Source organism: Prescottella equi, from assembly GCF_020171745.1.
Taxonomy (GTDB): Bacteria; Actinomycetota; Actinomycetes; order Mycobacteriales; family Mycobacteriaceae; genus Prescottella; species Prescottella equi_A.
Map to the genome: position 1 here is coordinate 1 of NZ_JAIVAH010000017.1, position 57,671 is coordinate 57,671.

49 protein-coding genes (1 of these 49 running past the window's edge) are annotated in these 57,671 nt (G+C 68.2%); 38 read left to right on the plus strand and 11 right to left on the minus strand.

From position 1 onward, the window contains the following. The first annotated feature begins 445 nt into the window (after positions 1 to 445). The 22 genes from mraZ to LCL87_RS13770 all read left to right on the plus strand — a co-directional run bounded on the left by mraZ (position 446) and on the right by LCL87_RS13770 (position 26,348). Positions 446 to 877: a division/cell wall cluster transcriptional repressor MraZ gene (gene mraZ / locus LCL87_RS13665; protein ID WP_225020437.1), complete on the plus strand. Its 432-nt coding sequence runs from the start codon at positions 446 to 448 to the stop codon at positions 875 to 877. A gap of 188 nt (positions 878 to 1,065) precedes the next feature. Then, complete coding sequence (rsmH, locus tag LCL87_RS13670; protein ID WP_225020439.1) at positions 1,066 to 2,076, plus strand: 16S rRNA (cytosine(1402)-N(4))-methyltransferase RsmH; 1,011 nt, start codon at positions 1,066 to 1,068, stop codon at positions 2,074 to 2,076. 3 nt (positions 2,077 to 2,079) lie between these two features. Beyond that, positions 2,080 to 2,760 (plus strand): cell division protein FtsL, encoded by a 681-nt coding sequence (ftsL, locus tag LCL87_RS13675; protein ID WP_225020441.1) that lies wholly within the window; start codon positions 2,080 to 2,082, stop codon positions 2,758 to 2,760. After that, the gene (locus tag LCL87_RS13680) at positions 2,757 to 4,649 is read left to right on the plus strand and encodes a peptidoglycan D,D-transpeptidase FtsI family protein (RefSeq protein ID WP_225020443.1); all 1,893 of its coding nucleotides are present in this window, start codon (positions 2,757 to 2,759) and stop codon (positions 4,647 to 4,649) included. The genes ftsL and LCL87_RS13680 overlap by 4 nt, the downstream gene beginning before the upstream one ends. Positions 4,650 to 4,869: 220 nt before the next feature. Beyond that, positions 4,870 to 6,471 (plus strand): UDP-N-acetylmuramoyl-L-alanyl-D-glutamate--2,6-diaminopimelate ligase, encoded by a 1,602-nt coding sequence (locus LCL87_RS13685; RefSeq protein ID WP_225020445.1) that lies wholly within the window; start codon positions 4,870 to 4,872, stop codon positions 6,469 to 6,471. Next, on the plus strand, positions 6,468 to 7,988 hold the full coding sequence (locus tag LCL87_RS13690) for a UDP-N-acetylmuramoyl-tripeptide--D-alanyl-D-alanine ligase (RefSeq protein WP_225020447.1): 1,521 nt from the start codon (positions 6,468 to 6,470) through the stop codon (positions 7,986 to 7,988). Before LCL87_RS13685 ends, LCL87_RS13690 begins: the two co-directional genes overlap by 4 nt. Then, the gene (gene mraY / locus LCL87_RS13695; RefSeq protein WP_225020449.1) at positions 7,985 to 9,079 is read left to right on the plus strand and encodes a phospho-N-acetylmuramoyl-pentapeptide-transferase; all 1,095 of its coding nucleotides are present in this window, start codon (positions 7,985 to 7,987) and stop codon (positions 9,077 to 9,079) included. The genes LCL87_RS13690 and mraY overlap by 4 nt, the downstream gene beginning before the upstream one ends. A 3-nt stretch (positions 9,080 to 9,082) precedes the next feature. Then, positions 9,083 to 10,603: a UDP-N-acetylmuramoyl-L-alanine--D-glutamate ligase gene (gene murD / locus LCL87_RS13700; RefSeq protein ID WP_225020451.1), complete on the plus strand. Its 1,521-nt coding sequence runs from the start codon at positions 9,083 to 9,085 to the stop codon at positions 10,601 to 10,603. Then, positions 10,600 to 12,096, plus strand: coding sequence for a putative lipid II flippase FtsW (gene ftsW, locus LCL87_RS13705; protein ID WP_225020453.1), 1,497 nt, complete (start codon positions 10,600 to 10,602; stop codon positions 12,094 to 12,096). The genes murD and ftsW overlap by 4 nt, the downstream gene beginning before the upstream one ends. Continuing rightward, positions 12,093 to 13,238 (plus strand): undecaprenyldiphospho-muramoylpentapeptide beta-N-acetylglucosaminyltransferase, encoded by a 1,146-nt coding sequence (gene murG, locus LCL87_RS13710; RefSeq protein ID WP_225020455.1) that lies wholly within the window; start codon positions 12,093 to 12,095, stop codon positions 13,236 to 13,238. Before ftsW ends, murG begins: the two co-directional genes overlap by 4 nt. After that, positions 13,235 to 14,731, plus strand: a complete 1,497-nt coding sequence (gene murC / locus LCL87_RS13715; protein WP_225020457.1) for a UDP-N-acetylmuramate--L-alanine ligase — start codon at positions 13,235 to 13,237, stop codon at positions 14,729 to 14,731. The genes murG and murC overlap by 4 nt, the downstream gene beginning before the upstream one ends. Positions 14,732 to 14,832: 101 nt before the next feature. Further along, positions 14,833 to 15,564 (plus strand): cell division protein FtsQ/DivIB, encoded by a 732-nt coding sequence (locus LCL87_RS13720; RefSeq protein ID WP_510850773.1) that lies wholly within the window; start codon positions 14,833 to 14,835, stop codon positions 15,562 to 15,564. A gap of 237 nt (positions 15,565 to 15,801) precedes the next feature. After that, positions 15,802 to 17,034: a cell division protein FtsZ gene (gene ftsZ, locus LCL87_RS13725; protein WP_225020459.1), complete on the plus strand. Its 1,233-nt coding sequence runs from the start codon at positions 15,802 to 15,804 to the stop codon at positions 17,032 to 17,034. Then, positions 17,031 to 17,771 (plus strand): peptidoglycan editing factor PgeF, encoded by a 741-nt coding sequence (gene pgeF, locus LCL87_RS13730; protein WP_225020461.1) that lies wholly within the window; start codon positions 17,031 to 17,033, stop codon positions 17,769 to 17,771. The genes ftsZ and pgeF overlap by 4 nt, the downstream gene beginning before the upstream one ends. A 22-nt stretch (positions 17,772 to 17,793) precedes the next feature. Then, on the plus strand, positions 17,794 to 18,522 hold the full coding sequence (locus LCL87_RS13735) for a YggS family pyridoxal phosphate-dependent enzyme (protein ID WP_225020462.1): 729 nt from the start codon (positions 17,794 to 17,796) through the stop codon (positions 18,520 to 18,522). Between the two features lie 97 nt (positions 18,523 to 18,619). Continuing rightward, on the plus strand, positions 18,620 to 19,207 hold the full coding sequence (locus tag LCL87_RS13740; protein WP_225020464.1) for a cell division protein SepF: 588 nt from the start codon (positions 18,620 to 18,622) through the stop codon (positions 19,205 to 19,207). A gap of 117 nt (positions 19,208 to 19,324) precedes the next feature. After that, the gene (locus LCL87_RS13745; protein WP_225020466.1) at positions 19,325 to 19,627 is read left to right on the plus strand and encodes a YggT family protein; all 303 of its coding nucleotides are present in this window, start codon (positions 19,325 to 19,327) and stop codon (positions 19,625 to 19,627) included. Positions 19,628 to 19,741: 114 nt separating this feature from the next. After that, positions 19,742 to 20,611, plus strand: coding sequence for a DivIVA-like cell division protein Wag31 (gene wag31, locus LCL87_RS13750; protein ID WP_225020468.1), 870 nt, complete (start codon positions 19,742 to 19,744; stop codon positions 20,609 to 20,611). Between the two features lie 43 nt (positions 20,612 to 20,654). Then, positions 20,655 to 20,909: a hypothetical protein gene (locus tag LCL87_RS13755; protein ID WP_225020470.1), complete on the plus strand. Its 255-nt coding sequence runs from the start codon at positions 20,655 to 20,657 to the stop codon at positions 20,907 to 20,909. A gap of 247 nt (positions 20,910 to 21,156) precedes the next feature. After that, positions 21,157 to 24,312: an isoleucine--tRNA ligase gene (ileS, locus tag LCL87_RS13760; protein ID WP_225020472.1), complete on the plus strand. Its 3,156-nt coding sequence runs from the start codon at positions 21,157 to 21,159 to the stop codon at positions 24,310 to 24,312. Between the two features lie 65 nt (positions 24,313 to 24,377). Further along, positions 24,378 to 25,721 carry a DNA polymerase IV gene (locus LCL87_RS13765; RefSeq protein ID WP_225020474.1) on the plus strand — a complete coding sequence of 448 codons (1,344 nt, stop codon included), beginning with the start codon at positions 24,378 to 24,380 and terminating at the stop codon, positions 25,719 to 25,721. A gap of 138 nt (positions 25,722 to 25,859) precedes the next feature. Next, complete coding sequence (locus tag LCL87_RS13770; protein WP_510850763.1) at positions 25,860 to 26,348, plus strand: WKL family lipoprotein; 489 nt, start codon at positions 25,860 to 25,862, stop codon at positions 26,346 to 26,348. Positions 26,349 to 26,416: 68 nt separating this feature from the next. Here LCL87_RS13770 and LCL87_RS13775 read toward each other — a convergent pair whose 3' ends face one another. Further along, positions 26,417 to 27,196 carry a hypothetical protein gene (locus tag LCL87_RS13775; RefSeq protein ID WP_225020479.1) on the minus strand — a complete coding sequence of 260 codons (780 nt, stop codon included), beginning with the start codon at positions 27,194 to 27,196 and terminating at the stop codon, positions 26,417 to 26,419. Next, entirely contained in the window at positions 27,184 to 28,134 is a 951-nt protein-coding gene (locus LCL87_RS13780; protein ID WP_225020481.1) for a hypothetical protein, read from the minus strand. The genes LCL87_RS13775 and LCL87_RS13780 overlap by 13 nt, the downstream gene beginning before the upstream one ends. A gap of 65 nt (positions 28,135 to 28,199) precedes the next feature. On the opposite strand from LCL87_RS13780, the gene lspA reads away from it, so the two are divergent. Genes lspA through LCL87_RS13800 form a run of 4 tightly spaced genes read left to right on the plus strand, consistent with a single transcriptional unit; the run spans position 28,200 to position 31,098 of the window. After that, positions 28,200 to 28,829 (plus strand): signal peptidase II, encoded by a 630-nt coding sequence (gene lspA, locus LCL87_RS13785; RefSeq protein WP_510850764.1) that lies wholly within the window; start codon positions 28,200 to 28,202, stop codon positions 28,827 to 28,829. After that, positions 28,826 to 29,752: an RluA family pseudouridine synthase gene (locus LCL87_RS13790; protein WP_225020483.1), complete on the plus strand. Its 927-nt coding sequence runs from the start codon at positions 28,826 to 28,828 to the stop codon at positions 29,750 to 29,752. Before lspA ends, LCL87_RS13790 begins: the two co-directional genes overlap by 4 nt. Position 29,753: 1 nt before the next feature. Beyond that, positions 29,754 to 30,428 (plus strand): hypothetical protein, encoded by a 675-nt coding sequence (locus LCL87_RS13795; RefSeq protein ID WP_225020485.1) that lies wholly within the window; start codon positions 29,754 to 29,756, stop codon positions 30,426 to 30,428. A 49-nt stretch (positions 30,429 to 30,477) separates the two neighbouring features. Continuing rightward, positions 30,478 to 31,098, plus strand: a complete 621-nt coding sequence (locus tag LCL87_RS13800; protein ID WP_225020864.1) for a chorismate mutase — start codon at positions 30,478 to 30,480, stop codon at positions 31,096 to 31,098. A gap of 7 nt (positions 31,099 to 31,105) precedes the next feature. On the opposite strand, the gene LCL87_RS13805 is transcribed toward LCL87_RS13800, so the two are convergent. Next, a complete protein-coding gene (locus LCL87_RS13805; protein WP_225020866.1) occupies positions 31,106 to 32,098 on the minus strand; it encodes an alpha/beta hydrolase in 993 nt (330 codons plus the stop codon). Between the two features lie 110 nt (positions 32,099 to 32,208). Between LCL87_RS13805 and rarD the strand changes: the two genes are divergently transcribed. Then, positions 32,209 to 33,141 carry an EamA family transporter RarD gene (rarD, locus tag LCL87_RS13810; RefSeq protein ID WP_225020487.1) on the plus strand — a complete coding sequence of 311 codons (933 nt, stop codon included), beginning with the start codon at positions 32,209 to 32,211 and terminating at the stop codon, positions 33,139 to 33,141. Between the two features lie 43 nt (positions 33,142 to 33,184). Then, the gene (dnaE, locus tag LCL87_RS13815) at positions 33,185 to 36,721 is read left to right on the plus strand and encodes a DNA polymerase III subunit alpha (RefSeq protein WP_225020489.1); all 3,537 of its coding nucleotides are present in this window, start codon (positions 33,185 to 33,187) and stop codon (positions 36,719 to 36,721) included. Between the two features lie 66 nt (positions 36,722 to 36,787). Here the strand turns inward: dnaE and LCL87_RS13820 are convergent, their stop codons facing one another. The 3 genes from LCL87_RS13820 to LCL87_RS13830 all read right to left on the minus strand — a co-directional run bounded on the left by LCL87_RS13820 (position 36,788) and on the right by LCL87_RS13830 (position 38,905). Next, positions 36,788 to 37,054 (minus strand): hypothetical protein, encoded by a 267-nt coding sequence (locus LCL87_RS13820; protein WP_225020491.1) that lies wholly within the window; start codon positions 37,052 to 37,054, stop codon positions 36,788 to 36,790. 232 nt (positions 37,055 to 37,286) lie between these two features. Then, a complete protein-coding gene (locus LCL87_RS13825) occupies positions 37,287 to 38,174 on the minus strand; it encodes a DUF5995 family protein (protein WP_225020493.1) in 888 nt (295 codons plus the stop codon). Between the two features lie 119 nt (positions 38,175 to 38,293). After that, the gene (locus LCL87_RS13830; protein ID WP_225020495.1) at positions 38,294 to 38,905 is read right to left on the minus strand and encodes a TetR family transcriptional regulator; all 612 of its coding nucleotides are present in this window, start codon (positions 38,903 to 38,905) and stop codon (positions 38,294 to 38,296) included. 73 nt (positions 38,906 to 38,978) lie between these two features. Between LCL87_RS13830 and LCL87_RS13835 the strand changes: the two genes are divergently transcribed. After that, complete coding sequence (locus LCL87_RS13835; protein WP_225020497.1) at positions 38,979 to 40,007, plus strand: hypothetical protein; 1,029 nt, start codon at positions 38,979 to 38,981, stop codon at positions 40,005 to 40,007. A 91-nt stretch (positions 40,008 to 40,098) separates the two neighbouring features. On the opposite strand, the gene LCL87_RS13840 is transcribed toward LCL87_RS13835, so the two are convergent. Further along, positions 40,099 to 40,455, minus strand: a complete 357-nt coding sequence (locus LCL87_RS13840; RefSeq protein ID WP_225020499.1) for a hypothetical protein — start codon at positions 40,453 to 40,455, stop codon at positions 40,099 to 40,101. Between the two features lie 592 nt (positions 40,456 to 41,047). On the opposite strand from LCL87_RS13840, the gene LCL87_RS13845 reads away from it, so the two are divergent. The 3 genes from LCL87_RS13845 (at position 41,048) to ubiG (ending at position 43,069) form a co-directional block, all read left to right on the plus strand. Then, positions 41,048 to 41,338, plus strand: coding sequence for a hypothetical protein (locus tag LCL87_RS13845; RefSeq protein WP_225020501.1), 291 nt, complete (start codon positions 41,048 to 41,050; stop codon positions 41,336 to 41,338). 320 nt (positions 41,339 to 41,658) lie between these two features. Beyond that, positions 41,659 to 42,000, plus strand: a complete 342-nt coding sequence (locus LCL87_RS13850) for a DUF1330 domain-containing protein (protein WP_225020503.1) — start codon at positions 41,659 to 41,661, stop codon at positions 41,998 to 42,000. A gap of 292 nt (positions 42,001 to 42,292) precedes the next feature. After that, positions 42,293 to 43,069 (plus strand): bifunctional 2-polyprenyl-6-hydroxyphenol methylase/3-demethylubiquinol 3-O-methyltransferase UbiG, encoded by a 777-nt coding sequence (ubiG, locus tag LCL87_RS13855; protein ID WP_225020505.1) that lies wholly within the window; start codon positions 42,293 to 42,295, stop codon positions 43,067 to 43,069. A 360-nt stretch (positions 43,070 to 43,429) separates the two neighbouring features. Here ubiG and LCL87_RS13860 read toward each other — a convergent pair whose 3' ends face one another. The 3 genes from LCL87_RS13860 to LCL87_RS13870 are packed head-to-tail and all read right to left on the minus strand — an operon-like array spanning position 43,430 to position 45,702. Next, the gene (locus LCL87_RS13860) at positions 43,430 to 44,467 is read right to left on the minus strand and encodes an ABC transporter permease (RefSeq protein WP_225020507.1); all 1,038 of its coding nucleotides are present in this window, start codon (positions 44,465 to 44,467) and stop codon (positions 43,430 to 43,432) included. Then, positions 44,464 to 45,402, minus strand: a complete 939-nt coding sequence (locus tag LCL87_RS13865) for an ABC transporter ATP-binding protein (protein WP_225020509.1) — start codon at positions 45,400 to 45,402, stop codon at positions 44,464 to 44,466. The genes LCL87_RS13860 and LCL87_RS13865 overlap by 4 nt, the downstream gene beginning before the upstream one ends. Positions 45,403 to 45,456: 54 nt before the next feature. Then, the gene (locus LCL87_RS13870; protein ID WP_225020511.1) at positions 45,457 to 45,702 is read right to left on the minus strand and encodes a hypothetical protein; all 246 of its coding nucleotides are present in this window, start codon (positions 45,700 to 45,702) and stop codon (positions 45,457 to 45,459) included. A 164-nt stretch (positions 45,703 to 45,866) separates the two neighbouring features. Here LCL87_RS13870 and LCL87_RS13875 point away from each other — a divergent pair, with 164 nt between their 5' ends. From LCL87_RS13875 to ilvA, 3 genes are all read left to right on the plus strand, one after another. After that, positions 45,867 to 46,304: a nitroreductase family deazaflavin-dependent oxidoreductase gene (locus LCL87_RS13875; RefSeq protein WP_225020513.1), complete on the plus strand. Its 438-nt coding sequence runs from the start codon at positions 45,867 to 45,869 to the stop codon at positions 46,302 to 46,304. Positions 46,305 to 46,397: 93 nt separating this feature from the next. Beyond that, positions 46,398 to 48,161 carry a pyruvate dehydrogenase gene (locus tag LCL87_RS13880; RefSeq protein WP_225020515.1) on the plus strand — a complete coding sequence of 588 codons (1,764 nt, stop codon included), beginning with the start codon at positions 46,398 to 46,400 and terminating at the stop codon, positions 48,159 to 48,161. 86 nt (positions 48,162 to 48,247) lie between these two features. Further along, the gene (gene ilvA / locus LCL87_RS13885) at positions 48,248 to 49,600 is read left to right on the plus strand and encodes a threonine ammonia-lyase IlvA (protein ID WP_225020517.1); all 1,353 of its coding nucleotides are present in this window, start codon (positions 48,248 to 48,250) and stop codon (positions 49,598 to 49,600) included. Here the strand turns inward: ilvA and LCL87_RS13890 are convergent. Continuing rightward, positions 49,593 to 50,159, minus strand: a complete 567-nt coding sequence (locus LCL87_RS13890; protein WP_225020519.1) for a TetR/AcrR family transcriptional regulator — start codon at positions 50,157 to 50,159, stop codon at positions 49,593 to 49,595. The genes ilvA and LCL87_RS13890 overlap by 8 nt on opposite strands. A 119-nt stretch (positions 50,160 to 50,278) precedes the next feature. Here LCL87_RS13890 and LCL87_RS13895 point away from each other — a divergent pair, with 119 nt between their 5' ends. The 3 genes from LCL87_RS13895 to LCL87_RS13905 form a co-directional block, all read left to right on the plus strand. Further along, entirely contained in the window at positions 50,279 to 51,793 is a 1,515-nt protein-coding gene (locus LCL87_RS13895; RefSeq protein WP_225020521.1) for an MFS transporter, read from the plus strand. Between the two features lie 523 nt (positions 51,794 to 52,316). Next, positions 52,317 to 57,005 carry a CLIPPER-2 domain-containing protein gene (locus LCL87_RS13900; protein WP_225020522.1) on the plus strand — a complete coding sequence of 1,563 codons (4,689 nt, stop codon included), beginning with the start codon at positions 52,317 to 52,319 and terminating at the stop codon, positions 57,003 to 57,005. 507 nt (positions 57,006 to 57,512) lie between these two features. Beyond that, a protein-coding gene (locus LCL87_RS13905; protein WP_225020524.1) for a DUF5979 domain-containing protein crosses the window boundary here: on the plus strand, positions 57,513 to 57,671 show its 5' end (the start). 4,596 nt of this gene lie beyond the right edge of the window; only the first 159 of its 4,755 coding nucleotides appear in the window; it begins with the start codon at positions 57,513 to 57,515; its stop codon lies beyond the right edge, outside the window.

Genomic DNA, 57,671 nt, shown 5'->3' on the forward strand with positions numbered 1-57,671 from the left:
CCCCCCCCCCCCCCCCCCCCCCCGCCGCCGTTTTCTCTGTTTCCGCCCCGCTTCCGACCCGCGACGCCCCACTCTCACCCACCCGCATCCCCACGGTTCCCCACTCGGTGCGACGGACCGGCCGGCGGTGGATCTTTTCGCGGTGACTACGGGTTCCGACCTGCGGTTTTCACGAGTTCTCGACGGAGGAGTGCGACGGGACTCGCGGGCTGTGTCGGGTGTTTGCAGTCACGTTCGCAGGATCCCCCACTTTGGCCCATGTCTGTGAACTGCAGTTATCTCTCGAAACTTGTCAAATCGGCTCCTCGTTTGGAGTCGCGGTGGGGGAAAGTGGGGTACTGTGGTGCGCAGCGGATCGTGGGAGCGACCCGCAAGAATGCTGGGACGCACCAACCGGTGATGCCCCAACAGATTCGCCACAGGGGCTCCGGCAGGAGGTGACGAGATGTTTCTCGGTACCTACACGCCGAAGCTCGACGACAAGGGGCGGCTGACGTTGCCCGCGAAGTTTCGGGACGCGTTGGCTGGAGGGTTGATGGTCACGAAGGGTCAGGACCACAGCCTTGCGGTGTACCCCCGTGAGGAGTTCACTGCCGTCGCGCGTCGAGCTGCTGCCGCTTCCCGAACCAGTCCGCAGGCCCGCGCCTTCGTGCGTGGACTTGCATCGGGAACCGACGAGCAGCATCCCGATGGCCAGGGCCGGATCACACTGTCTGCCGATCACCGCCGCTACGCGGGGCTGTCGAAGGACTGTGTGGTGATCGGTCAGATCGAATTCCTCGAGATCTGGGACGCCCGAGCGTGGGAGTCCTACCTCGCGGAGCACGAAGAGAGCTACTCGCAAGCCAGAGACGAGGCGCTCGAAGGGATCTTCTAGCCCGGAGACGCCAACGGCGAGTGCCGCGAGGCCTCTGCCCGAAGGTGACCCTGACGCACTTCCCCAGCGCCAGGTTTGCCGCCGGGACCCTGACGCACTTCCCCAGCGCCAGGTCCCCGATCGGACAGGGACCCCGAGGCATTCGCCCACCCTGCACAGCAACACACCGCGGAAGAGTCGGAGGAATCATGGTCGACGGCGAGGACGGCAAGCAGTCGGTCCCCGGCGAGTTCGGTCATGTCCCGGTACTGCTGAATCGCGCAGACGAACTGCTGGGGCCCGCGATCACCGCTGACAACCCGCGCGGTGACGGTGCAGTGATGATCGACGCGACCCTCGGTCTCGGCGGGCATTCCGAGTACTTCCTGCGCACCTATCCCGGGTTGCATCTCATCGGCCTGGATCGCGATCCCGAGGCGTTGCGTATCGCTTCCGGCCGGCTCGCGGCCTACTCGGACCGCACCACGTTCGTGCACACCCGTTACGACGGCATCGTCGATGCCCTCGAACAGGCAGGGCTCGACCCCGTCGGCTCGGTGCACGCGATCCTGTTCGATCTCGGGGTGTCGTCGATGCAGCTCGACGAGGCCGACCGGGGCTTCGCTTACTCGATCGACGCGCCACTCGACATGCGGATGAACCCGACTACCGGCATCACGGCCGCCGAGGTCCTCAATACCTACAGCCACGGCGAACTGGCGCGGATCCTGAGCACGTACGGCGAGGAGCGGTTCGCGGGCCGCATCGCGTCCGAGATCGTGCGTCGCCGCCAGAAGCAGCCGTTCACCACCAGCGCCGCGCTGGTCGAACTCCTCTACGACGCCATCCCGGCCGCCACGCGCCGCACCGGGGGACACCCCGCCAAGCGGACGTTCCAGGCACTGCGGGTGGAGGTCAACGGCGAACTCGACTCGCTGCGGGACGCGATCCCCGCGGGGCTGGATGCGCTCGCGGTCGGTGGGCGTGTGGTGTTCATGTCGTACCAGTCGCTCGAGGATCGAGTCGTCAAGCTGGAACTCACTCCGCGGGCGAAATCGAAGACTCCCGAGGGGCTTCCGGTGGAGCTGCCGGGCATGGGTCCGGAGTTCAAGATCCTCACCCGTGGTGCGGAGCGGGCCTCCGAGGCCGAGATCGAAGACAACCCGAGGGCGGCACCGGTCCGCCTGCGGGCAGCGGAACGAATCGCGAGGAAGGCGTAGCGCATGACTGTGCAGATGACTCCCGTCGGTGTCGGGTCCGCGAGTCTTCGCCGGTCGGATGCCGCGCAGCGCGCCTACGAGCGTCGTCGGCAGCGTGCCACCGTGGCGGGTCACCCGTCTGCGTCGGACACGCGCTTCTCCTCCGTCACGACCATGCCGAAGGACGTCGTGGCCCGGATCCCGTTCGTGGCGTCCATCATCGGGCTGCTGTGCCTCGGGCTCGCGGCCACGCTCCTGCTCACGACGCGCTCGGCGGAGGATTCGTACGAGCTGGCGGCTGATCGGGCGCACAATCAGAGCCTCCGTGAGCAGGCCGTGGACCTCAAGCGCGAGGTGGAGGCCGGCAACTCGGCGCCGATCCTCGCGCAGAAGGCCGCCGAACAGGGTCTGATTCCCGCGAAGGATCCGGCTCGGCTGCTGCTGGCGCCGGACGGGTCCGTCCAGGTGGTCGGCACGCCGAAGCCGGCGGAGGGCAAGCCGGTCGCCCCGCTGGACCGCGAGCCGGCGCCGGTCGTCGCTCCCGAACGCACACAGCAGCAGACGCGCCCCACGCCTCCGTCCGCGGCAGCCCCGAGCACGGCCGCCGCGCCGCAGCCGGTCAATGACGGCCGCATCCAGGCGCAGGGTGAACAATTGACGCCTGTGACGGTCATCACGCAACCTCCGGTGGGCGCACGCCAGTGAGCGGCTCCGCTCCTGCTCCGCGGCGTCGCCGGCCGGCACCCCCGCCTCGACGTCCGAAGCGGGGGAGTAAGTCGCCCGCCCAACGCGGCGCTTCCTTCGAGTTCCGTCTCCGTGGCGGGCGCCTCGTCATGCTCGGCGCCCTGGCAATCGTTGCGGTCCAACTTCTCTGGGTCCAGGGGATCGCCGCCCCTCGGCTGTCCGCCGAGGCCGCCAATCAGCGCACCACGACGGTGACACTGCCCGCGGTGCGTGGCACGGTCGTCGACCGCAACGGCAACAAACTCGCCTACACGCTCGACGCGAAGGCGCTCACGTTCCAGCCCGTCGCCGAACGCAAGAGGCTCGAAGAGGAACGCACGAAGAACCCGGAGGCGCCCGAACCCGACGAGCGCCTGCGCGAGATCGCGAAGGGGATCCACAAGCGCCTCGGGGACACCGTTTCCGAGAGCGACCTGCTCGACAAGCTGAGCAGCGACGAGACCTTCGTCTATCTCGCGCGCAGCGTCGATCCCGCGATCGCCGCCGATATCGGCGACGAGTTCCAGGAGGTGGGACTCGAACGGCAGGACATCCGTGAGTATCCGGGTGGTTCGCTGGCCGCGAACATTGTGGGGGCGACCGGATGGGACGGACACGGACTGCTCGGTCTCGAGGCGTCGCTCGACTCGACGCTGGCCGGCAAGGACGGCTCGGAGACCCACGACCGGGGCTCCGACGGCGCCGTGATCCCGGGCAGCCGGCGCGATCTCCGGGAGGCCGTCGACGGGTCCACGGTGGAACTCACCATCGATTCGGATCTCCAGTACTACGTGCAGCAGCAGACGCAGCAGGCCAAGGATCTGTCGGGCGCCAAGAACGCGTCGGTCGTGGTGCTCGACACGAAGACCAGCGAAGTGCTCGCGATGACGAACGACGGCACGTTCAACCCGGCGATCGGGGTCGGCAACAATCCGCGCACGGCACAGATGGGCAACCTTCCCGTGAGCTCGCCGTTCGAACCGGGGTCGGTCAACAAGATCGTCACGGCCGCGGCGGCGATCGAGTACGGACTGACGACGCCCGACGAGGTCCTGCAGGTTCCGGGCACGATCCAGATGGCCGGCGTCTCGGTCAAGGACGCCTGGGCGCACGGGGTGGTGCCGTTCACCAGCACCGGAGTGTTCGGAAAGTCCTCCAACGTCGGCACGCTGATGCTCGCCGAACGTGTCGGCGAGGAACGCTTCGCCGACATGCTCCACCGTTTCGGGCTCGGCCAGGTCACCGATGTCGGGCTGCCGGGTGAGAGCGCCGGCAGCGTTCCGGCCCTGGAAGACTGGTCCGGCGGTACATTCGCGAACCTGCCGATCGGCCAGGGCCTTTCGATGACGCTGCTGCAGATGACCGGCATGTACCAGGCGATAGCGAACGACGGTGAGCGGATCGCGCCGCGGATCGTCAAGGCCGTCGTCGACGAGGACGGCACCCGCACCGAGACCGAACGACCGGAACCGGTCCGCGCCATCAGCGAGGAGACGGCCCGCACGGTGCGCGACATGTTCCGGTCGGTGACCCAGAAGGACCCGATGGGTTACCAGCAGGGCACCGGTCCGCAGGCGGCCGTGGAGGGCTACCAGATCACCGGCAAGACGGGAACGGCCCAGCAGGTCGATCCGGCGTGCCGGTGCTACTCCAACTCGAACTACTGGATCACCTTCGCCGGTATCGCCCCGGCGGATGATCCGCGGTACGTCATCGGCATCATGCTCGACGCCCCGTCGCGAGGCGTCGACGGCGGCGGCGGGCAGTCGGCCGCGCCGCTGTTCCACAACATCGCCTCGTGGCTGCTGCAACGCGACAGCGTTCCGATGTCACCGGATCCGGGTCGGCGGTTGGTGCTTCAGGCGGATTGACGAGGCCGGCAGCGTGACGATTCCCACGGACCGGTGGGTGCCGGGCACGCTGACTCGTGCAGCGGGAGTCGCCGCCGGTAATCTGACATGTCGATCATCACGCGGATCCTCGTACGAGGATCCGAGTGCGAAATCCATCGGACACCGATCCGAAGCGACCCGAGAGGACCTACTGCCTGTGCATCCGAGTCCGCAGCCGTCAACGCCGGACGCGTCGGCGGTGAGTGGTCTCCGGCCGGAGAATCCACCGTTCACTGCCCTGACCGACCTCGCGGTGCGCATCGGCGCCCGACTCGAGTGGATCGGGCCGGCCGGTGCCGATGCCGGCGGGGTGACGGGCGTCGAGTTGCGAGCGCAGGCCGTGCGCCGGGGTGACCTGTTCGCCGCACTGCCGGGAGCCCACACACACGGTGCAGAGTTCGTGCGCGCGGCCGTCGAGGCGGGTGCGCGCGGTGTGCTCACCGACGACGCGGGTGCGGCGGTGGTCGCCGGGCGGATGGCCGACGCCGACGTGTCGCTGCCGATGCTGGTGCACCCGGACCCGCGGCAGGTCCTCGGCGAGGCCTCGGCCACCATCTACGGGCACCCGTCCGAGCACATGCGCGTCATCGGGATCACCGGCACGTCCGGGAAGACCACGACGTCGTATCTGGTCGAATCGGGTCTCGCTGCGGCCGGGCACACGATCGGCCTGGTCGGCACGATCGAGACGCGGGTGGCCGGGCATCGGGTGCCGAGCGCCCTCACGACGCCGGAGGCCCCGCAGTTGCACGCGCTGTTCGCGGCGATGCGGGAACGCGGCATCGATACCGTCGTGATGGAGGTGTCGAGCCACGCGCTGGCGCTGGGCCGGGTGGACGGTGTCCGGTTCGCGATCGGGGCGTTCACCAACCTGTCGCAGGACCACCTGGACTTCCACAAGGACTTCGACGACTACTTCAACGCCAAGAGCCGGCTGTTCGCCGCCGACTCCGCGGTGTGCGCGCAGCGCGCGGTGATCTGCACCGACGACCAGTGGGGCGTCCGGATGGCGGACATCGCCCGGCAGGCGCACCCGGATACCCCGGACGCGGTCGAGACAGTGTCGACGCGCACGACCGCCGACTGGACCGCCACCGCGACGTCGGCGTCCGACACCGGAACCCAGGTCTTCACCCTCACCGGTCCCGACGCCACGTCGCGCACCGCGACGCTCCGTCTGCCCGGCCACTACAACGTCGCCAACGCGGCACTGGCCGCGGCGATCTGCTGCGCGGCGGGAGCCGACGTGGAGGCGGCACTGGCCGGGATCGCGGATGTCGACGTCCCGGGCCGGGTGGAGCGGGTCGAGCGCGGCCAGGACTTCCTGGCTGTCGTCGACTACGCCCACAAGCCGGCGGCGCTCGAGGCCGTCATCACGACGCTGCGCGGACAGACGAAGGGACGGATCGCCGTCGTCGTCGGTGCCGGCGGTGACCGCGACCGTGGCAAGCGTCCCCTGATGGGCGAGGCGGGTGCCCGCGGTGCCGATCTGCTGGTGGTCACCGACGACAATCCGCGCACCGAGGATCCGGCGGCCATCCGCGCGCAGATGCTCGCGGGAGCCGACGAGGTTCCGGAAGCAGAGCGCGGCGAGGTCCGCGAGATCGGTGACCGAGGGGAGGCCATCGCCGCGGCGGTCCGTTGGGCACGCGCCGGCGATGTTGTGCTCGTGGCCGGTAAGGGTCACGAGGCGGGCCAGGAGGTCCACGGGGTGAAGTACCCATTCGACGACCGCGAGGTCCTGGCAGAGGCGATCGCACGGATCGTCCCGGAGGATCGCGCACACGGAGGAAACGCATGATCCCGATGACGCTCGCCCAGATCGCTCAGGCGGTCGGCGGGACGCTCCACGACGTCGACGATCCGTCGGCCACGGTCTCGGGAACGGTGGAGTTCGATTCCCGCAAGATCACCCCGGGCGGCCTGTTCCTGGCGTTGCCGGGTGCACGGGTGGACGGTCACGACCACGCGGCCGGCGCGGTCGCCGCCGGAGCCGTCGCGGTGCTCGCGGCCCGGCCCGTCGGGGTCCCCGCGATCGTCGTCGAACCGCTCGGCCCGTCGGGCAGCGGCGCGCTGGCCCTCGAACACGACCGCGACGGCTCCGGTGCCGCGGTGCTCGCGGCGCTCGGCAAGCTGGCCCGTGCCAGCGTCGACCGGCTGACCACCGAGTCGGGGCTGACCGTGGTGGGTGTCACGGGATCGTCGGGCAAGACTTCGACGAAGGATCTGCTCGCGGCCGTGCTGTCGCCGCTCGGATCGGTCGTCGCCCCGCCGGGATCGTTCAACAACGAACTGGGTCATCCGTGGACCGCGCTGCGCGCCGACTCCGACACCCGGTTCCTGGTGCTCGAGATGTCCGCGCGCGGCCGCGGCCACATCGCGGCACTGGCCGAGACGGCGCCGCCGCGCATCGGCGTGGTCCTCAACGTCGGCACTGCGCACCTCGGCGAGTTCGGATCGCGTGAGGCGATCGCGGAGACCAAGGGTGAACTGCCCGCGTCGCTGCCGTCCGCTGCCGACGGCGGCGTCGCAGTGCTCAACGCCGACGACCCGCTGGTCGCGGCGATGGCGGCACGCACCGAGGCGCGTGTCGTGCTGGTCGGGCTGTCGGGCAACGCCGACGTCCGCGCCACCGATGTGCGCCTCGACGACCAGGCGCGCGCGAGCTTCACGCTGACGTGCTCGGCCGGAACGATCCCGGTCACCCTCGCGGTGCACGGTGAGCACCACGTCGGCAACGCGCTCGCGGCGGCGGCCGTCGCACTCGAATGCGGTGCCACGCTCGAGCAGATCGCTGCGGCGCTCGGCGGCGCGGCACCCGTGTCGGCGCGGCGGATGGAGGTCCGGGATCGCGCCGACGGTGTGACCGTCGTCAACGATTCCTACAACGCCAACCCCGATTCGATGCGTGCCGCGATCAAGGCACTGGTGTCTATGGCGAGGTCCGGGCGTGGTCCGGCACGCCGGACGTGGGCGGTCCTCGGTGAAATGGCGGAACTGGGTCCAGAATCAGTGGTCGAGCACGACGCGATCGGACGGTTCGCGGTGCGCTTGGACGTGACCAAGCTGATCCTCGTCGGACCGGGCCGTCCCGTCCGCGCGATGTACCAGGGAGCGGTGATGGAAGGTTCGTGGGGTGACGAGGCGATCCACGTGCCCGACGGTGCGAGCGCGATCGCACTGCTCGAGCAGGAACTGAGGGCCGGTGATCTGGTGCTGGTGAAGGCGTCGCAGTCGATCGGCCTGTGGGAGGTCGCGGACGCCGTGCTGGCCACCCAGGTGGCGGGTTCGGCGACCGGTGAGGGGGCGCCGCAGTGAGGCAGATTCTCTTCGCCGCGGGCATCGCGCTTGCGGTCTCGATCCTGCTGACGCCGGTCCTGATCAAGGTCTTCTCGCGGCAGGGCTTCGGGCAGGAGATCCGGGTCGAGGGCCCGGCCAGTCATCAGGCGAAGCGCGGCACGCCCACGATGGGCGGTGTCGCGATCCTCGCGGGTATCTGGGCCGGTTACTGGGGCTCGCATCTCATCGGAATCGGCTACGACGCGGAGGGTCCGACGGCGTCGGGTCTGCTGGTGCTCGGGCTGACGACCGCGCTCGGCGCGGTCGGCTTCCTCGACGACTTCATCAAGATCCGCAAGCAGCGCAACCTCGGCCTGAACAAGACTGCGAAGCTGGTCGGCCAGCTCGTCGCCGCCGTCGTGTTCGCGATCCTGGCGCTGCAGTTCCGGGGCGGCAACGGGCTGACCCCGGGCAGTGTGCACCTGTCGTACGTGCGCGACATCGCGACCGTGAGCATGGGCTCGATCGTCTTCATCCTGTTCGTCTATCTGCTGGTCAGCGCGTGGTCGAATGCGGTGAACCTCACCGACGGCCTCGACGGTCTCGCGGCCGGCTCGATGAGCCTGGTGCTCGGTGCCTACGTCATCATCACGTTCTGGCAGTACCGCAACGCGTGCAGTGGCGGACCGGGCAGCGCCGGACCCTCGAAGGGCTGCTACGACGTTCGCGATCCGCTCGACCTGGCGCTGCTGTGCGCGGCGGGTGCCGCCGCGTGCATCGGCTTCCTGTGGTGGAACGCGGCTCCGGCGAAGATCTTCATGGGCGATACCGGTTCGCTGGCCCTCGGCGGCATGCTCGCCGGCCTGTCCATCACGACCCGCACCGAGCTGCTGATGGTCGTCATCGGTGCGCTGTTCGTGGCCGAGGCCGCGTCGGTGGTCATCCAGGTGGCCGTGTTCCGGTCGAGTCGCCGACGCGTCTTCCGGATGGCCCCGTTCCATCACCACTTCGAACTCGGTGGCTGGGCGGAAACCCAGGTGATCATCAGATTCTGGCTGCTGGCGGCGATCGCGTCCGCGATCGGGCTGGCGTTGTTCTACAGCGAGTACCTCGCGGCGATCGGGGACTGATCCATGCCGATCGATCCTGCGAACCTGGACGGACTGCGCGGAGCCCGGGTCCTGGTGACCGGTGCCGGTATCTCCGGTCGTGCCGTGATCGCGCCGCTGCACGACCTCGGAGCCCACGTGACGGTCACCGACACCGCCGTCGACGCGCTCGCCCGCTGCGCCGAGGCGGGAGCGTCCACGGTCCCGGTCGACGACCTGGTCGCCGCGCCGCAGCGGCTGGCCGAGTTCGCGCTCGTCGTCACGAGTCCGGGCTTCCGCCCCGATGCGCCCGTGCTCGCGGCGGCCGCGGCCGCCGGGGTGCCGGTGTGGGGTGACATCGAGTTCACGTGGCACGTCGACCAGGCCGGGATCTACGGCCCGGCGCGGCAGTGGCTTGTGGTCACCGGGACCAACGGTAAGACGACGACGACGTCGATGCTGCACTCGATCCTCGAGGCCGCCGGGTTCGTGTCGGCGGCGTGCGGCAACATCGGTCTTCCGGTGCTCGACGCGCTGCGCGCACAGCCGCGGGCCGAGGTGCTGGCCGTCGAGTTGTCGTCCTTCCAGCTGCACTGGGCGCCGTCGGTGCGGCCTGCGGCCGGCGTCGTGCTGAACATCGCCGAGGACCATCTGGACTGGCACGGCGGCATGCCGGGGTACGTCGACGCGAAGGCGCAGGCGTTGACCGGTGCCGTCGCGGTCGTCGGGCTCGACGACGCGGTGGCGGCCTCGCTGGCGCCGCGCCCCCGGGACGGCCGCACCGTCGGGTTCCGGCTGGGCACGCCGGGCCACGACGAACTCGGCGTCGTCGACGGCACTCTCGTCGACCGGGCGTTCGGGGACGGTGCGTCGCTGGTTCCGGCGGACGAGATCAGCCCGCCGGGTCCGGCGGGAGTGTCCGACGCACTGGCGGCCGCCGCTCTGGCGCGCGCGATCGGTGTCTCCGCCGACGCGGTCGCCGCGGGGTTGCGAGCGCACCGGGTGGGTCCGCACCGCGCCCAGGTCGTCCGCACGCTCGCGGAGGTCACGTTCGTCGACGACTCGAAGGCGACCAACCCGCACGCGGCACGGTCGTCGATCGTCGCGCACGACTCGGTCGTGTGGATCGCCGGTGGCCTCCTCAAGGGTGCCCGCGTCGACGACCTCGTCGCCGAGGTCCGCGACCGGATCGCCGCCGCCGTCCTGATCGGGCGCGACGCCGGCGTGATCGCGGACGCGCTCGCACGACACGCGCCCGAGGTACCGGTCGTTCGCATCCACGCGGGCGACGATGGGGGCGTGGGCGAAGACAACGACACAGCCGCGGCCACCGCCGCTGCTGCGCAGGTGTTCGATCTCGATCTTCCCGCCGTCGACGCGGACACGGTGATGTCGGAGGCGGTGCGGTCCGCAGCCGCCCTGGCGGCGCCGGGCGACGTCGTCCTGCTCGCGCCCGCGGCGGCGTCCCTCGACATGTTCGACTCGTACGGTCACCGCGGCCGCAGCTTCGCTGCGGCCGCTGCCGCGCTCACCGCAGCCGACACCGGCCGGGGGATCGAGGGATGACCACGTCCGGCGAACGTGCGCCGCGCACCAGGATCGGTGCGTGGCTCGCGCGTCCGCTGGCGTCGTTCCATCTCGTCGTCACGATCGCGATACTGCTGACCGTGCTCGGTCTGGTGATGGTGCTGTCGTCGTCGAGTGTCGAATCGGTGGCCCGCGACGGATCTGCGTACGGCAAGTTCACCTCGCAGCTGATCTTCGCGTCGCTGGGCATGGTGATCTTCTACATGGCGCTGATGATTCCGATCCGGGTTATGCGCAAGTGGTCGTTGTGGGCGTTCGCGTTCACGGTCGCGATGCTCGTGCTGGTGCTCATCCCCGGCATCGGCACGAAGTCGTTGGGCACCCGCGGCTGGTTCGTGATCGGCCCGATCTCGCTGCAGCCGTCGGAGCTGGCGAAGATCGCGTTCGCGGTGTGGGGTGCACATATCCTTGCGACGCGCCGCCGCGAGAACCCATCGCTCAAGGAGATGCTGATTCCGCTGGTGCCGGCCGCACTGGTGGTGTTCGTGCTGATCGTCCTGCAGCCCGATTACGGCACGACCGTGTCGCTCGCGATCATCCTGCTGGCATTGCTGTGGTTCGCGGGACTGTCGCTGAAGATTTTCGTGAGCATGCTCGTGGCCGGAGGTACGGTCGCGGTCGTCCTCGCGCTGACCGCCGGTTACCGGTCCGCCCGCGTGCAGGCGTTCTTCAACCCCGGCAACGATCCCCAGGGAGACGGCTACCAGGCGCGACAGGCCAAGTACGCGCTTGCCGACGGCAGCCTGTTCGGCGAGGGGCTGGGACAGAGCCGCGCCAAGTGGAGTTATCTGCCGCACGCGCACAACGACTTCATCTTCGCGATCATCGGCGAGGAACTCGGGTTCATCGGCGCCGGCGCCGTGATCGGACTGTTCGCGCTGTTCGTCTACACCGGTCTGCGGATCGCCCGTCGATCAGCGGATCCGTTCCTCCAGCTGCTGACCGCAACGGCTACGGCGTGGGTCACCGGGCAGGCGTTCATCAACATCGGCTACGTCGTCGGCGTTCTCCCGGTCACGGGTCTGCAGCTGCCGCTCGTGTCGGCGGGCGGCACGTCGACCGCGACGACGCTGCTGATGTTCGGACTCGTCGCGAACGCGGCCCGGCACGAACCCGAGGCGGTGTCCGCGCTGCACAGCGGTCAGGACGGTCGCGTCGCCCGGCTGCTCCGGTTGCCCAAACCTGCGGCATACATTCCACCCCGGAAGCGGGGCGCCGCCGTCATCCGCGGCCAGGAGAACCGGAAGGTCCAGCCCGCCCGCGGCGAGCGCGCACCGGCTCGGACCGAGCGGGTGGGTGCCGGTAATCCGCATACCCGGGGACAAGGCCGCGGACACGACACCTCGCGGCGCATGCCGCCGGGCAGAGAGCGTCGGGCGGACGACAACGAGGGGCGAAGCCCCATGACGGAGCGGGGGCGCGCGACTCGTGCGCGTGACCCGCGTCCAGGAGAGCGAGGAACACGTAGGTGAGCGGCGAGAACGGTAGGAACACTGCCCTTTCGGTGGTGGTCGCCGGTGGCGGAACCGCCGGACACATCGAGCCGGCGATGGCCGTGGCGGACGCGATCCGTGCACTCGATCCGTCCGCTGTGGTGACCGCACTCGGCACCCAGCGCGGACTCGAGACCACGCTCGTGCCGGAGCGCGGCTACTCGCTCGAACTGATCCCGCCGGTGCCGTTGCCGCGCAAACCCACGATGGATCTGCTGCGCCTGCCGGGGCGGCTGCGGCGCTCGATCGCCGCCACCCGCGAGATCCTGGACCGCACCGACGCCGACGTGATCGTCGGCTTCGGTGGCTACGTGGCGCTGCCCGCCTATCTGGCGGCCGGTGCCGGACTGTCGCGCCGCCGCCGGAAGATCCCGATCGTCATTCACGAGGCCAACGCGAGTGCCGGCATCGCCAACAAGATAGGCGCCCGTCGGGCCCGACGCGTGCTCGCGGCGGTCCCCGGCTCGGGGGTCGCGGCGCGCGGCGCGTCGGAGGCCGAGATCGTGGGCATCCCGGTGCGCTCGTCCATCACGGGACTGGACCGGGCCGCGCTGCGGGCGAAGGCACGGGAGCATTTCGGCCTGCCCGCCGACGGACCGGTGCTGCTGGTCTTCGGCGGTTCGCAGGGGGCGCGGTCGCTCAACGAGGCCGTCGTCGGTGCCGCACCGCAGCTGGCCGACGCCGGCGTGTCGGTGCTGCACGCGTACGGGCCCAAGAACTCGGTGGACGTCGAGTCCCGGCCGGAGGCGCCGTACGTGGCGGTGCCGTACCTCAAGCAGATGGATCTCGCGTACTCGGCTGCGGATGCCGTGATCTGCCGTTCCGGTGCGATGACGGTCGCGGAGGTGTCCGCGGTGGGCCTGCCCGCCGTCTACGTGCCGTTGCCACATGGAAACGGCGAGCAGGAGCTCAACGCCCGGCCGGTCGTCGCGGCCGGCGGTGGGATGATCGTGGCAGACGCGGAGCTGACGCCGCAGTTCGTGGCGGACACCGTCGTACCGCTGCTCGGGGACCGAGCGCGACTCGACGAGATGGGTCGTTGCGCCGCAGGCGCCGGTCACCGCAGCGCAGCCGCTGCGGTCGCGCAGATCGTTGTCGACGTAGCAAGGGGAAACCGATGAGTGAGCAGCTACCCGTGGGTCTCGAGCGGGTGCACATGGTCGGAATCGGTGGTGCCGGCATGTCGGGCATCGCGCGGATCCTCCTCGCTCGCGGTGGCCAGGTATCCGGTTCCGATGCCAAGGAGAGCCGGGGTGTGCTGTCGCTGCGGGCGCGGGGCGCCGTGGTGCGCATCGGTCACGACGCGAGCGCGCTCGACCTGCTGCCGGGCGGACCGACCGCGGTCGTCACCACCCATGCCGCGATCCCGAAGGACAACCCCGAACTGGTGGAAGCCGCGGCCCGCGGAATCCCGGTCATCCTCCGGCCGGCGGTGCTCGCGTCACTGATGCAGGGACATCGCACACTCCTCGTGTCGGGCACGCACGGGAAGACGTCGACCACCTCGATGCTCGTGGTCGCATTGCAGCACTGTGGATTCGATCCGTCGTTCGCGGTCGGCGGAGAGCTGAACGAGGCGGGCACCAACGCGCACCACGGCACGGGTGACGTCTTCGTCGCCGAGGCCGACGAGAGCGACGGCTCGCTCCTGCAGTACGACCCCGACGTGGTCATCGTCACCAACGTCGAGGCCGACCATCTCGACTACTTCGGCACCAGCGAGGCCTACGTGCAGGTCTTCGACGACTTCGTCGCCCGGATCGCACCTGGCGGCCTGATGGTGGCGTGTCTCGACGACCCGGGATCGGCGGCGCTCGCGCGCCGCACGATCGAGTCGGGCCGCGACGACATCCGGGTCGTCGGCTACGGCACCGCGGACGGTGTGGCCGCCGCCGGTCCGGTGCCGGTCGGCGTCGAACTGGTGTCGTGGGAGGCCCGCGACACCGGGGGAGTGGCCCAGATCCGGTTCGCCGGTGAGGACACCGAGCGCACCCTGCGCCTCGGCGTACCCGGAAAGCACATGGCACTCAACGCGCTTGCCGCCCTGCTCGCCGGTCGCGGTGCGGGGGCATCGGTCGACGAACTGCTCGAAGGGCTCGCCGGGTTCGGCGGGGTCCATCGGAGGTTCCAGTTCACCGGGCGTGAGCGGGGTGTCCGACTGTTCGACGACTATGCGCACCACCCGACGGAGGTCCGCGCTGTGCTCGGCGCGGCAAGCGATCTCGTCGAGGACGACCGGCAGCCTGGCCGGGTCGTCGTGGTGTTCCAGCCGCACCTCTACTCGCGGACGGTCACGTTCGCTCAGGAGTTCGGCGAGGCCCTCGATCTGGCAGACGAGGTCGTGGTGCTCGACGTCTACGGCGCCCGGGAGGAGCCGCTGCCCGGGGTGAGTGGCGCGCTGGTCGCACAGGCGGTGACGAAACCCGTTCACTATCAGCCGGACCGGTCGCAGGTGCCGCGCCAGGTCGCGGGCCTGGCGGAACCGGGCGACGTCGTGATCACGATGGGTGCGGGTGACGTGACCATGCTCGGTGGTCAGATCCTCGATGCACTGCGTGCACGGCCCAACGGCAATCGTTCGGCGGCAGCGGGATCCGGCTCGGAGCAGTCGTGACCTCCGATCGTCGTCGGCGGTCCCGGGGTGGACGGCCCGACGCGAGGCGGGACCGTCGTGTCCGTACCCGTCCGGGCGAGCAGATCGAGTCGGACTCGTCGGTGCTGGTCGATTCACCGGAGTCGTCGGACCGCGCCGGCCGGGGATCCACCGATCGGGCGCGTGCCAGGTCGTTGCGCCGCAAGGTTTTCCTGATCGGCGGAACGGTGGCTGTGCTGATCGTCGCGCTGACGGCGACGCTGTGGTTCAGCCCACTGATGTCTGTGCGGACCGTCGAGTTCGTCGGTGACGGCGTGCTCTCCTCCGAGGAAGTGCTGGCGCAGGCCGGAATCCAGGAGGGCCGACCGTTGCTACGGGTCGACACGGCTGCGGCCGCGCAGCGGGTCGCGGGCATACCGCGGGTGGCAGAGGCGCGGGTGCGCCGGGAGTATCCGTCGACCGTCGTGGTTTCGGTGACCGAGCGGATTCCCGTGGTGTTCTTCGATTCCCCGGAAGGTACCCACCTGATGGACGACACCGGGGTGGACTTCGCGATCGAGCCACCGCCGTTCGGTGTGGTGCGCCTGGTGACACCGACGCCGGGTCGTGACGACCATGCGACGCAGGCCGCCCTCGAGGTGCTCGAGGCGTTGCCGGAGTCGGTGCGATTCCAGGTCTCCGAGGTTGCCGCGCCGACGATTTCGAGTGTCTCGGCTACTCTTGTGGATGGTCGTGTCGTGGTGTGGGGCAGTGCCGAAGGCTCCGAGAGGAAGTCGGCGGTGGTGTCCGTGCTGCTGACGCAGCCCGGCCGGATCTTCGATGTGTCGAGTCCCGAGTTGCCCACAGTAAAGTGATGGGCGATCCTGGGGCGCACACCGCGATCCGGGTCAGGGGCAACCATGTCCCGCAAACATGTCCCGCAAAAACTTGGCGCGTGTCGGCGCGCCTGCTGGCGGATCGCTATGGCACTGCATAGCGTTTCGCTCAACTGGAGTACTTGACATAACCTTGACCCTGTGGTTGAGGTTGAGGGTTTTCCGAAACTCATCCCGTTGCACGAGCGCGAATCCACTCACGGAAGGCGAGAGCCCATGACGCCCCCGCACAACTACCTCGCCGTAATCAAGGTCGTCGGTATCGGCGGCGGCGGCGTCAACGCGGTCAACCGCATGATCGAGCAGGGACTCAAGGGAGTCGAGTTCATCGCGGTCAACACCGACGCGCAGGCGCTGCTCATGAGTGATGCCGACGTCAAGCTCGACGTCGGACGCGAACTCACCCGCGGCCTCGGCGCCGGCGCCGATCCCGAGGTCGGTCGCAAGGCCGCGGAGGACCACAAGGACGAGATCGAAGAGGTCCTCAAGGGCGCCGACATGGTCTTCGTCACCGCCGGTGAGGGTGGCGGCACCGGAACCGGTGGCGCGCCCGTCGTCGCGAGCATCGCGCGCAAGCTCGGCGCTCTCACGATCGGTGTCGTGACGCGGCCCTTCTCGTTCGAGGGCAAGCGTCGCGGCGGTCAGGCCGAGTCCGGCATCTCCGCGCTGCGTGAGTCGTGCGACACCCTGATCGTCATCCCGAACGACCGCCTGCTTCAGCTCGGCGACGCCGCCGTCAGCCTGATGGATGCGTTCCGCAGCGCCGACGAGGTGCTCCTCAACGGTGTCCAGGGCATCACCGACCTGATCACCACGCCGGGTCTGATCAATGTCGACTTCGCGGACGTCAAGAGCGTCATGTCCGGCGCCGGTAGCGCGCTGATGGGCATCGGCTCGTCACGCGGTGAGGGCCGGTCGATCAAGGCCGCGGAGACGGCGATCAACTCGCCGCTGCTCGAGGCGTCGATGGAGGGTGCGCGGGGCGTGCTGCTGTCGATCGCGGGCGGCTCGGATCTCGGCCTGTTCGAGATCAACGAGGCAGCCTCGCTGGTTCAGGAAGCCGCACACATCGACGCCAACATCATCTTCGGAACGGTCATCGACGATTCGCTCGGCGACGAGGTGCGGGTCACCGTCATCGCCGCGGGCTTCGACGGTGGTGCTCCGGTGAAGCGTCCGCTCGAGGTCCAGTCCGCGATCGGCCGCGGCAACATCGGCGCCGGTCGTGCCGGTGAGGTCGGACAGTCCGAGCGTGCCGCCGCGCCCGCCGAGCCGGCTCCGGCCGCTCCTGCGGCACCGGTTGCACCTGCGGCTCCGCGTGAACCGGTCGGCGCGCCCACCGGTTCGAGCCTCCCGCCGCTCGGCTCCACCGGGTCGCGTGCAGTGCCGGTCGGCAACGAGGACGGCGAGGACGACGACGTCGACGTGCCTTCCTTCATGCGCCGTTGAGCGGGGCAGCTGTGACGGGTGTGCGGGTCCGTCGGGTCGTCACGAGTCGATCCGGCGGGGTATCCGCGGCGCCCTACGATTCGTTCAATCTCGGTGACCACGTCGGTGACGATCCGGCGGCGGTCGAGGCCAATCGCCGTCGACTGGCGGACGGGATCGGGCTGCCGTTCGAGCGCCTGGTCTGGATGGAACAGATTCACAGTCGGAACGTGACCGTCGTCGACGGTCCTGTCGACGGCCCCGTACCGGCGACGGATGCGCTCGTGACGAAGGTGCCCGGCCTGGCGTTGGTCACGCTGAGCGCCGATTGTGTCCCGATCCTGCTGTCGGACGACGAAGCGGGCGTGATCGCGGCGGTGCACGCCGGACGCATCGGTGCCCGCATCGGGATCGTCCCCAAGGTGATCGGCGCGATGATCGAGCAGGGCGCGCGTCCCGAGCGGATCGGCGCCTTCCTCGGGCCCGCGGCCAGCGGGCGTCAGTACGAGGTGCCCGCCGCGATGCAGGCCGACGTGGAGAAGTTCCTCCCGGGCAGTGCGACGCGGACGGCGAAGGGCACTCCCGGGCTCGATCTACGTGCGGGGCTGCGCCGTCAGCTGCTCGCCGCGGGTATCTCGGGCGTCGCGGAGGACCCGCGCTGCACGATCGAGGATCCGACTCTGTTCAGCCACCGCCGGGGCGCACCGACCGGCCGACTGGCCGCCGTGATCTGGATGGATCCGTCCGGGCCCGAGTGACGGAGGAGAGTTGACTGTCGGGATGGGTAGGCACGAGGAAGTCGCGTCGGCCCTGACGCGCGTGCGCGCCAGGTTGGATGCAGCCTGTCGTGACGCCGGTCGGGATCCGTCCGAGGTCACCCTGTTGCCCGTGACGAAGTTCTTTCCGGCATCGGATGTTCGGATTCTCTACGACCTCGGGTGTCGGGCGTTCGGGGAGTCCCGCGAGCCGGAGGCGAGCACGAAGGTCGCCGACTTCTCCGCGGACCCGGGCGTCGCCGAACCCGTGCACTGGCACATGATCGGGCGGCTGCAGCGGAACAAGGTGAAGTCCGTGGTGCGCTGGGCCGACACGGTCCATTCTCTCGACAGTGACCGACTCGCGGAGGCGCTGTCGGGTGCCGTCGGTGCCGCGCTGGACGCGGGGGAGCGTTCGGGCCCGGTCGAGGTCCTGATCCAGGTGAGCCTGGACGGCGACCCGACCCGAGGCGGGGTCTCCGTCGCGGACCTCGAAGCCCTGGCGGATCGGGTAGCGTCCGCGCCCGGTCTCGAACTGGCCGGCTTGATGGCGGTGCCGCCGCTGGGGGCGGATCCCGACGCGGCGTTCGCGCAGCTGCACGAGGTACACGCCGACCTGATGCGGGTGCATCCGGGCGCGGGGACCCTGTCCGCCGGAATGACCGGGGATCTGGAGTCCGCGGTGCGCCACGGTTCGACGTGCGTGCGTGTCGGAACTGCGCTGCTCGGGTCTCGACCGATAGTCTCGAAATGATCACCAGTCACATATGGAACATCAGCCACACCCGGATCTCTGCGGTCGACCGCAGGATTAGCCAGTACCAGTCCGCCGCGCCCAGGAAGGTCGATCAATGAGCAGCCTGCACAAGTTCAAGGCTTACTTCGGCATGGTTCCCCTCGAGGACTTCGAGGACGACTACATCGACGAGCCCGGTCAGGGTCGACGCGAATACGCGGAACCGGGTTACGCATCGGCACGTCGAGACGACGTCGACAGCGATTTCGATCGCTACGAGCCCGCACCCCGTCCGTCCCATCAGCGTGTCGAGTCGATCGCCCCGCGTGGCGGCGCCCCGCGTCCGACCCGGGGTTCGCTTGCCGTGGACTCGCGACTCGACAGGGTCGAGAGCCGCCGCTCCGCCCTCGAGGAGAGCGGCCCGCTGTCCAAGATCACGACGCTTCGGCCCCGCGACTACGGCGAGGCGCGCACGATCGGTGAGCGTTTCCGTGACGGCACCCCGGTGATCATGGACCTGGTCGAGATGAGCAACGCCGACGCCAAGCGTCTGGTCGATTTCGCCGCCGGCCTCGCGTTCGCACTGCGTGGATCCTTCGACAAGGTGGCCACCAAGGTGTTCCTGCTCTCGCCCGCCGACATCGACGTTTCGGCGGAGGAGCGCCGCCGGATCGCAGAGACCGGCTTCTACAACCAGAAGTGACCCGGGCGCGGTCGGCCGGATCATGTGACCCGGCAGGCTGCCGCGCGTGACTGTGACGCGCGACTCGGCTTCCCGAATGGTTTTGATCGACTGGTTCCTGTCAGGCAGAGTGAAGGTGTGGCCGTGTTCTCGGTGATCTACGTGATCCTGTTCATCTTCTGGTTGTTGCTCATCGGGCGGATCATCGTCGAGTTCATCAGAGTCTTCGCTCGCGACTGGCGGCCGTCGGGTTTCGTCGTCGTCGTCCTCGAGACGATCTTCACGATCACGGACCCGCCGGTGAAACTTCTGCGCCGACTGATTCCGCCGATCTCGCTCGGTGGGGTCCGGCTCGATCTCTCGATCATGGTGCTGCTGTTCCTGCTCTTCATCCTCATGCAGGTGGTCGCAGGACTGGCTTCACCGGCAGGTTTCGTGTGACAGAATGGCCCGCAGTTACAGTGTGACTGGTAACGAAATGGTTAACGAGTACGCGCAACGCGCTAGAACCGAATGCGTGCTAGACCGCCAAAAGATGCGTGAAGGGATCCTTCCATGCCGCTGACTCCAGCTGATGTGCACAACGTCGCGTTCAGTAAGCCTCCGATCGGGAAGCGTGGCTACAACGAGGACGAGGTAGACGCCTTCCTCGACCTCGTCGAGCAGGAGCTGTCGCGCCTCATCGAGGAGAACGCAGATCTCCGTCAGCGAGTCGGCGAGCTCGACCAGGAGCTGGCCGAGGCGAAGAAGGCTCCGCGTCCCGCGGCCGCCGCCGCGCCTGCACCGGCGCCGGAGCCCGAGCCGGTTCGCGTCGTCGAGCCGCCGAAGCCCGCGCCCGCGCCCGCTCCCGCGCCGGCCCCTGCCGCCGCGCCGCGTGAGGACGCCAACATGCAGGCCGCGAAGGTGCTGGGTCTTGCTCAGGAGATGGCCGACCGCCTCACCGGCGACGCCAAGACCGAGGCCGAGCAGCTTCTCAGCGATGCGCGCACCAACTCCGAGCGACTGGTGACCGACGCGCGCACCAAGTCGGAGACGTTGGTCTCGGACGCGAAGCAGAAGTCCGAGACGATGGTCGCGGATGCCAAGCAGAAGTCCGAGTCCCTGCTGTCGGACGCGCAGACGCGTTCGGAGACCCAGCTGCGTCAGGCCAAGGAGAAGGCCGACGCGCTGCAGGCGGATGCCGAGAAGAAGCACACCGAGATCATGGCGACGATCAACCAGCAGCGGTCGGTCCTCGAGGGCCGCATCGAGCAGCTGAAGACGTTCGAGCGCGAGTACCGGGTGCGTCTCAAGTCCTACCTGGAGTCGCAGCTCGAGGAGCTCGAGCAGCGCGGTTCGGCCGTGCCGGTCGACGGCGGCCAGGACACGTTCGGTCCCGGTGCGCAGGCGGGCTTCACCCAGTCGTACGCCAAGGGAAGCAACTGACCCCGAGCCGATGCCCGGCCGGCTCCCGAGTAGAGGGTGAATCGTGCTGGTCATGACGTTGGTCCTCGCCGCGGCCGGGTTCGCGCTGCTGGTGATCGCCCTGATGACGGGTTCCGTCATCTGGGCGTGGGGTTGCATTCTGGTCTGTGTAGCAGGCGCCGTCCTCCTGCTCGTCAGTGCGCTGGCGAGCAGGAAGGCGGTGCCCGGCGAGGCCGGTCCGGCGAATCCGCCCGATGCGGCCGGGCCGGATGGTCTGCCGGACCACGGCGATTCCGGGAGCGATTCGACACAGGGTTAGACTGAACGAACATTCGGCGTCGATCCGGCCATCACCGGGGAGCCTTCGGAAGAACGGCCGATGCTCGGTGTGCCTCGTGCACCTCCGGGTCTCGGCTCACTAGAACCGAACGGGTGGGCCCGTCACAGCCTCGGATCGAGAGGTCCGCCGCGTGCGCGTGGCGGGCAAGCGGGGTGGTACCGCGGTCACGGCGCACAGGGCGCCGTCGTCGTCCCCGTGCCGGTAGTAGGGCACGAGGAGTCAAGCGGTGACCAGTAACGAATCCACCTCTCCCCAGACGAACGACGGGTATCCGCGCGTCGACATCGTCGGCGGACGCGCCACCGGTTCCGTCTCCTTCCCGGATCTCGAGCAGAAGGTGCTCGCGGCCTGGGAGGCGGACGACACCTTCCGCGCCAGCATCGAGAATCGCGACGGTGCCGAGGATTTCGTGTTCTACGACGGCCCGCCGTTCGCCAACGGCCTGCCGCACTACGGCCATCTGCTCACCGGCTACGTCAAGGACGTGGTTCCGCGATTCCAGACGATGCGCGGCAAGAAGGTCGACCGCCGATTCGGCTGGGACTGCCACGGCCTGCCCGCCGAACTCGAGGCGGAGAAGCAGCTCGGGATCAAGGACAAGTCGCAGATCGACGCGATGGGTCTCGCCGAGTTCAACGCCTACTGCAAGCAGTCGGTCCTGCGCTACACCGACGAGTGGCGCGACTACGTCACCCGTCAGGCCCGCTGGGTCGATTTCGACAACGACTACAAGACCCTGGATCTGGACTTCATGGAGTCCGTGATGTGGGCCTTCAAGGAGCTTCACGACAAGGGCCTGATCTACCAGGGCTTCCGCGTGCTGCCGTACAGCTGGTACGAGCAGACGCCGCTGTCGAACCAGGAGACCCGCCTCGACGACGCCTACAAGATGCGTCAGGACCCGGCGGTCACGGTCGACATGGTGATCGCTGCTCCGGGTAGCGCCCTCGACGGCGCGAACGCCCTGATCTGGACCACGACGCCGTGGACGCTGCCGTCCAACCTCGCGGTCGCCGTCCACCCGGACGTCGACTATGTGCACGTCGCCGGCGCCGACGGCAAGACCTACCTGCTCGCCGCGGCTCGGGTCGGGCACTACGCGCGTGAGCTGGGCGAGGCGCCCGAGGTGCTCGGCGAGTACAAGGGCTCCGATCTCGTCGGCCTGTCCTACGTGCCGCCGTTCGACTTCTTCCACGGCCCGGGCAAGGGCCACGAGAACGCGCACCGGGTGCTGTCGGCCGACTACGTCACCACCGATTCCGGTACCGGAATCGTCCACCTCGCACCGGCCTTCGGTGAGGAGGACATGGACGTCGCGACGGCTAACGGCATCGAGATCGTGCAGCCGCTGGATCCGGGCGGCAAGTTCACGTCGATGGTCCCGCCGTACGAGGGCCTGCAGGTTTTCGACGCGAACCCGGTCATCATCAAGGACCTCAAGGCCGCCGGAAAGCTGTTGCGGCACGAGACGATCGAGCACTCGTACCCGCACAGCTGGCGCTCGGGCCAGCCGCTGATCTACATGGCGGTGCCGTCGTGGTTCGTCGCGGTCACGAAGTTCCGCGACCGCATGGTCGAGCTCAACCAGGAGATCACCTGGGTGCCCGAGCACATCAAGGACGGCCAGTTCGGCAAGTGGCTCGAGGGTGCCCGCGACTGGAACATCAGCCGTAACCGCTACTGGGGCAGCCCGATCCCGGTGTGGGTGTCGGACGATCCGTCGTACCCGCGCGTGGACGTCTACGGCTCGCTGGACCAGCTCGAGGCGGACTTCGGGGTGCGTCCCACGGATCTGCACCGTCCGATGATCGACGAGTTGGTTCGCCCCAACCCGGACGACCCGACCGGCAAGTCTATGATGCGCCGTGTCCCCGAGGTGCTCGACTGCTGGTTCGAGTCGGGCTCGATGCCGTACGCGCAGGTGCACTACCCCTTCGAGAATCGCGACTGGTTCGACTCGCACTACCCGGGCGACTTCATCGTCGAGTACAACGGCCAGACCCGCGGCTGGTTCTACACGCTGCACGTGCTGGCGACCGCGCTGTTCGACCGTCCGGCGTTCAAATGCGTTGCGGCGCATGGCATCGTCCTCGGCGACGACGGCCTCAAGATGAGCAAGTCCAAGGGCAACTACCCGGATGTCAAGGAGGTGTTCGACCGCGACGGCTCGGACGCCATGCGGTGGTTCCTCATGTCGTCGCCGATCCTGCGCGGCGGCAACCTGATCGTCACCGAACAGGGCATCCGTGAGGGCGTGCGCCAGGCGCTGCTACCGCTGTGGAACGCGTGGAGCTTCCTGCAGCTGTACGCGTCGAAGCCCGGCCAGTGGCGGACCGATTCGCCGAACGTGCTCGACAAGTACATCCTCGCGAAGCTCGCGGCGACCCGGAACGCGATCACCGAGGCGCTCGAGGTCACCGACATCGCGGGGGCGTGCGACGAGCTGCGCACGTTCTGCGACGCGCTCACCAACTGGTACGTGCGCCGCTCGCGCAGCCGGTTCTGGGACGAGGACCGCGACGCGATCGACACGCTGCACACGGTGCTCGAGGTGGTCAGCCGTCTGGCGGCGCCGCTGCTGCCGATGGCGTCCGAGGTGATCTGGCGTGGCCTGACCGGTGGTCGGTCGGTGCACCTGACCGACTGGCCGTCCGAGGCCGAGCTGCCGGCCGACGCCGAACTCGTCGCCGCGATGGACGACGTCCGCAGCGTGTGCTCGACGGTGCTCGGCCTGCGCAAGGCGCAGAACTTGCGCGTGCGCCTGCCGCTGCCCGAGGTCACGGTCGCGGCGCCGGACGCCGAGAAGATGCGCCCGTACCTGGGCCTGATCGCCGACGAGGTCAACGTCAAGAAGGTCGACCTCACCGAGGACGTCGACGTGCACGGCCGCTTCGAGCTGGTCGTCAATGCGCGTGCCGCGGGCCCGCGTCTGGGCAAGAACGTGCAGACGGTCATCAAGGCGGTCAAGGCCGGCGACTGGACCGAGACCGACGGCGTGGTGAGCGCGGCGGGCATCGACCTGCTGCCGTCCGAGTACACCCAGCGTCTCGTCGCCGCCGAGCCCGAGTCGACGGCGGCCCTGCCGGACGGTGCCGGCCTGGTCGTGCTCGACTCGCAGGTCACCGAGGAGCTCGAGGCCGAAGGTTGGGCCAAGGACCGCATCCGTGAGCTGCAGGACGCCCGCCGGAACGCGGGACTCGATGTCTCCGACCGCATCTCGGTCACGCTGGAGGTTCCGGCCGACCGTCTCGAGTGGGCGTCCCGGCACCGGGAGCTGATCGCGGGGGAGATCCTCGCGACGACGCTCGAGATCGGCGACGTCAGCGGTGACGCCGTGGTCGAACTCGGCGAGGGCGTGCGCGTCGTGATCGTCAAGGCCTGATCGATCGGTAGCGCTTCGGGCGGACGACGGGGATTCCTGTCGTCCGCCCGGCGTAGTTTTCAGGCATGGTTTCCGCCGATCCGACCCGCAGCCGCCGGTGGGTCCTGCACCTCGACATGGATGCGTTCTTCGCGTCCGTCGAGCAGCTGACCCGTCCCACGCTGCGCGGCCGCCCGGTCCTCGTCGGTGGACTCGGGGGTCGCGGAGTGGTCGCGGGGGCCAGTTACGAGGCCCGGGCGTTCGGGGCGCACTCGGCGATGCCGATGCACCAGGCCAGACGGTTGGTGGGCCCGGCCGCTGTCGTGCTGCCGCCGCGCGGCGCCCTGTACGGGCACGTGAGCGGGCGGGTGTTCGACGCGCTGCGAGTGAAGATGCCCGTGCTGGAACAGCTTTCGATGGACGAGGCGTTCGGTGAGCCGGCCGAGCTGGCCGGGTGCGGCAAGGCCGATGTGGAGCGCTACTGCGAGGAGCTGCGGGCGCTCGTGCTGGCCGAGACCGGCCTGGTCGCGTCGATCGGCGCCGGTGCCGGCAAACAGGTGGCGAAGATCGCCTCGGGACTCGCCAAGCCGAACGGGATCACCGTCGTCTCCCCGGACATTCAGCAGCAGTTGATGAGTGCGCTGCCGGTGCGGAAGCTGTGGGGCGTCGGGCCCGTGGCGGAGGAGAAGCTCAAGCGGCTCGGTATCGACACGATCGGCGCGCTCGCCGCTCTCCCGGACGCCGAGGTCGTGTCGGTGCTGGGCGCGACGATCGGACCGAGCCTGCGCCGGCTCGCCCGCGGGATCGACGACCGTCCGGTCGCTGAGCGGGCCGACGCCAAGCAGGTGAGCGCGGAGACCACGTTCGCCGAGGACATCGTCACGCTGGCCGGGCTGCGTCGCGCGGTCGACGCGAGCGCCGCTTCCGCACACCGTCGGCTGGACCGCGACGGCCGGGCTGCGCGCACCGTCGTACTCAAGCTCCGCAAGTCCGACATGAGCATCGTCACGAGGTCGCTGACGTTGCCGTACGCAACGACCGATCTGCAAGTGCTGACGGCGACCGCGCAGCGGCAGGTGATCGACCCGCTCGAGCTCGGCCCGATCCGGCTCGTCGGGGTCGGATTCGGGGGCCTGTCGGCGGTGAGTCAGGGGTCGCTGTTCCCGGAACTCGACCAGGCGGCACCCGGTGAGGACGAGGAACCCGAGGAGGACGCGAATGCCCTCCACGGCCCGGACACGACGGTGCGCTGGCGGCCGGGACTGGACGTGTCGCATCCGGAGTACGGGCACGGTTGGGTGCAGGGGGCCGGCCACGGCGTGGTGACGGTGCGATTCGAGACGCGCAGCACGGGGCGCGGGCTGTCACGTACATTCGATGACGCCGATTGTGATCTGGTCGTCGCGGACGTGATCGACAGCCTGGCGTGAGGTCAGCCTCACCGCCGGTATTGTTGCTGTGAACGTGCGTGACAGCTGGGGGTGGGCGGTCACTGTGCCCGAGCCCCCGGCGAAGCCCGAACCGTATTCGACCGAATGTGTTCGACCGAGAATGTAAAGGACAAGCACTTGAAGCTCCGGAAGATGACCATCGCCGGTGTGGCGATCGCCGCCGCTCTGACCATGACGGCCTGCTCGGACGACAGCGGGAGCACCGAGCGCACCACGGCGCAGCAGACCACCACGACCGCGGCTGCCACGCCGACGCTCGCACCGCCGACGCCGGCCGAGCTCAACGCCGCGCTGGCCACGGCCTTCGACGAGAGCGTTCCGGTCGATCAGAAGGCGCAGCTGGTCCAGGGTGCCGAGGCCGATCCCGAGCTGATCAACCAGGTTGCCAAGGCCGCCAAGGACGCCGGCGCCACCATCAACGTCGTCGACGTGACCCCGACCGGTGACGACACCGTCACCGCCGGCGTCGAACTCGTCATCAACGGCCAGAACAACCCGGCCACGGTCGACTTCGTCGCCGAGGACGGTGTCTGGAAGATGTCGAAGTCGTACGCGTGCCAGCTCGTCACGATGGCTCAGCTGACCTCGCCGGCCTGCCCCGCGTAGTAGCTCGCTCTCGAAACGCCGATGCCGGCGTCACCACGAAGGTGACGCCGGCATCGGCGTTTTCGGTCTCAGTTGGATGGCGCGGCCGCGCGGATCCGCTCGGCGGACCCGCGGGCGAGCCCTTCCAGGACGCCGGCGTCGACCGGTTCGGGTCCGGTCGCGACCACCTGCACGACGGTCGAGTCCACGACCGCGACCACGGCGTCGGACACCAGGGAGAAGCCGTCGCTGGTGGTCACGAGGCGGATCGCGGTGGAGGCGTCACCGATTGTGGGCGTCGCGAGCGGTTCGATGCGGTAGTCGACCACGACGCCCTCTCCGTCGGTTCCGGTGTAGGCGGTGCACTGACGCATCGTCGTCTGGACGGTCGAGAACGCCTCGGCCGCACCGGTTCCCGGGAAGCTCGCGGCGTCGACGTCGATGCTGGTGAATCCGGGGCCGGAGAAGTTCGACTCGGCGGCGGCGACCGCGCCGCGCGCCTGGCGGGCGATCGTGTCGAGCACGTTCGCGCACCGGGTGGGGTTGGTCGTCGGCTGCGGGCCCGAGCCGTCGTCGGCTGACCCGTCGGCCGAGTCCTCGGCCGAACGCTCGGCGCCGGGCAGGGCGACGAACCCGACGGGCAGGTCGGCCGCGGTGAGGAGCGCGGTGCGCAGCGCGGCCGGGTCTGTGATCGGACCCGCCGCAGGCTGGGTGGGCGCGGTCACGACCGGGCCGAGATCGGAAGGTGTGGACGTCGACGAGTTCCCGCTCGCAGACTCGGATTCCGGGTCGGTCGATCCGCACGCCACCAGCCCGCCGGCCAGCGCGATTGCGGCGGTCGCGACGACCGCCCGCGTCAGCCTGCCCACTCGACCCGCTCGCTCGTGGTCTGACGCAGGTGCATCGTGTCCGACGGGTCGCTGAACGACTGGCTGCCCTCGGTGGTGATCGATCCGGCGACCGGCAGCGGCACGCTCAGGTCGACCACGACGTTGCCGGCTCCACGGAGGGCGAAGGAGTCGACGTCGAGGGCGCCGGCGCCGTTGGGCAGTTGGAAGACGGCGGAGGTGGGCGTCTGTTCCACCTGCACGTCGATGGTGAGGCGGTCGCCGTCGCGGGCGACCAGCTTCGCGGTCGTCACCTGGTCGACAGCGATCGCGCCCATCACCTGCTGGCGGAACTTCCACTCGGCGCCGACGCCGATCGGCTGCTCGGGGAACGCGACGGTGCGGTAGACGGCCTGATAGAACGCCTGCTCGATCATTGCCCGGGCCTTGTTCTGGGCGTCGGGGTCGGGGCGGAGCCGCAGGGCGGTGATCGCGCCCGACAGATTCATCGTGAACCCGGCGTGCGAACCGGTGGCAGGCTCGAGGAGCTCGTTGACGGACTCGTCGGGTGTGCTGAGGTCACCGAGTGTCAGGTCGATCGTCGTGGCCGGGGTGCCGGCGGATGCGCCCTGCGTGACGAGTGCCGTCAGCGGCATGGTGAGGGCAGGCGTGGAGACGTCCTGGACGGCCTGCTCGTCGATCTGCTGCAGCACCGTCGCGGTCGTGACCAGTTGCGCTTCCTGGCGGGTGCCCTGCGCGGGCCGGAACTGGACCACCGAGCGGGGTTCGGCCCCGGCGTCGACGATCTCGGCCGTGGCGGCCGTCACGGGCACGGTGACCTCGTCGGAGGCGGCGCCGACAGCGTCGGGGCTGACGGGTGCGGCTTCACCGCCGTTGCCGCACCCGGCGAGGAGGGCGAGGGAGAGGGTTGCCGCGACGACCGCGGTTCCCGAACGGAAGACTTTCGACGCAACTGGCACGCCAACAGGTTAGTCGGCGCGGGTGGCATGACCGGTCTGTCTCCCGCGTAAGGGATGATGGCGGGGTGAGTGACGACCGCACCGACAGCGACGACGGCGCCGTGAAAGGTGAACCGATTCCCGAACCACCCGTCCCGGACCCCGGCGACGCCTCCGTACCGCCCACCGATTCCGGCAGCGGCACAGCGGCGGCGCGGCCGCGACGCATGCGGATGCTCGTGGTCATCGCGATCGTGGTGCTCGCGCTGGACCTGTTGACGAAGGTGCTGGCGGTCGCGCTGATCGATCCGAAGGATCCGGTCCGCATCATCGGCGACACGGTCACGCTGACCCTGATCCGCAATCCCGGCGCCGCGTTCTCGATGGCGACGGGGATGACCTGGCTGCTGACACTGGTCGCGGTCGGCGTCGTGATCGGCGTCATCAGGATCGGGCGGACGCTGCGTTCACCGTGGTGGGCCCTTGGCCTCGGCCTGGTGCTCGGCGGTGCGCTCGGTAACCTGATCGACCGGATCTTCCGGTCTCCCGGTCCGTTGCAGGGCCACGTCGTGGACTTCGTCTCGGTCGGCTGGTGGCCGGTCTTCAACGTCGCGGACTCGTCGATCGTCTGCGGCGCCATCCTGTTGGTTGCACTCACGTTGTTCGGCATCGAGCCCAGCGGCGACAAGGTCTCGCGGAAGGGAGATGCGGAATGAGGGAGACACGTTCCATGCCGGTGCCCGACGGGCTCGACGGTATGCGGGTCGACGCCGGCCTCGCCCGACTCCTCGGGCTCTCACGGACCGCAGTGGCCACGCTCACCGAGGAGGGCGCGGTCCTCGTCGACGGCGCCGCCGTCGGCAAGTCCGATCGGCTCGCGGGCGGCACATGGCTCGAGGTGGAGTTGCCCGAGCCGCCCCGCCCGCTCACGATCGAGGCCGAGCCGGTCGAGGGCATGGAGATCCTCTACGCCGACGACGACATCGTCGCGGTCGACAAGCCGGTGGGTGTCGCGGCGCACGCCAGCGTCGGCTGGACCGGGCCGACGGTGATCGGTGGTCTCGCGGCCGCCGGGTTCCGGATCTCGACGTCGGGCGCGCACGAGCGTCAGGGCATCGTGCACCGCCTCGACGTCGGTACGTCCGGCGTGATGGTCGTCGCGACGTCGGAGCGCGCCTACACCGTGCTCAAGCGCGCGTTCAAGCAGCGCACCATCGACAAGCGCTATCACGCACTGGTGCAGGGTCACCCGGACCCGAGCAGCGGCACGATCGACGCGCCCATCGGCCGGCATCGCAGCAACGACTGGAAGTTCGCGGTGACCGCGGACGGCAAGCCCAGCGTCACGCACTACGACACCGTCGAGGCCTTCCAGGCGGCCAGCCTGCTCGACATCCACCTCGAGACGGGTCGCACCCACCAGATCCGCGTCCACTTCTCGGCGCTGCGGCACCCGTGTTGCGGTGATCTCACGTACGGTGCCGACCCGCGCCTTGCGGAGCGTCTCGGCCTCGAGCGGCAGTGGCTGCACGCCCGCTCGCTCGGGTTCGCGCATCCGGCCGACGGGCACTGGGTCGAGATCACGAGCGACTACCCGAAGGATCTGCAGCACGCGCTCGGAGTCCTGCGGGGCGCGTGAGATGAGTTCGCGCACGTGGCCGGCCGTCGCCGCGACGGTCGCGCTGGCGGCCGTGGTGGTGTCCCTCGGGGCGGCGAACCCGCCGCAGCCGGGGCGCGTGGGCACCGACGCCCTCGGCCCGGAATCGGGTGAGCTGGTCGCGTCGTACCTGGAACGGGCCGACGCCTCACTCGTCGACGCCTCTCTCACCGACGCCGGCGAGGCGGAACCCCGGTGGGCGCTGGTGTCCTTCGAGGCCCCGGTGACGACGTCCGGTCTGCTGGACGTCGCCGGGGACGTGCGGGTGTCCCAGGTGTTGTTCCGGGTTCCGGTCGAGCGCGTGCAGACGCCGATCGTCGCGGTCCCGGTGCCCGACAACGACGTCGCGGTGCGCCGGGCGCCGTCGGTGGCCGCGGCACGCCTGCAGGCCGGGATCGTCGGGCACGACCGCAGTTCGCGGGTTGCCGCCTACTCGGCGGACCGGTTGTCCGCGGACTGCGCGTGCGTCGTGGGCGCGACCGTCCGAGGTTCGCTGGACCAGTTGCGTGCGCTGGCGGCAGTTCCGGGCGTTCGCACGGTGGAGGCGTTGCCGGCCGACGCGGTCGCCGGGGCGTTCTCGGTCAATCCGCTGTTGCCGACGCAGACGACCGCGGTCGTTCCGGGACCGGACGACGGGCCGGTGCCCGCCCTCGGCTGACGCGCCGGTCCGGACTTCCTCCGTCCTGCCGTGCGTGAGCGGCGGCACAATGTCGAGCGTGCCGCGAAAAGCCGTTCCGAGCAGAGCCTCGATCCTCCTTCTCACCGCGTGTGCCGCGGTATCGACGATGGTTTCGGCGGGGACCGCGACCGCGGGGACCGAGTCGTCGACGGTCCCGTCCACCGAACTGGGTCCGTTGGTCAGGGCCGTCTCCGAACGCCTGTCCACCGCCGACGCCGTCGCGGCCGCCAAATGGGGGACCGGCAAGCCGATCGACGACCCGGCCCGCGAGGCGGATGTGCTCCGGGCCGTCGCCGAGCAGGCGCGGCGCGAGAACCTGGATCCGGCGCGTGTCGAGCAGGTGTTCCGCGATCAGATCGAAGCCAGCAAGGACGTACAGCGCGGCCTGTTCGCGGTCTGGGACGTCGTGCCGCACGCGGTGCCCGATCCGCGGCCCGATCTCGCGACGGTGCGGCCGGTGCTGGATCGCCTGAACGTCGATATCGTCACCGCGATGAGCGAGCAGCGGGACGTTCTGGCCGGCCCGCGGTGCCTGCCGGACCTACTCGCGGGCGCGGGCGACGTCGTCGGGTCGGAGCGACGGGACGTGCTGCACCAGGCGGGCCTGGTGCGGGCGCTGCGTTCGATGTGCGGCACGGTGTCCGGCTGACCGGTCGTCAGTTCGAGGCGCGGTCCACGGTGTGCTCGCGCAGGAACTCGATCGTCCGGTCCAGTGCGTTGCGGCCGTCGGCGGTGTCGAGATCGAACTGGTACTCGTGTGCCAGCGGCGGCTCGTGGTCGTCGGGATAGAAGACGGTCGTCACGGCCACGCCGAGTTCGGTCAGCCTCGACGCAAGAGCCTTGGACTGCTTCTCGGTGAGCCCGTCGGCGTTGCCGCCCGAGATGTAGGTGGGCGGGAACCCCTCGGTGACGTGGTGCAACGTCGACATCTGCGCCACCGACTCCGAGTTCGCGATGTCCCTGGTGCCGGTGTAGGCCCAGATCGACTCGGTGGTGCCCCACCCGATGATGCCGGGTCCGCCGACCATGTTCGGCACGTCGTAGATGCCGCAGTTCAGCACGACGCCACGCAGTTGCTCGGGGCGCAGCGCCGTCTCGATCCCGATCGCACGGGCGTAGTCGGGGCTGGTGGCGATCGTCGCGAGCTGGCTCGACAGCTGCGCCCCCGCCGAATCTCCGGCCAGGACGATCCGGTTCGGGTCGACGTGGAGGCGTGCGGCGTTCGCGAGGACGTAAGCGTGGGCGTCGCGCAGTTGCTCGACGGCGGTCGGGTACCGGTGTTCGGGACCGAGCGAGTAGTCGAGCGAGACGACGGTGAAGCCCGCGTCGGCGATCAGTTCGTAGTAGGTCGCACAGTTCGCCCGGTCACCCGAGATCCAGGCCCCGCCGTGGGTCCAGATCACCGTCGGCAGGGTCTCTCTGGTGCCCGACAGTTCGGCGGGGAAGTACACGTCGAGGTGTGCGTCGTCGTCGCCGTCCCGGTACTGCTGCGCGGTGATCGACGCGACTCCGCCGGGAGCGTGCTTGCGGAGGGCGCCCGTCGTCCTCCGAGCTTCACGGCCGAACACCGCGCGCACGACGAGTGCGCCGGGCCGCGGGCTCGTGACGAATGCGACGACACCACCACCGGCGAGCAGGACTAGCGGCATCAGGATCCGTCGCAGTCGCTGGGTGCGGGTCGGCACGGGGCAGTCTCCTGGATTCGAGTGGGTTCGACGTGTGACGAGTCACAGTAGCCCGGAGGCTATCGTCGGAGAACGTGACACCGCAGGCTCGAACCGAGGATTCCACCGGACTGGCGGCCGGGTTCGGCGCGTACCTGATCTGGGGAATGTTCCCGATCTTCTTCGGCCTCCTTGCGCCCGCCGGTTCGCTCGAGGTGCTGGCGCACCGGATGGTGTGGACGGTCCTGCTGATGCTTGCCGTCCTGCTCATCCTGGGCCGGCTCGGTTCGCTCCGGGGCCTGTCGGCGCGGACGTGGGCGCTGGTGACGGCGGCGACGGTCGCGATCGCGATCAACTGGGGTGTCTACATCTACGCGGTCGTCTCCGGCAACGTCGTCGAGGCCGCGCTCGGCTACTTCGTCAATCCGCTCGTCAGCGTGCTGATCGGGGTGCTCGTCTTCCGCGAGCGGATCAGTGCCGCGCAGATCGCGGCGCTGGTGCTGGCCACTATCGCGGTGGTGATCATCACCGTCGACTACGGGCGTCCGCCGGTCGTGGCGCTGACGCTGGCGCTGTCGTTCGCGCTGTACGGGGTGATCAAGAAGGTGGTCCCGCTCGACCCGCGCACCAGCCTGACCGCCGAGGGGCTCGTGGCCGCGCCCTTCGCGATCGTCTATCTCGTCGTGCTCGTGGTCTCCGGCACCGGATCGTTCATCGGCAACGGCGTCGGCCACAGCCTGCTGCTGATGGCGGCCGGACCGGTCACCGCGCTGCCGCTGTTGCTGTTCGGCGTCGCCGCGCAGCGCATTCCGCTCACGACGCTGGGGCTCTTGCAGTACCTGACCCCGGCGCTGCAGATGGTGTGGGGCGTGGTCGTCATGCACGAGGTGATGCCGCCGTCGAGGTGGGTCGGATTCGCCCTGATCTGGGTCGCACTGGTGGTCTTCACCACCGACGCCCTGGCCCGTGCACGGCGGACGCGCAGGGCGGCGTCACGGGTGCCCGAGACCGTCGGTACTAGGGCATAGAATCTCAGCTTGCCTGGATCTACCGAATTACAGAGAGGCACGCGTGGCTGACTCGTTCGTTCACCTGCACAATCACACCGAGTACTCGATGCTCGACGGTGCGGCAAAGGTCGGCCCGCTGTTCAAGGAGGCCGAGCGCCTCGGCATGACCGCGGTCGGCATGACCGACCACGGCAACATGTACGGCGCCAGCGAGTTCTACAACTCCGCCAAGAAGCACGGCATCAAGCCGATCATCGGTATCGAGGCGTACGTCGCGCCGGAGTCGCGGTTCAACACCAAGCGCGTGCTGTGGGGCGATCCGAGCCAGAAGTCGGACGACGTCTCGGGTAGCGGTGCGTACACCCACATGACGATGGTCGCCGAGAACTCGACCGGGCTGCGGAACCTGTTCAAGCTGTCCTCTCTCGCGTCCATCGAGGGCCAGCTCGGCAAGTGGCCGCGCATGGACGAGGAACTCATCGCCACGCACCACGAGGGCATCATCGCCACGACGGGCTGCCCGTCGGGTGAGATCCAGACCCGGCTCCGGCTCGGGCACGATCGCGAGGCACTCGAGGCCGCCGCGAAGTGGCAGGAGATCTGGGGCAAGGACAACTTCTTCCTCGAGCTGATGGATCACGGACTGTCGATCGAACGACGGGTCCGTGAGGGCCTGATCGACATCGGCAAGCAGCTCGGCATCCCGCCGATCGCCACCAACGACTGCCATTACGTCACCAAGGACGCCGCCGAGAACCACGAGGCGCTGCTGTGCATCCAGACCGGCAAGACGCTGTCGGATCCCACGCGCTTCAAGTTCGACGGCGACGGCTACTACCTCAAGTCCGCCGCCGAGATGCGGGCCATCTGGGATGCCGAGGTCCCCGACGCGTGTGACAACACGATGCTCATCGGCGAGCGGGTCCAGCCGTACGAGGACGTGTGGCAGCACCGCGACCGGATGCCGATCTTCCCCGTCCCGGACGGGCACACGCAGCAGACCTTCCTCCGCCACGAGGTGCTGCGCGGCCTCGACCGCCGTTTCCCGAGCGGTCCGCCGCAGGAGTACCTCGAGCGCGCCGACTACGAGATCGGCGTCATCAACGAGATGGGCTTCCCCGCCTACTTCCTCGTCGTCGGTGACCTCATCAACCACGCCCGCGAGGTCGGCATCCGTGTCGGACCCGGACGAGGCTCGGCCGCCGGTTCGCTCGTCGCGTACGCGATGGGCATCACCAACATCGACCCCATCCCGCACGGCCTGCTGTTCGAGCGGTTCCTCAACCCCGAGCGCGTCTCGATGCCCGATATCGATATCGACTTCGACGATCGCCGCCGCGGCGAGATGGTCCGCTACGCCACCGAGAAGTGGGGCAGCGAGAAGGTCGCACAGGTCATCACGTTCGGCACCATCAAGACCAAGGCCGCGATCAAGGACTCCGCGCGAGTCCAGTTCGGCCAGCCCGGGTTCGCGATCGCCGATCAGATCACCAAGGCGCTGCCACCGCCGATCATGGCGAAGGACATCTCGGTGTCGGGCATCACCGACCCCGAGCACGAGCGGTACAAGGAAGCCGTCGAGGTCCGCGCCCTCATCGACTCCAACCCGGATGTCGCGAAGATCTACCAGACCGCGAAGGGTCTCGAGGGCCTGATCCGCAACGCCGGCGTCCACGCCTGCGCGGTGATCATGTCGTCGGAGCCGCTGACCGACGCGATCCCCGTGTGGAAGCGCGCCCAGGACGGCGCCATCATCACCGGCTGGGACTACCCGTCGTGCGAGGCCATCGGCCTGCTGAAGATGGATTTCCTCGGTCTGCGCAACCTCACCGTCATCGGTGACGCGATCGAGAACATCAAGGCCAACCGCGGCGTCGACATCGATCTGGACACCCTGCCGATCGAGGATCCGGCCACCTACGAGCTGCTCGCCCGCGGCGACACCCTCGGTGTGTTCCAGCTCGACGGCAGCGCGATGCGCGACCTGCTGCGGCGCATGCAGCCCACCGGCTTCGAGGACATCGTCGCCGTCCTCGCGCTGTACCGGCCCGGTCCGATGGGCATGAACGCCCACAACGACTACGCCGACCGCAAGAACGGCCGTCAGGAAGTCAAGCCGATCCACCCCGAGCTCGAGGAACCGCTCAAGGAGATCCTCAAGGACACCTTCGGCCTGATCGTCTACCAGGAGCAGATCATGCAGATCGCTCAGAAGGTGGCGGGCTACTCGCTCGGACAGGCCGACCTGCTGCGTCGAGCGATGGGTAAGAAGAAGAAGGAGATCCTCGACGAGGCCTACGACGGCTTCGCCGAGGGCATGAAGGAGAACGGCTTCTCCCAGCCTGCGATCACCGCGCTGTGGGACACGGTCCTGCCGTTCGCCGGCTACGCGTTCAACAAGTCGCACGCCGCCGGCTACGGCCTGGTCTCGTTCTGGACCGCGTACCTCAAGGCGAACTACCCGTCCGAGTACATGGCGGGCCTGCTCACTTCGGTCGGCGACGACAAGGACAAGGCCGCGGTCTACCTGTCCGACTGCCGGAAGATGGGCATCACCGTGCTGCCGCCGGACGTCAACGCGTCCCGTGTGGACTTCGCGTCCGTCGGCGAGGACATCCGGTTCGGTCTCGGTGCGGTGCGCAACGTCGGCGCCAACGTGGTGGGCTCGATCATCGCGGCGCGGGAGGAGAAGGGCAGCTTCACCGACTTCTCCGACTACCTCAACAAGATCGACGCGCTGGCCTGCTCCAAGAAGGTCACCGAATCCCTCATCAAGGCAGGCGGATTCGACTCGCTCGAGCATCCGCGCAAGGGTCTGATGCTGGTGCACGCCGACGCGATCGACGCGGTGATGGGCACCAAGAAGGCCGAGGCGATGGGCCAGTTCGATCTGTTCGGCGGCGACGACGCCGACGAGTCGATCGCGGCCGTCTTCAACGTCAAGGTGCCCGACGAGGAATGGGATGCCAAGCACAAGCTGGCCCTGGAGCGGGAGATGCTGGGGCTGTACGTGTCCGGCCATCCGCTCAACGGCATCGAGCACGTGCTGGCGGCGCAGTCCGACACCTCGATCCCGGTGATCCTCGAGGGCGACATCAAGGACGGCACCCAGGTCACCGTCGGCGGCATCCTGGCGTCGGTGAACCGGCGGATCAACAAGAACGGCCTGACGTGGGCGTCAGCCCAGCTCGAGGACCTCTCCGGTGGCATCGAGGTGCTGTTCTTCCCGCAGGCCTACTCGGTGTACGGCATGGACGTCGTCGAGGACTCGGTGGTGCTGGTCAAGGCCCGGGTGTCGATTCGCGACGACCGGGTTTCCCTGATCGCCAACGACCTTGCCGTTCCGGACCTTTCGGCGATCGGTGTCGCCAAGCCGGTGGCCGTCAGCCTACCGGTGCGGCAGTGCACCAAGGAGAAGCTCAGTGCGCTCCGGCAGGTGCTGTCGAAGCATCCCGGCACGGCGGACGTGCACGTCAAGCTCATCGGATCCCGCGGCACCTCGCTGTGGAAGGTGGACGAGGTGCTCCGGGTGGAGCCGTCGTCGTCGTTGATGGGCGACCTCAAGGCGCTGCTCGGGCCGAGCTGTCTGGCGGGCTGACGTCGTGATGCGCGGCTGCCCGGGCCGGGAGGCGGTCCGGGCAGTCTGAGTGCCGCGACGATGCGGTCACTGATGGTGGTGATGGCACATCCAGTGCCAGTTCCCCTGCTGATCGCGCTGCATGCACCCGCACCCCATGTGGTGTCCGTGGTGGTGGTGGTGAACCTGGGTCACGGCGACCACGGCCGGACTCGCTGCCGGCGTGGCGGTGTCTGCGAGTGCCGGTGCTGCGGCCAACCCGAGCGGGACGGCCACGAGCGACAGCGTGACGAGGATTTTTGCGAGCGCGCCCCGCATCGTGCGCACTCGTGGTGTTTCGAACTCCTGCTCCATGCGAGATCCTCTCCGCACGGCCGACCACCGGAGGACGTCTGCCGCCGGCGGTTGCCGCCGGGAAATGCTCCGGCGGTCGGGGGCCGTCGCCATGCGTCGAGTGGCACTGTCGCGACACTCGGCGCATCGCTGCTCTTCTTACAATCCCCATGCTATTGCCGTTTTTGCCGGATTAATCCGGTGTTCGAAACTCGGAGGAGATTCACAGGAAGCCGGTGCGCGGCCGTGTCACTCAGAGTCCACCGAGGTCGGACAGCGTCTGCAGGGCGCTGTCCGTCACTCGCCACAGGCCGTCGATCTCCTGTTCGGCGGACGGTCGCACCTGCGGGTTCTGCAGCGCGAACCCGTTCGTGAGGGTGACGGTGTTGTAGCCGCTGTCGGCGGCACGCAGCAATGTCCTCGACGGCTGGTCGTTGCCGGCCAGGCGGTCGAGGCCCTCGCCCACGAAGTAGAACCGCCACAGCGGTCCGAGGTCGGCGTGATACAGGTCCTTGGTGCGAGTCACGATCGAATCGCCCTTGACCGCAATCGAATCGACGATCCGATAGAAGTCGGGGATGCGCTCGGGTCGGGTGCCGCTGGTGTCGACCGCGTGCGCGAGGTCGACGGTGAGGTGGGCGTTGTAGCCGGCCATGGCGACGCGCGCCGGGCTCGCCGTGCATTGCCGGGCCAGGGCGAAGTAGTGGGACCACGCGGAATCGACCGGGGCGCCGGTGAACTCGGCGTGGAGGTTGCGTAGATAGCGGGCCAGCAGGTCGTAGCTGATGGCGGGAGACCACGTGCGGTCCGGCAGCGCCGCCGGGTCGCGCTGCAGCGGCAGGACGGCGTCGTATTCCACCGCGTCCAGTCCGATCGAGAACAGTCCGCGCCAGTCCCGGTGGGCGACGAGGATCTCGGTGATCCGGCGGTGCCGGCCGATCGCGGACTCCAGTCGCGGCAGGCCGGTGCCGGACAACGTGGACGTATCGCTCAGGGCGAGGATCTCTCCGATCTCGCTCGCGCCCAACGGTGTTCCGCACGCGGTCGCCACCGGGGTGTCGGCGGCGGCGGGGGCGGGGGAGAGGAGCGCAAACGCGGCTCCGGCGGCGATGAGCGGTGCGAACAGGCGGCGTGGGCGCATCGCCCGAGCCTAATGGGCGGCACGGTCTCGCATCTGCTGAGCGACCTCTCGGACAGGTCGCTCGAGGGCTTGGTTGTAGAGCCGTGGTCCCGTCTCGCCCCGTGGATTCTGTCGACTTGTCACGATCGGGTAGTGGGCGCTCCGTCGAGGGTGGCGGCAATCCTCTCCGCGAGAGCCTCGGGATCGATCGCGGGGTCGATGCAGAGCCGGACGACGTAGCCCTGGATCGCTGCGAGGAGCGCGTCGGCGACGGGGCCGACGACCTCGTCGTGATTTCCGCCGATCTCCTGCGCACGTGATCGCGCCCACGGCAGTAGAGCGGTGACGAGCAGTTGATGCAGCCGATCGAGATTGTGGGCGGAGACCGCGGCAATCTCCTCGTCGCGGGGAATGTCCGCCCAGATCTGCACCAAGATCGCCGCTTGGGACCGGTCGACCAGTTCCGTGACCATCCGGGTGAATACCTGACCGGGGGTCATATCGGTCTGCCCGGCGGCGATGTCCGCGGTGAACTTCCGCGTCCGCGCTTCGAGCAGGCTCGTTGCGGTGAACCTGACGAGTTCGGACTTGTTCGCGAAGTGGGAGTAGATCGCTCCGTTGGACAGGCCCGACTCCGTGATGATGTCCGCCATCGACGTGTTCGCGAAACCGTCCCGGGCGAAGCACCGCAGTGCGGCCGAGGCGATCTGTTCGCGCCGGCTGCGACTAGTGGCTTCGCTCAACCGTGGCATACAAACAGAGTACATGCTCTGTTATCGTACGGTCGTAAAAAGATCGCTCACTCCTTTTGTAGCCGAGGTGCCCGTGTCCCCACAGCCCGCGAAACCGCACACCAAGTGGCCGATGGCCGCCCTGTTCGGGGTGCTCGGGTCCCTGGCAGTCACGCTCGTCGTTCTTGCCTTTCTCTGGCCGACCAAGACTGCGGAACTACGGGACCTTCCCGTGAGCATCACCGGGCCTGCGGCCGCTGTCGCCGCATTCAAGGCGCACGCGCCAGACGCGTTCGACTTCGTCACGGCCGACGATCGCGCCGAGGCGATCGCACAGATCGAGACGCGCGAAACCTACGGCGCGATCGTCCTCGCGGACGCACCCGGGCGGCCGCCCGAGGTGCTCACCGCACCCGCGGGAAGCGCCGTGGCGACCCAGATGCTCACCGGGGTGGCCACCGGCCTGCAAGCTCAACTCACACAACAGATCACGGTGTCGGGCGGGGATGCGAGCACGGCGGTGGTCCCGGTGACGGCGGTCGTACCGTTCGCCGACGGTGATACCGCGGGATCGGGCCTTGCCGCGGCATCCTTTCCCCTGACGATGGGCGGAATGATCGGCGGCATCCTGGTCTCGCTGCTCGTCGTCGGCGTCATTCGCCGCCTCGTGGCGCTCGCCGGTTTCGCGGTATCCGCAGGCATCCTGCTCACCCTCGTGCTGCAGACCTGGTTCGAGTACCTGCAGGGGGATTTCTGGGTCAACGCACTGGTTATCGGCCTGTCGGTCCTCGCCACGTCGGCGTTCCTCGTCGGGTGTACCTCGCTGCTCGGACCGCGGGGTATCGGACTCGGCGCGATCGTCACCATGCTCGTCGCGAATCCACTGTCCGGAGCGGCGATTCCGTGGCAGTTCATCGCCACGCCGTGGGGGATCATCGGCCAGTACATGGTGCCGGGCGCATCGAACGCTCTTATCCGGTCGGCGAGCTACTTCCCCGACGCGGACGCCGCGCGGCAGTGGTGGGTCCTCGGCGCCTGGACCGCCTTCGGTGTTGCACTGGCACTCGTCGGCCACTATCGGGACCGCGCGACCATGCGCGTCTCCGCAAGCACGCTGGAGTAGCCGGCGTCAGGTCCGGTCGAGCTGTCCCGCAGCGCAGCGACACCGGCCATTTCGAACAGCCCAGAGGATTGGGGTGGGCCGGTCTACGGCATCACGTGGACGGGACCACGTTGTCGATGCCGCAGGGGTTGTCACCGCTGATCTGGAAGGTCGCCCTCGGCGTTCCGGACTGGTCGATCGCGGTGTACTCGTCGAAGGTGTATACGAACTGGTAGTCGCCACCGGGGCCGCACCGGTGACCTGGGTCGGTAGTGGCGGGAAGCGCCAGAATGATTTGCTGGACCTCCACGCCGTCGGTGATGATTGATGACGGCGGAACGAGATCGATTCGATCCTTCGCGCGCTGCTCGTAATGGCAGCGGCGAAGGGTCACACCCGAGACCGGATCGCGCTTGTAGGCGACCAGCCATTGGTTCCCGGACAGCTCGTCGGGCTGCTGAGGCGTCACCGCGCATCCTTCTGCCGCGACCATCGTCTCAGCCGAGGTCGGTGCTGCCGCGCCGGTGGAGGGTGTCGTGGTCGGGGTGTCCGACGAGCAACCAGCAAGTGCCAGTGGGACGGTCACTGCCGCGGCTGCCAGAAGCGCCCGGGCGGTGGTCCAATCCCGCGTTGCCAATGTCGACCTCAACGGCCGTTCCCCTCGTCGATGACTCATACTTCGCGACAGTAAGGGGTTGAAGGTGGCTTCCGTCGACTTTCGACCCGAGTCTGTGGTCCGACTTTCGGTCAAATACTTTGCACTGCAGTGCAACTATCGATGTTGCGAGTCGCCTGGCACACTTTCGCGTCGCGTAGTTCGAGCGGGGATGGGTCGGTGCCTGCAGTCGTCGTCCTGGGAGCAGCGGCCCTGCTTACCGGCTGCTCGAGCGACACAAAGCGCTGCGCGTGTTGAAACCTCGGACCCCGGCCGCGAGGGCGCGCCCGACCGACGCTGCGCACGCGACCCCGAATCCGTGGGGCATCCGTTTCGTCAGCGGGGGCGCACCGAGTCTCGGCAAACGTCGCTGATTGATCCCATCTCCGGACGGAGGTCGCGTCGTGTGAGTGACACACTGGCGGTCATGCTGGGTTGGGATATAGCCGTCATCAGACCACGGAAGCCGCTCGTCGGACCGGACGATCCGCGTCTGGACCTGGAACCGACCAGCGAGGAGTTCGGCTCCCTGCGCTCCGCGCCGCTTCTGGGAGGCGACACCCTGGCCAGCTGGTCGGCGAACCTTGGTGGACTCGACTGGCTCGACGAGGCGGCGCCCTGCCGGCAGCTCCGCGACGGCGGCTATCCGAGCGTCTACGCCGTGCCGCCGACGTCGTCCGCACCAGAGTGGATCTGAGCTTCGTCCACGCTCGCTACCCGGAAACCGTTCCATCACTGGACCTGTCGGCTGTCATCGCGGTTCCGTCGGACGAGTGGCTTCTGGTCGAAGCGTGGGACCAGTCGTAAGCGACGGGCCCTGTCATGGCGTTGTTCTGTGGTCAGGGCGCAAGGAACGAGCGGCCGAGACCGCCCGGCGGTCCGGTCGTGGACCCGCTCACAGCCCCTTCGGTAATGCCCTCAGGACCCCAACGCTTAGGCTGAGATCGCGATCAAGCCGGGGGAGAATGTGATTGGTTGCGCTCCCGCGTCCACAGCAGGACATAGGAGGGGACCATCATGGGCAAATCAGCAAAGCAGGCACTCGCGGGGGACACCGCCGCAGTCAGCCCCAAGGGCTACTGGGTCAGTGTCTACCGCACCATTTCAGATCCTGAAAAGCTGGCTGCCTACGACAAGCTGGCCCGCCCGGCCGTCCAGCTCGGAGGCGGGCGGATCCTCTCTCGTGGCGTTCAGGTCGTCGCCCACGATGCCGGCATCGCCGAGCGCACCATCCTGATCGAGTTCGACAGTTTCGAACAGGCCGTCGCGGCGCGCGAAAGTGAGGCCTACCAGGAGGCGCTGGCTGTCCTCGCCGACGGCGTCGAGCGTGACTTCCGCATTATCGAAGGTCTTGCCTGATCGGAGACCTGCCGGATCCGGCGCGCCGCCCGAACAGGGCCTGGCCGTGGTCCGGTTCTTCGGTTGGAGCCGCCGGGGGAGCGATGTCGAGGACGAGCGGTAGGCCTCGGGCGACGAGCATCAACGCGCGCTCGTCCTTACCGTGCTTGCACGGGTACCGCACCCCGCGCGCGTCCGGCGTGCCGACCAGGACGTCGGTGCACCTGATCCGGGATTCCCTGTGGTCGCGCCAGGTGAACGTGCAATGCTCGCGAGACGAGACGGTCCCCTCGAGGATGGGTAGGTCACTCCCATGCCAATCGACAACGACGTGTACAACCGGGTGGGCGCGAGTTGGTGGGACGAGGACAATCCACTCAACATGCTGCACGGGAGTCTGACGCCAGGGCGCTTCGCGTACTTCCGGGAGATACTTGCGGACCGGTTGGGCCACCACTACTCGGGCCTGTGCGCGCTCGACATCGGCTCGGGTGGAGGGTTTCTCGCCGAGGAGTTCGCGAAGATCGGTTTCCGGGTGGTCGGGGTCGATCCGTCCGCGGTGTCGCTGGCCGCGGCACGTGCACACGCAGGCAAGGGTGAACTCGACATCGACTACCGCCTCGGTGTGGGCGAGAAGCTCCCGGTGCGGGACGCCGAGTTCGATGTCGTGTACTGCTGTGACGTGCTCGAACACGTGACCGATCTGGACACGGTGATCGGTGAGACCGCCCGGGTGCTCAAACCCGGAGGGCTGTTCATGTTCGACACCATCAACCGGACCAGGACCAGCCGGATCGTTGCCATCAAGATCATGCAGGAGTGGCGATGGACGCGGCTGTTCGATACCGCCGTCCACGACTGGTCGATGTGCATCAGGCCCGGCGAGCTCGTCGAGGTCATGGAGCGGCGCGGATTGCGGGGCGGCGACATTGTGGGCCTTGGGCCGCGGTCGAAGAACCCGCTGCGGGTACTCGACATGGTGCGCGCGGCACGCGGCCGCCTGCCGTGGGGAGAAGTCAGTCGCCGGCTCGACTTCGGGCAAACGAGGACCACCGCGATTTCCTACATGGGCTATGCGGTCAGGGTGTGAGACGAACTCCCGGAATGGATGGTGGCCTAGCCGACACCCGGGCCGTCGCACGCGTCCGCGCCGGCAAACCGACCACCACAGCTGCCACGGAACTCGGCATCAGCGTCGGCGACCTGCACAACTGAGTCCGCAGGACCGTCGTAATTCACGAAAGCGCTGCGTTGGCGAAGGCCAACCAGCAATGCCGCGGCTTGGGTATTTGCGGAAGCCGCACGGATCCATCTGGCATGGATCTGCCACCCGCGGCTCACAGTGGTTTCCCGCTCGAAGCGCGCCCAGTGCCTCGGCTCAGTCCAGGACCTCGTCGAGCATCCGCCGGAGGAGCTCTTCGCCGAACGACCGTCTGCTATGCGGCCACCGTCACCCCACGCGCATGCCGCTCGGAAGTTTGCCGATCGGGGTCCGCAGTCGCCGGTGCCCGGCCGCGAGCATGACAGCGGCCATAGCCGCCTGAATGCCCACACCGAGCGGCCAGATGGGCCCCGGTCGAGTCGTCGTCACCGTCGATTCGGTCAGGCACGGCACGTCTCCGAGGCCGCCGCGCTGCGCATCGCGGACACTCTCGCTGAGCGAGCCCATCACGCCGACGGAGTCCTCCGGCGGTTCGGGAACGGCGTCGGAGACGATGACGAACGGATTGGCCGAGAGCAGCCAGGCGGTCCGTTCGGTGTGCAGGATGGTGCGTTTGGTGGTCTCGGTCTCGCTGCACACGTATCGCCCGCCGTGATCGTCGGGCTCCCACCCCACGACGCTGGGGACGCGCAGTTCCTCCCGGGCCAGAGCCGAACTCAGCCCGAACGCGATCGGGGTCCCCACCGTGAAGGCGGCGACCAGCAGGTAGGTTGCGGCCACCGCGAACAGCGGGCGGTGCGATCGGGCGGAGATCCCGATTCCGATCGCGCACATGAGGCCGAGTTCGAGGGCCACCATGACGACGAACACCGGCAGGCTCGCAACCTGGACGCCACCGCTGAGGACCGCCCACACCAGGGCCGGCACCGCTGCCGCGAGAAACGCGAGCGATGCGACCCAGGCGGCCAACCACTTGCCCCACAGCAACTGGCCGGGGCTCAGGAGGGTGCCCTGCAGGATCGCGAGGGTTCCCGCCGCGCGGTCACCGCTGATCGAGTTCGCCGACATGGCCGGAACCACCAGCAAGGCAAACAGCAGAACGAACCCGACGACGAGTTCGAACAGGAACTGGCCGGCCATGCCGGCGGAGTTGTCCGCGGCCTGCCCCAGCGCGGTGACCCCGCAGATCAGGGCGAACCACACGACGAGCAGCACGTACCAGCCGCGGGTGCGGAGCCGCTGCCGGAACTCGAGCCCGAACACCGTCAGGACGCCGTCGACGTACCCGAGCGTCGGTCGTATGGTCGTCGGTTGCGTGGTTGTCACAGTGCGTTCTCCCGCATGCTCAGGTAGGTCTGTTCCCACGTGCCGGTCGCCGGGGCGAACTCGGTCACCGCAACACCTTCCGCGATCAGGGTCCGCAGGGCTTCGGCCGCGTCGGATTCGTTCTCCACCAGGATCACCCGGTCCCCGGGTCGGCGGTCGGCGGAGGTGTCGAGTCGGCGTCCGGCGCGCAGCAAGGAGGCGTCGAGCGCGGACGGATCGAGTGCGCGCACGACGAACCGGCGGGCCTGGGCACCCGCCTCTGCGATTGTCTGCATCCGCACGGTCCGGCCGTCCGCAACGAAGACGGCACGATCGGCGGTCTCGTCGAGATCGGACAGCACGTGCGAACTCACGACGACGGTGCGGCCCTCGGCCGCCAAGCGGCGCAGCAGGATTCGCAGGTCGATTCGCGCGCCCGGGTCGAGGCCGGACGCCGGTTCGTCGAGCAGCAGCACTTGCGGGTCGTTGACGAGCGCGCGGGCGAGGGACAGCCGCTGCTGCTGTCCCCGGGAGAGCGCGCGGGCCGGGGCGTCGGCGAGGTCGGCAAGCTTGACCGTCTCGAGCAGATCGGCAGCGCGCCGACGGGCGTCGGCCGGTCGGATCCCGTAGAGCCGTCCCACCGCGACCAGGATCTCGCGCGCGGTCAGCGATTCCCACACCCCGAGGGTGTCCGGCATCCACCCGAGCAGCGCGCGAACCGCCCGGGTCTCCGTGAGCGGGTCGTGTCCGCAGATGTCGATCGATCCGGCGTCGGGGCGTAGCAGTGACGCGAGCATCAGCAGCAGGGTCGTCTTGCCGGATCCGTTCGGTCCGATGAGGGCGGTCACCTCGCCCGGGTGTGCAACGAAGTCCATCGAGCGGACGGCGTGCACCTTGCCGAACGCGCGGGCCAAGCCTTCGGCGCGGATACCGGCCGCGGCAGCGGAGGTCGTCATCGACCGAACGCTACGCGGTTCGGACAATTGCGACGCGGATTTCGGGAGCGGGTCTCAGTCCGTCGGCAGTGTCGGGCGCTTCGCGAGCATGATGCGCCGCCCCCACCACACGACGACGGCAACGCCGGCCGCGGTCAGCACGGCGGTCTGCAGCACCTGCGTCACGGTGAGTACGAGGAGAAAGATGACGAGCCCGGCGGCGAGTGCCTCGAGCTTGTAGAGCGGCCAGGCTGTGCCGGCCAGGTCGACGGTGACGCCCGGGCGTCCGTGTGCGCGTCGGGGGAGTGCAGCGGTGGTCATGCGTGCACCTCGTTTCGCGCGTAGTTCGGAAGATCCCGTCGGTGTGTTCAGCGTACCGGCATTCCCAAGTTCGGGGCAACGAACATTTTGCGTCGTGTGACGGAAATCCCGTCGTCCGGTCGATCGGGTGGTCAAGATCAAGTGCGGGGTGTTCACTTGAGTGCATGCCTCTTACCGGTGAATACGAACCCAGTCCTTCGTCCTGGGCCGCGGACCAGGTCGACCTCTACGAACGCTCCGGTGGTACCGAGGGAACGGTGATGGAGGGCAAGCCCGTCGTCATCCTCACCACCGTCGGCGCCAAGTCCGGCAAGCTGCGCAAGACGCCGCTGATGCGCGTCGAGCACGACGGTGAGTACGCCGTCGTCGCGTCGCTCGGCGGCGCCCCCAAGAACCCGGTCTGGTACTACAACGTCGTCGCCGATCCGCACGTCGAACTGCAGGACGGTACCGTCAAGCAGGACATGACGGCTCGTGAGGTCACCGGCGACGAGAAGGCCGTCTGGTGGGAGCGTGCGGTGGAGGCGTGGCCCGACTACGCCAAGTACCAGAAGGGCACCGAGCGTCAGATTCCGGTCTTCGTCCTGACGCCGCAGAAGTAGCGACGACCGCCGTCTCCCAGCCGTCCGGCCCGGTTCCGAGTAGCCTGCGATAAGCAGGAACAACCAATTCGGAACCGTGGTCGGAGGCTCGACGTGGCGGCGAAAACTGTTGCAGATCAATTGGTTTCCCAGCTGGTCCAGGCTGGGGTACGGCGCATCTACGGGATCGTCGGAGACAGTCTCAATCCGGTGGTGGACGCGGTCCGCAGGACCGGGGGGGCGTCGGCCGGCGGCATCGACTGGATCCACGTCCGGCACGAGGAGGCCGCCGCGTTCGCGGCCGCGGCGGAGGCGCAGATCACCGGCGAACTCGCGGTGTGTGCCGGATCGTGCGGGCCCGGCAACCTTCACCTGATCAACGGGCTGTACGACGCGAACAGATCCGGCGCGCCCGTGCTCGCGATCGCCTCGCATATCCCGAGCACCCAGATCGGTATGGGGTACTTCCAAGAGACCCACCCGGACCGGCTGTTCGTCGAATGCTCGCGCTACACCGAGATGATCAGCACGCCGGCGCAGTCGCCTCGCGTGGTCCAGAGCGCGATGCAGCACGCCATCGCCCAGTCGGGTGTCGCGGTGATCACGCTGCCCGGTGACGTTGCCGAGGAGCCCGCGGAGGGCGCCCCGCCACCGCTGGCGCGGACCGGTGCGGCGTCGCTGGTGCCGGCGGACGCGGACGTGCGGGCCCTCGCCGACGCGATCAACGAGGCGTCCGCGGTCGCGATCTTCGCCGGTGCCGGGGTGCGCGGCGCCCGCGACGAACTGCTCGCGCTCGCCGACACGATCGGGGCGCCGATCGGCCACACCCTGCGCGGCAAGGAGTGGATCCAGTACGACAACCCGTTCGATGTCGGGATGACCGGACTGCTCGGCTACGGCGCCGCGCACGACGGCATCCACGACGCGGACCTGCTGATCCTGGTCGGCACCGACTTCCCGTACGACCAGTTCCTGCCCGGCGACGTCCGCACCGCGCAGATCGACGTCGCGGCCGAGACCCTCGGCCGCCGCACCGGCGTCGACCTCCCGGTCCACGGCGACACCCGCTCCGTACTGCGGGCCCTCGAGCCGCTGGTGCACCGCAAGACGAGCCGCACGTTCCTCGAGAAGTCCCTCGACCGGCACGAGAAGCTCATGACCAAGGTCGTCGGCGCCTACACCGAACCCGCGAAACAGCGGACCCCGATCCATCCCGAATATGCGGCGTCGATCCTCGACGACGTCGCAGCCGAGGACGCGATCTTCACCGCCGACACCGGTATGTGCAACGTGTGGACCGCGCGCTACCTGAATCCGAACGGCCGCCGCCGCTTCCTGTCGTCGGCGCTGCACGGGTCGATGGCGAACGCGTTGCCGCACGCGATCGGTGCGCAGTTCGCCGAACAGGGGCGTCAGGTGGTCGCGATGGCCGGCGACGGCGGGCTGTCGATGCTGTTGGGCGAGTTGATCACCGTCGCGATGTACAAGCTGCCGATCAAGATCGTCGTGTTCGACAACTCGACGCTCGGCATGGTCAAGCTCGAGATGCTGGTCGACGGCCTGCCCGATTTCGGGGTGGATGTCCCTTCTGTCGACTATGCCGCTGTCGCAACGTCTTTGGGCCTCTACGGCCGCCGGATCGAGGATCCGGCGGACCTCGAGCCCGGGCTCAGGGAAGCATTCGAGCACGACGGTCCGGCCCTCGTCGACATCGTGACCGACCCCAACGCGCTGTCGCTGCCGCCCTCGATCACCGGTGGTCAGGTCCGCGGTTTCGCGCTGGCCATGTCGAAGATGGTGATGAACGGCGGTGTGGCGGAAGCGGTTCAGATGGCGAAGTCGAATCTGCGCAACGTGCCGCGGCCGTCGCAGTTCTGACCGTGAGGCGGACGGTATCGGGCGTCGAGTCGGGCGATCGGTGGGGCGGTTGCGCGCACGCCCGCCTGTAGTGGGAAAATGCATGGGTGTCTAATTCGCCGGAACTCGCAGATCTGAAGGTAACCTCGCCCGCGCTCACCGCGGACGAGATCGACGCCGCTGCGGAGCGAATTGCGCACATTATCGATGCGACGCCGCTGCAGTTGAGCGAGCGGTTGTCGGCGCTGACCGGAGCCCGGGTCTACCTCAAGCGTGAGGACCTGCAGGTGGTCCGCTCGTACAAGCTGCGCGGCGCCTACAACCTGATCATGCAGCTCAGCGACGCCGAGCGCGCTGCCGGGGTGGTCGCTGCCAGCGCGGGTAACCATGCGCAGGGCGTTGCGTTCGCGTGCCGGGCGATGGAGATCAGCGGCCGGATCTACGTGCCGGCGAACACGCCCAAGCAGAAGCGCGACCGGATCATGGTCCACGGTGGTGGATTCGTCGAACTGATCCCGACGGGTGAAACCTACGACGCCGCGGCCGCCGCCGCAGCAGCGGATGTCGAGCGCACCGGCGCCACGATGGTGCCGCCGTTCGACGACGCGCGCACCGCGGCCGGTCAGGGCACCATCGCCGCCGAGATCCTCGAGCAGTTGGGGGAGGCGCCCGACAGTGTCGTCGTCCCGGTCGGTGGTGGCGGCTGCATCGCCGGCATCGCCACCTACCTGCACGAGCGTGCGCCCGAGACGACGATCGTCGGTGTCGAGCCGGTCGGCGCGGCGTCGATGACCGCGGCCCTCGTCGCCGGCGGCCCGGTCACCCTGCCCGACGTCGACCCGTTCGTCGACGGTGCGGCGGTCAAGCGCGTCGGTGATCTTCCGTACGCGGTGGTTTCCGCGCTCGGGGCGAGCGTCGTCTCGCACGCGTCGTTGCCGCTGGTGACGGGCACCCGCACGGGTCACGGTCCGGAACGCTTCGCGATGACGCAGGTCGACGAGGGTGCGATCTGCACGGCGATGCTGCAGCTGTATCAGAACGAGGGCATCATCGCCGAGCCCGCCGGGGCGCTGTCGGTGACGGCGCTCGGTCAGCTCGACGTCGAGCCGGGCAGCACCGTGGTGTGCCTGATCTCCGGTGGCAACAACGACGTGTCCCGCTACGGCGAGATCCTCGAGCGGTCGCTGGTCCACCTGGGGCTCAAGCACTACTTCCTCGTCGACTTCCCGCAGGAGCCGGGCGCGCTGCGCCGCTTCCTCGACGAGGTCCTGGGACCGGACGACGACATCACGCTGTTCGAGTACGTCAAGCGCAACAACCGCGAGACCGGCGCCGCGCTCGTCGGTGTCGAACTGGGGTCGGCCGACGGACTGTCCGATCTGCTCGACCGCATGCGTACCTCGCGGATCGTCGTCGAGCAGCTCGAGCCGGGCTCGCCGGCGTACCGCTACCTCACGTAGCGGGGTTCTCGCCCGAACGATCCTTGCCCGCCGGGTCGGTGCCGAGCAGTCGGTCCACCACCCGGCGGTGCAGGTCCGGATCGGACTCGGGGAGCCCGAGCAGCGCCGCCAGATAGATGCCGTCGCCGACGAGACGGACGATCTCGGCCTGGACCGGGTCGTCGATCTCGGCGAGCAGTCCGTCGTCCCACGACCGCATCACGTCGGCAAGCGCCTGCTGCACCTCGTCGTGCCGGCCGTCGGCGGTGCGCATCGCGGCGAGCATCGAGCGGTACAGCGTCATCTCGTCGGCCGACTCGGCGGGTGGGTACTGCAGGTAGATCTCGGACACCGTCCGTCCGCGGGCGACGGCGTCGGCCAGTTGCCGGTCCGAGCGGTCGCCGAGGCGTCGCACCATCCCGGCCAGTAGCGCCTCCTTGCTGGGGAAGTGGTAGAGCAGGCCGCCCTTGGACACCCCGGCGTCGGCCGCCACCGCCTCGAGCGTGACCTGTGCCGGTCCCTGCGTGAGCAGCAGGCTCTCGAGGGCGTCGAGGATGCGATCACTTGTGTCGGATGCCATGAAAATCACTGTACCGGCTGGACGGTTGACTGCTATTCTGGAGTCGCTACTGTACCGGCTGGACGGTTAACTCCCCGGTCGGTTCCTGTTCATCAACCAGTTCGTGTGGGAGTGGAAGCATGTCTGTGGGCACCGTGCGGGATTCGCACGACGTGACGGCGAGCCGGAAGGACTGGCTCGGGCTGGTCGTGCTCGCCTTCGCCGTCCTGCTCATCTCGGTCGACGCGACGGTCCTCGACCTCGCGCTGCCGTTCATCAGTGAGGACCTCGAGCCGAGCAGCACGCAGCTGCTGTGGATCATCGACGTCTACTCGTTCGTGCTGGCGGGCCTGCTGGTCACCATGGGCACCCTCGGCGACCGGATCGGCCGCCGCCGCCTGCTGCTGATCGGTGCGGTCGGGTTCGGTCTGGCATCGCTGATAGCGGCGTGGTCGTCGAGCCCGGAGATGCTGATCGCGGCGCGCGTGCTGCAGGGTGTCTCGGGAGCGACGCTCATGCCCGCGACGCTCGGCCTCATCCGCACCATGTTCGTGAACCCGCGTCAGCGCACCACCGCGATCGGCGTGTGGGGTGCGATGGCGGGCGGTGGCGCCGCGGCCGGCCCGCTCGTCGGCGGCTGGCTGCTCGAGCACTTCTGGTGGGGCTCGGTCTTCCTGATCAACATCCCGGTGATGGTGGGCCTCATCGTTCTCGGCCCGCTGGTGATTCCGGAGTCGAAGGACCCGAACCCGGGACGCTTCGACCTGACCAGCGCCGGGTTGTCGATTGTCGCGATGATTCCGATGGTGTATGCGATCAAGGAGTCCGTGGTGCACGGCCCGACGTGGATCCTCACGGCGATCGGCCTGGTGGGTGCGCTCGCCGCGTGGGTGTTCATTCGCCGGCAGCGGTCCCTGGCCCACCCGATGATCGACCTGTCGCTGTTCGCGCGGCCGGCGTTCTCCACTGCGGTGCTGACCAACCTGTTGTCGATCTTCGCGCTCGCCGGTGTGCTGTTCTTCGGTTCGCAGTACCTGCAGTTGGTACTCGGCTACCGGCCCCTCGAGGCCGGACTGTTGATGTTGCCGGGCACGCTGGTCAGCGCGTTCGCGTCGTTGGGCGCGGCGTGGCTGGTGCGCCGCTGGGAGCCGAGCCGGGTGCTCAGTGTCGGGCTCGTGGTCGCCGCATTCGGTGCCGCGGCGATGATCGCGTTGCGTGCGGACAGCGGTCCTCAGGCGTTCATCATCGGCTTCGTCCTCATCGGTGCGGGCGTCGGTGTGGCGCTCACCCTGACGTCGGATCTGGTCGTCAGCTCGGTCGAGCCGGAGCGGGCCGGCGCCGCGTCGGCGGTGTCGGAGACGGCGTACGAACTCGGTGTCGCCCTGGGCGTCGCGGTGCTCGGCAGCGTCGTGCTGGCAATCTTCCGCCGCGGACTCGACGTCTCGGCCCTCACTGCCGATCAGGCGCATGTCGCGCAGGGCACGCTCGGCGGCGCGGTCGAGGTGTCGCACGGGATGCCGGCCGGTCAGGCCGAGGCCTTCGTCGACGGGGCGCAGGCCGCGTTCGTCGACGGCATGCACATCGCGGCCGGAGCAACGTCGATCATTCTCCTGGCAACGGCAATCCTCGTGGCGCGCATGCTTCGTCGCATCTGACGTGTAACACCGCAGCGGCCCGCTCGATTCACTATCGAGCGGGCCGTTCGCGTATGTGCGCCACGTCACATCGTTAGCGAGAATCGTCAAGCGTCGCAGCCCAGTACGGCGCCGCTCCACACTTCGGGCGAGTTGGTTCGAGCTGCGCTCGGCGAATGATTCTGGTGCGCAGCGAGTTTGGACTGCAGTCCAAAGGGATGAATCTGCGGGTGAAATGGTTGAATCTTTCGCTATCACCCTGACCTTTCACCCTCTGCATTCGGGATTGTCGAGTTCCGTTGAAGCGCAGTGGATTTCGCGTGGGTGAAAGCTGGGGTGAAGCTCTGTGGATGGGTTCTTCGGGCGCAGGACATGTACTACCGATTGTGTTTGTATGTCCCGCGTCGGGGTGATTGTCCATGTCATCCATCGCTCGCTGCCGAATCCGGCCGGGCGTCCATAAGAAGGGCCTCAAATGGTGAGGTTGAGCGGCGCCCTGCGCAGGGGCGTCATCCGAACTGTGGTCATGGCCATGTTGGCCGCCATGGTTACGATTACGACCGCGACGGTCGGCGCAGGGACCGCGGCAGCGGCGGAGGCGCTGAGTTGCGATGTGCTCTACGCGGTCAACAACAACGATTCGAATGCGTATCGAATCAATCAGGCCGACGGCAAGGCTACGGCCGATTTCAAGTTGAAGACGAGCAGCCCTAACCAGTTGGGAATCGGGGTCGGGGGCGCGTACGCGGTCTACACGGATCAGAACAAGATCTACAAGTACAACGCAAGCACCGGAGAAACGTCGGAAACCAATCGTCCGAGCGGCTATCAGACGTTTCAGGGTGCCGTGAACCCGAAGAACGGTTTGTACTATTTCGGCGGATACGTCGATAACGGCGGATTCAAGTACGGCGTCTACGACCCTGGCACCAATTCCGTCGTGCCCGGCGACGTGAAGGTGAATGTCACTACGTCGCGGCCTGGCACCAACGGAGACATCGCGTTCGATGCGGCCGGCAACCTCTACATCGTGTCGTCGGGAAGCGGTGAGGGCCTGGTCTACTCGGTTCCCGGGCCGATCAACGCGAACTCGACGGTGACGGCAACGGCAACCACGGGCAAGTCGAAGGCGTTCGCAAGCGCAACCTCGATCGCCTTCGGTTCCGACGGATACCTGTACGTCGGCAGGACCGGAAGCAAAGATTTGACTCGCGTCGACCCGGCGACCGGTGCGACCGTCAAGACCTTGAGCAGCATGGAAATGTACGACCTCGGCTCGTGCAGCGACCCGTACTCGATCGAGTTGCGTAAGGACCTTCCGGCGGGGCGTGTCGCGGACGGTGACCAGTTCTTACTCGAGGTAACCGGCGGCGGAGTCAGCACTGGCAATACCGCAACGACCACGGGAAGCGCCACGGGTGTCCAGCCGGTCAAGGTGGGACCGCTCTTGGGGCTTCCCGGTACCGAGTACACCATCAAGGAGACGGCGAAGAACGGTGCGGATCTCGCCAACTACAACGTGACCTGGCAGTGTCTCGACGCGAAGACCAACGCGAAGCTGTCGAACGGCGCCGGCGCATCCGGCAAGGTGTCGCTTCCCAGCACGAAGGGTGGTGCGAGTGTCATCTGCACCTTCACCAACGGGTCCCTGAAGTCCGGTCTCGCCCTGGAGAAGACGGCCGCGCCGAACGCTCCGGCAGATTTCAAGGTCGGCAAGACGATCACCTACAGCTTCAAGATGACCAACACCGGCGATGTGACGCTCAAAGACGTCAAGCCGGTCGAGAAGGCGTTCTCCGGCAAGGCGCAGATGTCGGACTTCTCCTGCCCCGATGGCGCGAAGTCGTTGGCGGCCAAGGCTTCCGTGACCTGTACCGCGACCTATGTCCTCCAGCAGGAGGACATCGACCGCGGGACTCTCGACAACACCGCGACCGCGACCGGCACGGATCCGGGTGGCAAGCCGGTGAACTCGGACGAGTCGAAGGTCCCGCTCAAGGGTGGTCCGACCACGCCCGGTATCTCGATCGAGAAGACCGCGTCGCCCAAGTCTGCCGAGAGCTACAAGCTGGGCCAGACGATCAAGTACAGCTTCAAGGTCACCAACACCGGTGACGTGACGTTGCGGAACATCAAGGTGAACGAGGGATCGTTCACGGGTGCCGGCCCGCTGTCGGCGGTCGAGTGCCCCGCGACGGCAGCGTCTCTCGCACCGAAGACGTCGGTGACGTGCACGGCGGAGTACACGCTGACGCAGAAGGACATCGACAACGGAAAGATCGAGAACTCGGCGACCGCCACGGGCACACCGCCGGGCACCGACACGCCGATCGTCTCCCCTCCGGGCAAGGAGATCGTCGAGGGAAATCCCGCCAAGTCGCTGTCACTGGTGAAGGACGCGTCGCCGTCGACCACCGCGGATTACAAGGTGGACCAGGAGATCTCGTACTCGTTCCTGATCAAGAACACCGGTGACGTGACACTGACCGACGTGCATCCGAACGAGACGAACTTCTCGGGTTCGGGCGACATGTCGGCGTTCGACTGCCCGGCGGGCGCGGCGTCGCTGGCGCCGGGTGCGTCGGTGACCTGCACGGCGAAGTACACGCTGACGCAGGCCGACATCGATGCCGGCAAGTTGGAGAACACCGCCACCGCGACGGGCACCCCGCCGTCGGGCGGGCCGGTCACGTCGAATCCGTCGGACAAGACGCTCTCGGGCGAGCCGAAGCCGGCGATCAGCCTGGAGAAGACTGCGTCACCTGCTGATCCCGACGAGTTCCAGGTGGGCAAGACCGTCACCTACACGTTCACGATGACGAACACCGGCAACGTGACGCTGACGAACGTCGTGCCCAACGAGGTGTCGTTCACGGGCGACAAGTCCAAGTTGAGTGCCTTCGATTGCCCGGACAAGTCGAAGCCGTTGGCTCCCAACGCCTCCGTGAAGTGCACCGCCACGTACACGCTGACCCAGGCGGACGTGGACCGGGGCAAGCTCGACAACGTCGCGACGGCGACGGGCACTCCGCCGTCGGGTGGTCCGGTCACGTCCGAAGAGGACGACGCGAAGCTGACTGGCAACCAGAAGCCGAACCTCGAGATCGTCAAGACCGCGTCGCCCAACGGCGTCTCGGACTTCAAGGTCGGCCAGAAGGTCACCTACACCTTCGACATCACCAACACGGGCAACCAGACCCTGACGAACGTCAAGGTCGTCGAAGGCGCGTTCACCGGCAGCGGTGAGCTCTCCGACGTGTCCTGCCCGGACGGTGCCAAGTCCATGGCGCCGGGTGCCAAGGTGCAGTGCACGGCGACGTACGAGCTGACGCAGGCCGACATCAACGCGGGCAAGCTCGACAACGCCGCGACCGCGACCGGCACGCCCCCGGGGACCGACGAGCCGATCGAGTCCCCGCAGGACGAGGAGAACCTCGCCGGCGATCCCAAGTCGGCGCTGAAGCTCGAGAAGACCGCGGAGCCGCGGGAGAACGTCAAGGTGAACGACACCGTCACCTACAAGTTCACGATCACCAACACCGGTGATCAGACCCTGAAGGACGTCGGCGTCAAGGAGAACGAGTTCTCCGGCAAGGGAACGCTGTCCGCGATCACCTGCCCGGACGATGCCAAGAAGCTGGATCCCGGCAAGTCGGTGACCTGTGAGGCCACCTACACGTTCACCGTCGACGACATGAACGTCGGCACGGTCGAGAACACCGCCACGGCGACCGGAACCCCGCCGTCGGGAACGCCGATCGAGTCCGATCCGTCGAACGTCGACGTCACCGGTAAGCAGGCGCCTCAGCTCGAGGTCGTCAAGTCTGCGTCGCTGACGAGCCTGGACGGCTTCAAGGCCGGCGCGAAGGTGAAGTACTCCTTCGCGGTCACCAACACCGGCAACGTCACGATGGCGAACGTCACGATCAAGGAGGGTGACTTCTCCGGTACCGGCACGATCACCGAGATGACGTGCCCGGACGAGGCGAAGTCGCTGGCGCCGAACGAGCAGGTGACCTGCACGGCGCTGTACGAGCTGACCCAGGCCGACGTCGATGCCGGCAAGGTGGACAACACTGCGACCGCGACCGGCACGCCGCCGGGCACCGACACGCCGATCGAGTCGCCGCCGTCGGACGGTGGGATCGAGGGCACTCCGAACCCGGACCTGTCGATCGTGAAGACCGCGTCGATCTCCGATTCGTCGGAGTTCAAGGTGGGCAAGGAGATCACCTACTCGTTCGTGATCACGAACACCGGTGACGTGACGCTCACCGACGTTCGCCCGAACGAGAAGTCCTTCACCGGTTCCGGCCCGATGTCGGATCCGATCTGTGAGGCGGGCGCGAGCTCGTTGGCGCCGAACGATTCGGTGAACTGCACGGCGACATACACGCTCACGCAGGCCGACATCGACAACGGCAAGCTCGACAACGTCGCGACCGCGACCGGCACCACGCCGGGCAAGGAACCGATCGAGTCGCCGGAGTCGCAGGTGTCGCTGCCGGGTCATCCGCATCCGGGCATCAGCATTGTCAAGAAGGCGAACCCGCGCGAGAAGGTGAAGCTGGGGCAGGAGGTCACCTACCGGTTCGTGATCACCAACGTCGGTGACGTCACGCTGAAGGACGTCAAGGTGAACGAGGGCGAGTTCACCGGCACCGGGACCATGTCGGCGATCACCTGCCCCGATGGTGCGAAGTCGCTGGCACCGAAGGATTCGGTGGCCTGCACCGCGACGTACGTCGTGACCAGGGCCGACGTCAAGGCCGGTCGCATCGACAACGTTGCGACCGCGACGGGCACGAACCCGAAGGGTGACGACGTCGTGTCGGAGCCGTCGAACGAGACGGTGACGCCGGACAAGTCGAGCTTCCCGGGTCTGATCATCATTCCGATCATTCCGGGGCTCCTGACGGGCTCGCTCGGCTCGACCGGGTCGACGGGATCTGCGGGTGAGCCGGCGGGGACCGATACTCCGGTCATCGATGGCAACCCCACCGGTGAGGGCAACCAGCCGGGACAGGGCCCGGGCACGGGCACGGACGCCGAGAACCAGGCGTCGAATCCCAAGGGCGGACTGATCGATTCCGGTCTGGGCGCCGACGGTGACGGCGGACTGAACGCCGGTCTCGTCGCCGGGGGACTGGCGCTGCTGGTCGCCGCGGGCGGTGTGCTGGTCCTGGCACTGCGCAGGCGCAAGGCCGAGGAAGGTGATGTCACGGATCTGTGATGATCACTGACGATTGACAGGGTGGCCCGAGACGATGTTCGTCTCGGGCCACCCTGCTTCTGTCGGGAGTCTTCGTCGGATCGGTTCACGGCCTCGCCGGCTTTTGCGCGATCGGTCGCCGGACCCGCTGCGACGCAGTGTCGTACGACACATTCCGCGCGCTCCGACCGGGTCCGGTGCGAGGCGGTCGAAGAATCTGCAGCGGAGTGTCGTGGATCACTTTCCGTCGGGCGGGTGGATGAATTAGAGGGTGAGATTCCGGTTGGCCCTCGGGCGCTGTGGCATGCCGGTCGATCTGCGGCCCGGTTCTGAATTCCGCAGTGGCGCATTGCGTTATTCGTCCGACCGGTTGCGTTGACGGTGGTGTTGTGCCGTCGCCGACACTTTTTTGTATCACCTTTCGTGTCGCCATCTCGTGTATATGAGGTGTTTGTCCTTTTCTCCGTAGTCGCCGAACTCTCCTCAGGCGTGCGGCAAATCGGGTGTGTCGAACGAAAGGTGTCCTTCATGCGTAAACGTGTCTTCCTGCGGCGTGCCGGAGGGGAGGTGGTGTCTAGGTGGGCGGCGCTGGGGATGATCTTTGCGGTCATGGCGTTGGTCTTGACTTCGTTCTCGATCGCCCCGGTTGCCTCGGCGAACCCGAGCGCGACCTCGACCACCCCTGCT

What these genes read in the sequence shown, in the direction of transcription:
- mraZ (WP_225020437.1), top strand. Translation starts at nt 446, where the DNA reads ATGTTTCTCGGTACCTACACGCCGAAGCTCGACGACAAGGGGCGGCTG.
- rsmH (WP_225020439.1), top strand. Translation starts at nt 1,066, where the DNA reads ATGGTCGACGGCGAGGACGGCAAGCAGTCGGTCCCCGGCGAGTTCGGT.
- ftsL (WP_225020441.1), top strand. Translation starts at nt 2,080, where the DNA reads ATGACTGTGCAGATGACTCCCGTCGGTGTCGGGTCCGCGAGTCTTCGC.
- LCL87_RS13690 (WP_225020447.1), top strand. Translation starts at nt 6,468, where the DNA reads ATGATCCCGATGACGCTCGCCCAGATCGCTCAGGCGGTCGGCGGGACG.
- murD (WP_225020451.1), top strand. Translation starts at nt 9,083, where the DNA reads ATGCCGATCGATCCTGCGAACCTGGACGGACTGCGCGGAGCCCGGGTC.
- ftsW (WP_225020453.1), top strand. Translation starts at nt 10,600, where the DNA reads ATGACCACGTCCGGCGAACGTGCGCCGCGCACCAGGATCGGTGCGTGG.
- murC (WP_225020457.1), top strand. Translation starts at nt 13,235, where the DNA reads ATGAGTGAGCAGCTACCCGTGGGTCTCGAGCGGGTGCACATGGTCGGA.
- ftsZ (WP_225020459.1), top strand. Translation starts at nt 15,802, where the DNA reads ATGACGCCCCCGCACAACTACCTCGCCGTAATCAAGGTCGTCGGTATC.
- LCL87_RS13735 (WP_225020462.1), top strand. Translation starts at nt 17,794, where the DNA reads ATGGGTAGGCACGAGGAAGTCGCGTCGGCCCTGACGCGCGTGCGCGCC.
- LCL87_RS13740 (WP_225020464.1), top strand. Translation starts at nt 18,620, where the DNA reads ATGAGCAGCCTGCACAAGTTCAAGGCTTACTTCGGCATGGTTCCCCTC.
- wag31 (WP_225020468.1), top strand. Translation starts at nt 19,742, where the DNA reads ATGCCGCTGACTCCAGCTGATGTGCACAACGTCGCGTTCAGTAAGCCT.
- LCL87_RS13765 (WP_225020474.1), top strand. Translation starts at nt 24,378, where the DNA reads ATGGTTTCCGCCGATCCGACCCGCAGCCGCCGGTGGGTCCTGCACCTC.
- LCL87_RS13790 (WP_225020483.1), top strand. Translation starts at nt 28,826, where the DNA reads ATGAGGGAGACACGTTCCATGCCGGTGCCCGACGGGCTCGACGGTATG.
- LCL87_RS13795 (WP_225020485.1), top strand. Translation starts at nt 29,754, where the DNA reads ATGAGTTCGCGCACGTGGCCGGCCGTCGCCGCGACGGTCGCGCTGGCG.
- LCL87_RS13800 (WP_225020864.1), top strand. Translation starts at nt 30,478, where the DNA reads ATGTCGAGCGTGCCGCGAAAAGCCGTTCCGAGCAGAGCCTCGATCCTC.
- LCL87_RS13805 (WP_225020866.1), bottom strand. Translation starts at nt 32,098, where the DNA reads ATGCCGCTAGTCCTGCTCGCCGGTGGTGGTGTCGTCGCATTCGTCACG.
- LCL87_RS13820 (WP_225020491.1), bottom strand. Translation starts at nt 37,054, where the DNA reads ATGGAGCAGGAGTTCGAAACACCACGAGTGCGCACGATGCGGGGCGCG.
- LCL87_RS13825 (WP_225020493.1), bottom strand. Translation starts at nt 38,174, where the DNA reads ATGCGCCCACGCCGCCTGTTCGCACCGCTCATCGCCGCCGGAGCCGCG.
- LCL87_RS13830 (WP_225020495.1), bottom strand. Translation starts at nt 38,905, where the DNA reads ATGCCACGGTTGAGCGAAGCCACTAGTCGCAGCCGGCGCGAACAGATC.
- LCL87_RS13850 (WP_225020503.1), top strand. Translation starts at nt 41,659, where the DNA reads ATGGGCAAATCAGCAAAGCAGGCACTCGCGGGGGACACCGCCGCAGTC.
- ubiG (WP_225020505.1), top strand. Translation starts at nt 42,293, where the DNA reads ATGCCAATCGACAACGACGTGTACAACCGGGTGGGCGCGAGTTGGTGG.
- LCL87_RS13865 (WP_225020509.1), bottom strand. Translation starts at nt 45,402, where the DNA reads ATGACGACCTCCGCTGCCGCGGCCGGTATCCGCGCCGAAGGCTTGGCC.
- LCL87_RS13870 (WP_225020511.1), bottom strand. Translation starts at nt 45,702, where the DNA reads ATGACCACCGCTGCACTCCCCCGACGCGCACACGGACGCCCGGGCGTC.
- LCL87_RS13875 (WP_225020513.1), top strand. Translation starts at nt 45,867, where the DNA reads ATGCCTCTTACCGGTGAATACGAACCCAGTCCTTCGTCCTGGGCCGCG.
- LCL87_RS13890 (WP_225020519.1), bottom strand. Translation starts at nt 50,159, where the DNA reads ATGGCATCCGACACAAGTGATCGCATCCTCGACGCCCTCGAGAGCCTG.
- LCL87_RS13895 (WP_225020521.1), top strand. Translation starts at nt 50,279, where the DNA reads ATGTCTGTGGGCACCGTGCGGGATTCGCACGACGTGACGGCGAGCCGG.
- LCL87_RS13900 (WP_225020522.1), top strand. Translation starts at nt 52,317, where the DNA reads ATGGTTACGATTACGACCGCGACGGTCGGCGCAGGGACCGCGGCAGCG.